Here is a 56,390-nt window from a genome sequence, read left to right on the forward strand (position 1 = left end):
TCCTCGCCCCCCTCATCGTCGGACTTGGCGGCGCGATCATCGAGCGCGTGGCCCTGTCGCGGCTTTACAACCTCGATCCGCTTTATGGCCTGCTCTTCACCTTCGGCCTTGCGCTGGTGATCGAAGGCACGTTCCGCTATTATTATGGCGCTGCCGGTCAGCCCTATGCGGTGCCGCCGTCACTGGCAGGCGGGCATAATCTCGGCTTCATGTTCCTGCCGAACTATCGCGCCTGGGTGGTTGTTGCCTCGCTTTTCGTCTGCCTCGGCACCTGGCTTCTGGTCGAAAAGACCAAGCTCGGCGCCTATCTGCGTGCCGCGACTGAAAACCCCACTTTGGTCAAGGCCTTCGGCATCAATGTGCCGCTGCTTCTCACCTTCACCTATGCGCTGGGTGCTGCCCTTGCCGGTGTCGCAGGCATCATGGCGGCCCCGATCTATCAGGTCAGTCCACTGATGGGCTCCAACATCATCATCGTGGTCTTTGCCGTGGTGGTTGTCGGCGGCATGGGGTCAATCCTCGGCGCCATCATCACCGGCTATGTGCTGGGGCTGGCGGAAGGTCTGACCAAGGTCTTCTATCCGGAAGCCTCCAGCATCGTCATCTTCGTCATCATGGCTATCGTCCTTCTGGTTCGACCCGCCGGACTGTTCGGGAAGGAGGCCTGATATGGCTGATACCGCTCTCAAGGCCACTTCCAAGGCAACCGCAGCACCGCGCGACAGCAAGGCACCTGCCGTCAACAGCCTCTCGATCATCGTGCTCGGCATCGCCCTCGTCGGACTGCTGGCAGCACCCTTCATGGTCTACCCCATCTTCCTGATGAAGATGCTGTGCTTTGCGCTGTTCGCCTCCGCCTTCAACCTTCTGTTGGGCTATACAGGCATTCTCTCCTTCGGCCATGCGGCCTTCTTCGGCGGTGCGGCCTATATCACAGCCCATACGGTGAAGGTCTGGGGCGTCACGCCGGAACTCGGCCTCGTGCTCGGCGTTCTCGCCGCAGCAGCGCTTGGCCTCGTCATCGGTTATCTCGCCATTCGCCGTCAGGGCATCTATTCGACGATGATTACGCTGGCGCTGGCGCAGATGTTCTTCTTCTTTTGCCTGCAGGCTTCCTTCACTCATGGCGAAGACGGATTGCAGGGTGTGCCGCGCGGGTTTCTCTTCGGCATCATCGATCTCAACCAGCCGATGAACATGTATTATTTCGTGCTGGCCGTGTTCGTGCTGGGCGTCTTTATCATCTGGCGCATCATCAATTCGCCCTTTGGCATGATCCTGAAGTCAGTGCGCGAGAATGAAAACCGCGCGATCTCGCTCGGTTACTCCGTCAACCGCTACAAGCTTGCAGCCTTCGTCATGTCGGCAGGGCTTGCAGGCCTCGCGGGCGGCTTGAAGGCGCTTGTCTTCCAGTTCGCAACACTGACCGATGTCGGCTGGCAGATGTCGGGCGAGGTCATCCTGATGACGCTTCTCGGCGGCATCGGAACCCTCATCGGCCCCATCGTCGGCGCAGCCTTTGTCGTCGCCCTGCAGAACTATCTCGCTACATCCGACTTCCCCGTCACAATCGTCACGGGCCTCATCTTCATGGCATGCGTCCTCCTCTTCCGGAAAGGAATCGTGGGCGAGTTCTATGCATCGCGGATTGGAAAGAAACTCTTCGGCTAACCAACATTTCGGGAGCCGCACGCTCGCTCGATAGCGGCTCCGCTTTTTACTGGATATGAGATCATGACCGACACCTACGATTACATCGTGGTTGGCGCGGGCACGGCAGGTTGCGCGCTTGCGAACCGGCTTTCCGCAGACCAGAACCGCTCCGTACTGCTGCTGGAGGCAGGCGGAAAAGACAATTACGCCTGGATTCACATCCCGGTTGGCTATCTCTACTGCATCGGCAATCCGCGCACCGACTGGTGCTTCACCACGGAAGCCGAACCGGGGCTGAACGGTCGTTCGCTCGGCTATCCGCGCGGCAAGGTGCTTGGCGGCTGCTCCTCCATCAATGGCATGATCTATATGCGCGGTCAGGCCCGTGACTACGACCTGTGGCGTCAGGCCGGGTGCGACGGCTGGGGCTGGGACGATGTCCTGCCGCTGTTCAAGAAATCGGAAGACTATTTTGCGGGTGCCAGCGATGTGCATGGCGCGGGCGGTGAATGGCGTGTCGAGAACGCCCGCCTGCACTGGGATATTCTGGATGCCTTTCGCGATGCAGCGGTCTCTGCGGGCATCCCCGCCACCGACGATTTCAATCGCGGTGACAATGAAGGCGTGTCCTATTTCAAGGTCAACCAGAAGCGTGGCATTCGCTGGAATACCGCCAAGGCGTTTTTGCGCCCGGCACTGGATCGCAAGAATCTGACGGTCGAAACCGGCGCGCATGTGCGCCGCATCGAGATCAAGGAACTGCGCGCCACCGGCGTCACTTTCGACCAGAACGGCACCACCCGCACGGTAAAGGCAAAGCGCGAGGTCATTCTGGCTGCCGGTGCAGTCGGCTCGCCGCAAATCCTGGAACTGTCGGGCATCGGGCGCGGCGACGTGCTGCAGCAGGCGGGCATCCCTGTGAAGCTGGAGCGCAAGCAGCTCGGCGAAAACCTGCAGGATCACTTGCAATTACGCTGCGCATACAAGGTTACAGGCATTCCGACCCTTAACGAAAAAGCCAACAAGCTTGTCGGTAAGGCAATGATCGGACTGGAATATCTGCTGCGGCAATCCGGTCCCATGTCAATGGCGCCAAGCCAGCTCGGCGTTTTCACCCGTTCGGACCCGTCCTTTGAGACCGCCAACCTGCAATATCACGTGCAGCCGCTGAGCCTGGAAAAGTTCGGCGAAAACGTCCACCCCTTCCCTGCCTTCACGGCAAGCGTATGCAATCTGCGCCCCGACAGCCGCGGCTCGATCCATATCAAGTCGCCGGATCATCGCGCCCAACCGGCAATCAGACCGAATTATCTCGCCACCGAAAGCGACCGCCGCGTCGCCGCCGACGCCATCCGTATCACGCGCCATATCGTGGCACAGGCACCGTTGCAGAAGTTCAGCCCCGAGGAGTTCAAGCCGGGTCCTGCTTACGAAACGCAAGAGCAGTTGGAAAAGGCAGCTGGCGATATCGGCACAACGATTTTCCATCCGGTCGGCACCTGCCGCATGGGGCAGGACGCAGAAGCAATCGTCGATCCCCGCCTGCGCTTCAACGGCATTGCGGGCTTGCGCGTCGCCGATGCCTCGGTCATGCCGACCATCACTTCCGGCAACACCAACTCACCGACTCTCATGATCGCCGAGAAGGCCGCACAGATGATTATTGCTGACAACCGATAAGCAAGCGAGATGGGCGGAAATGGCAATCCGCTCACCGTCTCGTGAACGCAATTTCGGCATCATGGCTTCGGCAAATTCTGAAATAATTTTCCTTGTTTATTGCCCGACAAAAGGGAATTATCGGCAACAAGGTGGGCAGGGGGAGAAAGATCATCTCAAAAGATCGCTTTCCGGGACCGGCTCTCCAAAGTCTTTAAACAAGGAAAACAAAATGTCGTCAGTCCTTTCCCGCTACACGCTGACCCGTCGCGCCGGTCTGAAAGCCCTTCTCTTCACCGCAGCCGCACTGACTGTCGGCTTCGCGTCGGCGCCGAGCCACGCAGAAGACAAGACCATCAAGGTCGGCATCATGGGCGGCGAAGACGAAGACGTCTGGAAAGTCGTTGCCGAAGAAGGCAAGAAGCACGGCCTCAACATCGAGCGCGTGACCTTCAACGATTACAACCAGCCGAACGAAGCTCTGGAACGCAAGGAAATCGACGCCAACGCCTTCCAGCACAAGCCTTATCTGGACGAGCAGATCAAGCAGCACGGCTACAAGATCAGCGTCGCCGGCTACACCGCCGTCTGGCCGATCGGCATCTATTCGCGCAAGCACAAGAGCCTTGACGAGCTGAAGGAAGGCGCCGTCGTCGGCGTGCCGAACGATCCGTCGAACGAAGGCCGCGCGCTTCGCGTTCTGGAAGAAAAGGGCCTCATCAAGCTGAAGCCGGATGCGGGCATTCTGGCCACCCCGATCGACATTGTCGAAAATCCGAAGAAGCTTGAGATCAAGGAACTCGACGCCGGTGTTGTCGGCCGTTCCATCGATGACCTCGATGCAGCCATCGTGAACAACGACTGGGCAGCAAAGGCAGGCCTCAACAAGGAAGAGGCAATCGGCTGGGAATCGAAGGAAAACAACCCCTACAACAACTTCATCGCGGTCCGCACCGAAGATGAAAACGCTGAATGGGTGAAGAATCTCGTGGCCTCGTTCCAGAACGACGCCGTGAAGGCCGAAATCGACCGTGCCTACAAGGGCACCGGCATCCCGGCCTGGAAATAATTGCTTTTGATGCTTGAAAGACCGCGCCGGAACCGTTTCCGGCGCGGCTTTTATTGACGTACCGACAAAAATTGCCCTAAAGCATCGCCACAGCGAAAGCTGATGGCTTGAGCCAGGCATCATCCTTCCTTGAAGCCTTATCGAATACAACAAGCCGCTGCCCGCAGCGGCCTATCCAGACATAGAAGAAACGACCGTGACCATTGAAAAGCCGCCCGCCACATCAGCGCCCATCGTCGAGATGAAAGACGTGCGCCGAATGTTCGGCGATACGGCAGCTATCAACGGCGTTTCGCTTTCCGTCGCGCGCGGTGAAATCCTTGGCATCATTGGTCGCAGCGGCGCGGGCAAATCCACGCTGATCCGTTGCGTCAACGGCCTTGAAAAGCCGGATGCCGGTTCGATCCTGATCGAAGGGCGCGAAATCACCGGCCTTGGCGAAGACGCACTGCGTCCCGTGCGCCGCCGCATCGGCATGGTGTTCCAGCATTTCAATCTGCTTTCGGCCAAGACCGTTGCCGAAAACATCACCCTGCCCCTGAAAATCGCGGGCAAGCCGAAGGCCGAACGCGCCAGGCGTGTTGCGGAACTTCTCGAACTGGTCGGCCTTTCCGACAAGGCAAAGCACTATCCCGCCCAACTTTCCGGCGGCCAGAAGCAACGCGTCGGCATTGCCCGCGCCCTTGCCGCCGAACCTGCCGTGCTGCTTTCGGACGAGGCGACATCCGCGCTCGACCCGGAAACCACCCAGTCTATTCTGGCCCTGCTGAAAGACATCAACACCAAGCTCGGCCTTACCATCCTGCTCATCACGCATGAGATGGAAGTGATCCGCCGCATTGCCGATCGTGTGATCGTGCTGGACCACGGCGCCATCGCCGAGGAAGGTCCGGTCTGGAAGGTCTTCGCCAATCCGCAATCGCCCGTCACACAGAGCATGTTGCAGGTGCTGACGCCGGAACTGCCTACCATCTGGCGCGACCGGCTGGAGAAATCCGGCAACCTCGCCGTGCTGAAGGTAAAGCTGTCGGGCGCAGCCGCAAAAGGCGCGTTCTTCAACGATGTTTCCGCTGCCACCGGCGTGGCGCCGCAGCTCATCCATGGCGGCATGGATACGATTCAGGGTGAGCCGGTCGGCACGCTCTTCATCGGCCTGCCCGCAGAGGACAAGGCGAAACTCGACGCCGCAATCACCTATCTCAACACCCATGCAGACGCCACGGAGGTACTCGGCTATGTCTCAGGCGATGCTTGATCTTCTCTGGCGCTCCTTCTGGGAGACCATCATCATGACCGGTTTTTCGAGCCTGATCTCGCTCGTCGTCGGTCTGCCGCTCGCACTCATCATGATCCTGACTGAACGGGGTGGCCTCGCACAGAACCTGACGCTGAACACGATCCTCGGCGCCATCATCAACGGTTTCCGCTCGGTTCCGTTCATCATTCTGCTGGTGGCGCTCATTCCCGTCACGCGCTTCATCGTCGGCACATCCATCGGCACATGGGCGTCCATCGTGCCTTTGTCCATTGCCGCCATCCCCTACTATGCGCGCATTGCGGAAGTGTCGCTGCGTGAAGTGGATCATGGCCTCATCGAAGCCGCGCGCTCCATGGGCGCAAACCGCTGGACCATCGTGCGCGAAGTGCTCGTTCCCGAAGCCCTGCCCGGCATCGTTGCAGGCTTTACGGTCACGATCATCACACTGGTCGGCGCATCGGCAATGGCAGGCGCTATCGGTGCGGGCGGTCTCGGCGACCTTGCCATTCGCTACGGCTATCAGCGCTTCGAGACGCAGATCATGATCGCGGTCGTAATCATCCTCATCATCATGGTTTGTGGCATCCAGTGGATCGGCGACCGGCTGGTGGGCCGTCTCGACAAGCGTAACCTGCGCGCCTGAGCCAACTCTTATCGCTTCCTCTCACGGAAACCCGCTTCCAGCGTGTTTCCGTCGGGATCGAAGACTAGAGCCGCGTAATAGCCCATCTCTTCGGGGCCCTGATAGCCTGGGCTCCCACTATCCCTGCCGCCCGCCTCCAGTGCAGCTTGATGGAACGACTCGACCGCCTCGCGGCTTCCGGCTGTAAACATGAGATGCAGACGGTCGCCAGGCTTGTCCTCGCCATCACCCGCCCCATCGTGGCCGCCATGGATCCACAGAAACGGAACCGGTGCCCGCTCTCCCCCACTGACAAAGAAGCCGGTGCCCGAACGGGCAATGACCTCCAGGCCGAGTTCTGGCATGCAGCTTTCGTAAAAAGAAAGGCTGCGATTGACGTTACGGGCTTTGAATCCGATGTGATCGAAGAGCGACATGAGATTCAATATATCGCGGCCAATTATAAAGAAAAGCGGCGCTCCCCAATTTGGAAAGCGCCGCTATCAATCTTCAATACTTGATAATATCGACGGTTATCCGCGTGTGCGGGCCAAACCATCCTTCGCAGGCTGGTATTTCGGATCGAGCTGTACGGCCCGTGAATAGGAATTCGCAGCCTTGGCCTTGTCGCCATTGTGCTCATAGACAAGCGCCTGATTGGCCCAGCTTTCCGCCACGTTCTGGTCGAGCGTGATGGCGGTGTTGAAATCGTCGAAGGCGTTGTCGTAGTCGCCAAGCGCCACATAGGAAATGCCGCGACCGTTATAAGGCTCCGGCGCCGTGGAATTGAGTGAAATTGCCTTGGAGAAATCCTCGATGGCCTGCTTGTGCTGACCCTTGGCCTGATAGATCAGGCCACGATTGTGATAGGCGCGACCATCGGTCGTCTGCAGGGCGATAGCCTGATTGAAGTCGCTGAGCGCCTGATCGAGACGTCCGGCCTGACGGTAGACATTGCCTCGGCCGATATAGGCGGCGTCATATTGCGAATTGAGCTGGATGGCCTTGCTGTAATCCTGCACGGCCTTGGTGCTGTCGCCCATATAACGATAGACCAGCGCGCGATTGGCATAGGCCTGATAGAAATTCGGATTGAGCGCTATTGCCTGATCGAAATCGCGCAGCGCTTCCTTGTAGCGCCCGGACTTGCCATAGGCGGAACCACGCACATTGTAGCCTTCCGGATCGCGCGGATTGCTCTGGATCACGCTTGTCAGCGAACTGATGTTCTCGCTCGATCCTTGCGCCGTGTCGACAGTGCTGAGTGCCGTAGTTGTGGAGCTTTGGCAACCGGCAACGGTCAAAGCCAGAAGTGCGGCGGCAATGAGAAGGCCGTTCCGACCTGTTCCACCCAATGCTTCAATTCCCGAAACTTTCATTCCAGACGATTGCATCATCTTCAAGCGCGTGGGCAACGACTGCATTCCTTTCAGCTCGCATAGGGTGCAAGACCCTTCTGCCTCTTCTCCATCCCGTAGCCAAATCCGCTTTGGGGATTCTCGCCTCTGCCGGATTATTCTGTCTGTTACGGTACTATACTGGCCTCAACCACCAGATAAAAACAGCAAAAAGGCGGCATTTTCTTCAGCTTGGTTTACTTTTGGATAGCCCGCTTGACAGTTGGATATCCTAATTATTGTTTTTACACATATTGGCACGCGAGGAGTCCAGAAACTTTTCGTAACGCCGCATTAAAAATGGAAGCCTGAACAAATGAAAATATATGTGTTGGTCTGATTTTCGACATTTGCACGCTTCGGATGCAGGCATCGAGCAAATGTCGAATTCAGTGCACTCGCTGACCTAAAACCGCTTCGCAAGGTGCGGGAAACAATCGCAAATATCTGAGGTCAAAACATGCAAAATCCGGCGCAAGCGAAAGCCAGCACCGGAAAGCAAAAAAGGCGCTGTTCAACAGCGCCTGTTTTTAAAGTCGATCAGCGAGCGCCCGGACGGCCGCCGATAAGGCCTTCACGCTGTGCGCGCTTACGGGCCAGCTTGCGTGCACGACGAACGGCTTCTGCCTTTTCGCGAGCGCGCTTTTCGGACGGCTTTTCATAGTGGCCGCGCATCTTCATTTCGCGGAAGATACCTTCGCGCTGCATCTTTTTCTTGAGAGCGCGGAGAGCCTGATCAACATTATTATCGCGGACGAGTACCTGCACGTGTATTCCCGTATCGGTTAGAATTTCGGTTAAGCCTGAGGCCGTTAGGGGGTCTTTTAACGATTTCAGCCGGTCTGACCGGCCGATCAACGCCCAAAGGCTCCCAAGCTTCGCAACGGATACGCTGCAAATTGGTCGTGGCTATTACCAGAAAGAGCCTAGCCTGTCCACCTCAAGATGCAACTTTGCCCACCGGCTTGCGCGAAATACCGGCTTGCACACGATTTACTATAGTCCCAATCGTGCGAATAGGCTAAGCGGCACGTGTTTCCCGCATAATTCAGCCTCAATGACTGCCCATAGCATTTCGCCAGAAAACCGATAGTGCTTCCTCTCAATTTATCCGATTCTCCTGATGCCCCTCCGCAAACGACTCGTTATCCAGTTCACAGGCTATGAAGGCCTGCACCCCAAGGCCGTCCGCGTGCGCCACGCGCAGGCGCTGAAAGATTTCGACCGCCTGTGGAAAGCAAAGACCAGGCTTCCGCCTATGACGGAGGAGCCTGATGATTGTGGCACGCTGACCGCCATCACCACGGGCAATGGCTGGCAGACGGAAACCGAGTTCTGCCAGTTTGGCACTGCGGATATTTTTGACGATTACGCCGCGCGCTCGACGCCAAAACGTATGCTGACCGGCATTCACGCATTCTTGAACATCCTCTTCACCGGAACGCTGTGGCGCTATCTGAAGACGAGCTGGCGCTTTGTCCTGTTTTTCCTGTGGCCGTTTCTGCTGTCACTGGCGATTCTGGGCATCACTGCCCTGCTCGCCTTTGCACCGATGGCCGCAGGACTTTCGGCCTTGCATCTTCTCTGGTCGGCGCCGCTTGCAGCCATCGTCGCAACCCTGCTCGTGCGCAAGCCAGGCGATCAGTTTTTCATGTCCTATCTGCTCGACGACTGGTCTGCGGCCTATGATCGTATTCACGGACGCAACGAAAAGCTCAACCAGCGGCGCAAGGCTTTTGCAGAAAGCCTGAAGCGGAAAATCGAAGCCAGCAATGCCGATGAGGTCATCATCGTTGCGCATAGTCTCGGCACGGTTCCGGCAGTGGAAGCGCTTGCCGACCTTCAGCGCGAGCGCCCCGATCTTCTGGCAAAACAGCCGGTCTCTCTGCTTGCCATCGGCTCATGTCTGATGATGATCGCGCTTCATCCCAAGGCAAAGTCGCTGCGCGAGGACGCGCGCGTGGTGATCGAGGAAAGCCCCGTCCTGTGGTCGGAATTTCAGGTGCTGACCGACATCATTCACTTCTACGGCTCGGACCCGGCCAAGGTTCTCAGGCTTAAGACCGCCAACCCGCCGCTCATCAACCGCATACGCTTCAAGAACGTGCACAGCGAAAGCCGTTACAAGCGCTCGAAAGGCAATTTCTTCCTGATGCATCTGCTTTATATGCGCGGGGCGGAGAAGAAGAATTTTTACGATTTCGGCATGTTCCTGCACGGCCCGTTCTTCTTCCGCGAACTGATGACCGAGCACAAAGAAAAAGCCGCCCCTCTCGATGAAGAAGGACGGCTTCCGGTTCAGTACCGCAAAGCGGCTTAACCTTCCGGTGGCGCCACAACGGCAATGGTGAGCCAGGTTGCGGTCAGTGCTGGCTTCAGCGAGTTTTCGATTTCGAGCGTCACATCATAATGATTGACCACCCGGCCTGACGGGCGGATATCTGCATCCGCCAGCTTGAAGCGGGCGCGCACGCGCGAACCGGTCTTGACCGGCGACAGGAAGCGCAGCTTGTCGAAGCCGTAATTGATGCCCATCGTGGCCCCCTCCAGCATCGGCAGCGCTTCATAGGCCAGCGTCGAGAGCAGCGACAGCGTCAGAAAGCCGTGCGCGATGGTGCCGCCGAAAGGCGTTTCCTTGGCAGCGCGTTCCGGATCGACATGAATGAACTGATGATCGTCGGTCGCATCCGCGAACTGGTTGATCATTTCCTGCGTGACTTCGCGCCACTCGGAACATCCGATTTCCGTGCCGATTGCCTCGCGCAACTGGTCGAGCGTGATTGCGTCTTTCATTCGCTGGCTATTCCTGCTGATGTGATTTGCCTTGTGTTTAACCCATAAAACTCAAGCGGCAACCAGAATTTCCCGTGCAATATCATCCCAGTGCGAGAAAACCTGATGCGCACCCTTGCCCGTCAATTTTTCTGCGTGCCCGACATAAGTATGTCCGCCGCCCGTATAGCCGAACGCCGTCATGCCAGCCGCGATGGCTCCTTCGACACCGAAGGGCGAATCCTCGATCACCACGCAGCGCGCCGGATCGACACCCATTTTGTCGGCTGCGAACAGGAACAGGTCTGGCGCTGGCTTGCCGCGCTTGACCATGCTGGACGAATAAACCGCATCGCCGAAATAATGGCTGATACCGGTTTTTTCCAGACTGAACGCAATGCGCTCCGGCTGCGACGACGAAGCCACGCAGCGCTTTTGCGGCAGTTCGCGCAGGAAGTCGGCAATGCCCACCGTCGGCTCCAACGCTTCGGCAAACAGGACCTGAGTTTCGGGCCAGAACTGGCTTATGGCCTCATCCGGCAGGCGATGCCCGGTCATATCCTCGATCATCTTCATGATATCGGCCTGCTTCATGCCGATGCCCTTGGCGACCGTGCCTTCCGGCAGTTCCATGCCGTGATTGGCATAGACCCGCTCGAAAGCCAGACAGGAAAGCGGCTCGCTATCGACGAGAACGCCGTCGCAATCGAAGATCACGAGATCGAAAGAGGATACGCTGCTCATTTTGGCTCCAATGGCCTGCTAAAGGGATGCCTATTTTGTCGCGCAGTTTGAAGGTGCGCGCGCGCCGGTGTTGATATAGAGACTGTTCATCTATTACGCACCTATATCAACACAAGCGTGACAAATTTATCTCGCCTGTGCGGATTTGACATTTTGCGGAGAGTTTCATGACGACAAATGTGGCACTGGTTGGACTGGCGCGCGATCTCGCAGCGCGGGCAGAAACCGGCAAGCCGATCCGCATCGGTCTGATTGGCGCTGGCGAAATGGGAACGGACATCGTCACGCAGGTGGCGCGGATGCAAGGTATCGAAGTCGGCGCACTTTCCGCCCGCAGGCTTCCCAATACATTCAAAGCCGTTCGCACCGCCTATGGCGACGAGGAGAACGCGCAGGAAGCCAACAGCGAAGCGGCAATGACCCGCGCAATCGAAGCGGGCAAGATCGCCGTCACCGGCGACAATGACCTGATCCTGTCCAATCCGCTGCTCGATGTCATCATCGATGCGACCGGTATTCCGGAAGTGGGTGCAGATACCGGCATCAAGGCCATCCGCAACGGCAAGCATCTCGTCATGATGAATGTCGAGGCGGATGTCACCATCGGCCCGTACCTCAAGGCCGAGGCCGACAAGCAGGGCGTGATCTATTCCCTTGGCGCGGGCGATGAGCCGTCGTCCTGTATGGAGCTGATCGAGTTCGTTTCAGCGCTTGGCTATGAAGTCGTGTCGGCTGGCAAGGGCAAGAACAATCCACTCAACTTCGACGCCACACCCGACGATTACAGGCAAGAAGCGGACCGCCGGAACATGAATGTCCGCCTGTTGGTGGAATTCATCGACGGCTCGAAAACCATGGTGGAGATGGCAGCCATTGCCAATGCCACCGGTCTCGTTCCCGATATTGCCGGCATGCACGGTCCCCGCGCAAGCATCGACCAGCTAAGCCAGACGCTTATCCCGCAGGCAGATGGCGGCGTTCTCAGCAAAAGCGGCGTAGTCGATTATTCCATCGGAAAAGGCGTTTCACCTGGCGTGTTCGTTGTGGCCAAGATGGACCACCCTCGCCTCAACGAACGACTGGAAGACCTGAAAATTGGCAAAGGCCCCTATTTCACCTTCCACCGCCCTTACCATCTTACTTCGCTGGAAGTGCCGCTGACAGTGGCCCGTGTCGTGCTGCACGGCAAGACCGATATGGTGCCGCTGCCAAAGCCTGTGGCGGAAGTCTGTGCGGTTGCCAAGAAGGATTTGCAGCCCGGCGATCATCTGGATGCTATCGGGCAATATTGCTACCGCTCATGGATCATGACGACGCCGGAAGCGCGTGCAGCCAAGGCCATTCCCTGCGGCCTGCTGCAGAACGGCACAGTCATCGCGCCGATCAGGAAGGGTGAACTCATCACCTATGCCAATGCGGCACCGCAGCCCGGCTCCAGAATCGCCGAACTGCGCGCTTTGCAGGATGCCATGTTAGGGCAGTAAGGCAGTAGGGCAATATGGCAGTATGTTTAGGGGAGTAATGGAGTAAGGCGAAGACGGGCAGCATGTCCGCAAGTCAAACATACTGCCCTAATGCCTTACTGCCCTATTGCCTTCCCCTAGTGGTCGAGGGCCTTCACAATACTCTCCACCATCTTCTTCGCGTCGGCGAAGAGCATCATGGTGTTGTCGCGGAAGAACAGTTCGTTTTCCACGCCTGCATAGCCGGAACCCATGCCGCGCTTGATGAACAGAACCGTGCCAGCCTTGTCGACATCGAGGATCGGCATGCCGAAGATCGGTGACTTCGGATCGGTCTTCGCAGCCGGATTGGTGACGTCATTCGCGCCGATCACGAAGGCAACATCGGCCTGCGCGAATTCCGAATTGATGTCTTCCAGCTCGAATACTTCATCGTAAGGCACGTTGGCCTCGGCCAGAAGCACGTTCATATGCCCCGGCATACGACCGGCAACCGGATGGATGGCATATTTGACTTCCACGCCTTCCGCCTTGAGCTTGTCGGCCATTTCACGCAGCGCGTGCTGGGCCTGCGCCACCGCCATGCCGTAGCCCGGCACGATGATGACCTTGGAAGCGTTCTTCATGATGAACGCCGCATCGTCGGCAGAACCCTGCTTGACCGGGCGCTGTTCGACCTCACCAGCCGGACCGCCGGACGTATCGCCGCCAAAGCCGCCGAGAATAACCGAGATGAACGAACGGTTCATGCCCTTGCACATGATGTAGGACAGGATCGCACCGGACGAACCGACCAGCGCACCGGTGATGATGAGCGCCAGATTGCCGAGCGTGAAACCGATGCCTGCCGCTGCCCAGCCCGAATAGGAGTTGAGCATGGAAACGACAACCGGCATGTCCGCGCCGCCGATTGGCACGATGATAAGCACGCCAAACACCAGCGACAGAAGCACGATCAGCCAGAACACGAAATGGCTTTCGGTGTTCGTGAGCACGACGATCAGCAACACGATGGCTGCAGCCAGAACCGCATTGATGACGTGGCGTCCCGGCAGCATGATCGGTTTGCCCGACATGCGCCCGTCAAGCTTGAGGAAGGCGATGATCGAGCCGGTGAAGGTGATGGCACCAATGGCAACGCCCAGCGACATTTCCACGAGCGCCTGACCGTGGATCTGACCCACTTCGCCAATCCCGAAGGAATGCGGCGAATAAAGCGCGGCGGCAGCCACCAGAACGGCGGCAAGACCGATCAGCGAGTGGAACGCGGCCACGAGCTGCGGCATGGCCGTCATGGCGATGCGGCGCGCGATGACTGCACCGATGCCGCCACCGATGGCGATGCCGACGACGATGAGTGCCAGACCGCCGAAGCTTGGACGCGCCAGCAGAAGCGTGGTGACGATGGAAATCGCCATACCAATCATGCCGTACATATTGCCCTGACGGCTGGTTGTCGGATGCGACAGGCCGCGCAGCGCCAGAATGAACAGCACGCCGGAGACGAGATAAAGGAAGGCTGCGAGATTAACGCTCATAATGGTTCAGCCTCACTTTTCTTTTTTCTTGTACATGGCGAGCATGCGCTGGGTGACCAGAAAGCCGCCAAAAATGTTGACGCTCGCCAGAATGAGCGCAATGAAACCGAAGCCGGTTGCCCAGCCCGAAAGAGAAAGGCCAACCGCCAGAAGCGCGCCCACCACGATCACCGATGAGATGGCGTTGGTCACGGCCATCAGCGGCGTATGCAGCGCAGGCGTAACCGACCACACGACGTAATAGCCGACGAAAATCGACAGGATGAAGATTGCAAAGCGGAACACGAACGGATCAATCGCACCGCCCGATGCGGCGTGCGCGGCAGCCGCTGCTGCATCGCCCAAGCCGCCCGCATTTTCAGCGGCCTGACGCACGGCGTCCACGGCCTGATTAAGGCCCTCAAGGGCTTTATCGAGATTTGTATCGGCCATTATGCCTCTCCTCCATCAACTGGAGACTTGGGGGAAGACGTCGTCTTCGGCGCTTTTGCAGGTGCTTTTTTCGCAGGCTTTGCAGCCGCCTTGGGTGCAACTGCCTTTGCTGCCGGTTTCTCCGCTTTCGGTTTCGGCTCAGCCTTTGGCTTTGCAGCCTTTTCAACACCCGCCGGAGCCGCTGCTGTCTCAACCTTGGCGAACGCCGGATGCAAGATCTTGCCCTGATGGGTCAGAAGCGTTGCCTTGACCAGTTCTTCTTCCGGGTCGATCTTCAGAAGCTTGGCTTCCTTGTCGACCAGCGTTTCGACGAAGGCGATCAAGTTGCGCGCATAAAGCTGCGAAGCGCTCGCCGCGATACGGCCCGACACATTGAGATGGCCGACAATCCTGACGCCGTTCACGTCAGCAATCTCGCCTGCGACAGCGCCTTCGACATTGCCGCCGCGCTCGACTGCCAGATCGACCAGCACGGAACCCGGACGCATGGAAGCGACCATTTCCTTGGAAACCAGACGCGGCGCCGGGCGGCCCGGAATGAGCGCCGTTGTGATGACGATATCCTGCTTGGCGATATGGTCGGCAACAAGTGCCGCCTGCTTGGCCTGATATTCCTTCGACATTTCCTTGGCATAACCACCGGAAGTTTCCGCTGCCTTGAACTCGTCGTCCTCGACGGCGATGAATTTTGCGCCGAGCGAGGCGACCTGCTCCTTGGCCGCAGGACGAACGTCGGTTGCCGTCACGACTGCACCAAGGCGGCGCGCCGTTGCAATGGCCTGAAGACCGGCAACGCCTGCCCCCATCACGAAAACCTTGGCGGCCGGAACCGTACCCGCCGCCGTCATCATCATCGGCATGGCGCGGTCATAGACTTCCGCCGCATCGATCACCGCCTGATAACCGGCAAGATTTGCCTGGGACGACAGCACGTCCATTACCTGCGCGCGGGTGATGCGCGGCATGAATTCCATCGTGAAAGCCGAAATTCCAGCCTTGGCAAGCGCCGCAACAGCGTCTTCATGGCCATAGGGATCAAGCATGGCGAAGAGCGCTGCGCCCGATTTATACCCTTTGAGTTCCGCATCCGTCGGACGCCGCACCTTAAGCACGACATCCGCCGTTTTGGCATCCGCCGCTGTGCCGATGCGGGCACCGGCTGCCGTAAACTCGGCATCGGGAATGCGCGATTTCTCGCCTGCGCCTTTTTCCACGACGACATCAAAACCGAGCGCGATGAATTTCTTCACCGTCTCAGCCGACGCCGCAACGCGAGTCTCGCTGGGGTCACTCTCTTTCGGGATAAATAACGTCTGGGCCAAGCTGGTTTCCCTTTCGTGGCGTTCTTCCGGGGGTTGATCCCGGTCGGGCAGAATTGCGAGCTTCACAGAGGCTCGTTAAAATAGACTAAGATACAGACATGCATAAACCCTCGGCACGGTAACCCATGCCAAGGCATTCGATCAAATCGTGCGGGTTAAATCCCGGTTCAGCAGTTTCTGAGCCGCATCGGACCGCTACCGGATGACTTCATCCGGCAGGGAATGAATGCGCTAGAGAATGAACCAGGCAGCGACGCAGACTAGAATGAAAAGAACGGTCGCGGAGAAGAAACCACCAGCAAAAAAGCCGAACGCCATGGCAATCATAAGGGCAACGAGCGCCACCGTGGCCCATTTAACCAGGCCCGCAAAACCGGCATAAGTTTTCTCATGCTCAGCATAGTCCATCGATGCGCCAAGTTCAGCCGGAGCCGTCGTATGATGTTCTGCCATTTTAGTTCCACCCATTCAGAATTTCCGCCCATACACCGTCATGTTAAGCGAAAATAACTGCAATCTTCAATGTGCGACCGAATAAACCCATGCATTGACAGCAAGGCTTTTCGTCGCAGCTACCCTCTCCCCGCAAAAGCGGTTCCGCAATCTTCGTAAAGCGAAACCACCCTTCTGGCTACATTTAATTGTTTAATATCCGGCGTCGTTTTTAGATTCTTATACGCCGAGGCCAGTATATTTCGCCGTCGGCAAGATTGTCAGCGGCACGGAACTGCCGCGCATGTCGCCAAACATCGCATGACGTTCATGCGGCTGCGACTTGAAAAACGGAAAACGCACGGCCACCGCATCACGGATATTGCGAATGGGAGCAGCACCGAGCCCGACCCGGATTCCATAGCCCTCATGTTCGCGCGCATCAGCCATGACAGACGTGCCGAAAATACGTTTGTAAAACGCCATGTGCTCCGGCTTGACCGAGGCAAGGCATTGATCCGCCGCGAAAAACTCGGACGCCATCGCAGCAATACGCAGTGTGATATAGGGAATGGCCGGATATTCGCTCAAAAGCTCGGGATCGGCCGCAAAACGCGTCGGATCGACAAAATGCATGCCGCTATTGAGCAGCGGATCGAGAATATCGGGAAACAGCGCATAACTCGTACCACGACGATGATCAGGTGTGATGTGATGAATGCGCAGCGTGCTGACCAGTTGCCCGTCCACATACACGCCATAGACAAAAGCATGGCTGTCGTGATCGATATCATCCACGATGGACGGCACTTCGGCTTCATGCATGACATTGCGCGTGCGGTAGGAACGATAACGCAGACGACCGATTTCCTCGAGGTCCTCCGCATGAACGATACGGCGGTACTCCACCCGATCGAGAAATTGCAACAGCTGTCGCGCGAAATTGGACAATGGCGGTTTATCGCCCGTAGCAGCTGTATTCGTCATATTATCCGATTTCCGCACCCCACAAATCAGTGCGCAGAATAAGCGGCTTTAACAGCGTGTAAAGATATAACTTCGCCTATTGCCTTGTTATTGCCACGCAATCGACGCTCGTTCGCCGTAATCGGACGGGCCTTTTTACGCGCTATCTGAAGCGTAAATGTGAAATGGCCCCATAAAGGGGCCATTTCACGACTTTGCCTCAATTTGAAAACAGGCCCTCAAAGCGCATTGGCGATAGCCTGAAATGCGTGCATGGACTCATCTTTCATGTCCTGCCCGTCAACATTATAGCTGGAATGGGCAGAGGTCTTGGCAATCACCACGCCTTTGGCCGGATTGACGTAAATGAACTGCCCATAGATGCCCACGGCGCTATAGTCACCCTGCCAGTCAACCGGCGTCCACCACTGATAACCATAACCGAACGGGATCTTGCCAAGCGAATCCTTGCGACCGGGCATCAGATAGGGCGCGTCGGGCGTCACCGAATCGTGCACCCACTGCGCCGGTACAAGCTGTTCGCCTTTGAAATTGCGTCCGTCATTCAGGTACAGCAGGCCGAAGCGCGCATAATCTCTAAGAGCCTGAATCATAATGAATGTAATGATATCAGGCTCTTGCGATACGCCGTGTGAGGAAGCGGATATTTGCGATGTATATCCACGCTTCGGAAGAAGCGATAGTTTTCTCGAAGTCTTTGGCCAGTCTGCGACACCTTCCCAGCCATGCAAATGTTCGCTCGACCACCCATCGGCGTGGCAGGGCTTCGAAACCGTTGGCCTGATCGGAGCGCTTGACGATTTCCAGTGTAAACTTTCCGACCTTTTCCAGCCTGCCTCTGAGCTTGGGGCCTGCATATCCGCCGTCAGCAAAGATATGTCGCAGCCACGGCCATCGTTTGAGTATGGTTTTCAAGACGTCCGGTGCGCCATCGCGATCCTGAATACCCGCAGAATGGATCACCAGACCAACCATCAAGCCAAGGGTATCAACGACAATGTGACGCTTACGTCCGCTAATCTTCTTTCCCGCGTCAAAGCCCCGTATTCCGCCACTTTCCGTGGTTCTAACTGACTGGCTGTCGATGACGCCAGCCGTTGGACTGGGCTGCCTGTCAGCCTGCTCACGCGCCAGCATCACAAGCGTGTTGTTGATGGTACGCAGCAAGCCTTCATCGCGCCAGCGGTAGAAGTATTTCTGTACCGTCGAGAATGGTGGGAAATCGGTTGGCAGAAGCCGCCACGCACCGCCAGATGATGCGATATAAAGAAGCGCGTTTACCACCTCACGCAGATCCGTTTTGCGAGGGCGACCAAGGTATCTGGGCGAAGGCATCAGCGGTTCGATCACTGACCATTCCGCATCCGTTAAATCAGTTGCATAGCGCGAATTGCGACGTACATAGTGGCGGCGAGCGGTTACTGTCCAGGCCATTGTGATCTCCATCGAATGTAAGCAATCCGATTGGATCATAACCTACTGTAATCGCTCAACCCTTTTTGGAACAGGCTCTTAGCACGGCATTAAGACCAGCAGCAGCCGCAACCTCTCCGGTCGGATCGACCAGCCAATAGGCATCCGCTTCGGCGCCCAGCTTCGACCACAGCCGATCCTCGAAATATTTCTGAAGCGAAACTCCGGTTGCACCCTCCAGCACCAGGCCGAGCACCTGGGTATCCGCCGACACATAATGACTGTCGGTGCCTTGCGGACGCTCATTCTTGAGATGTGCCGTGAATTTGGAGATAGAACCTGTCAAAAGCTCAGCCGCATAACGCACGATGTCGGAATTGAGATCGCCGTAATTCTCGTTGAATCCAATGCCGGATGCCATCTGCATCACATTCTTGACCGTGACGCCCTTATAGCCACCCTCGGCCAATATAGGCGCATAACGCTCCACCGGCTGGTTGATGTCGATCAATCCGTCATTGACGGCGTTGCCCACGAGAAAGGACACAAAGGATTTCGACAGGGAAAAAGCAATCGCCTGCGTATTCTCGGTATTGCCGTGATCATATTCCTCATGAACGATGACGCCGTCTTTCAGCACGATGAAGCCGGTTGTACCGCCACGCTGAAGCCAGTCGGAAATCTTGCGCGTTTCGCCCTTATAGACAAAGGTTTCCGGAAGGGGACGCTCAGCCTTGGCAAGCTGGCTCACCTCACCCTCATGCGGAATACGCACCGAAGGATACATTTTGTATAGATTGCGGAAGTTATCAAAGATGTGTGCGGGCTTGAATACCTGCGCATATTGATAGACCGCCCAGGTCTCATGAATCTTCTTCCAGAACACGGCAGTGCCGGCACCTGCAAGAATGACAAGCCCGATCAAAGCATACAGACCATAGCGAAGAAAACGTTTCATTGCCTTCCCTTTAAATTAGTAGATTAAATTTAAGAATTTCCTTATAGTAGTATAATGAAATACTTATACAGATCCCGTTGAGACAATAAGTGCACGATATCTATGCCTTAAAATACCCCAATTATTTGTCTTATATTCAAATTATGGTGAGCAACACAAGCAGCCTCAGCGACACAAAGCGCCGCAGATGAAACAGCAGCGGACCGCCACATCCCGCGGCCGTCCAAGAACCCATAAGTTTTGAGATTTTGTTCTGTAAAAACAGGGAATTAGAGAAAATTCAACGGCTTCGGCCCGTTGAACCCTGTCTCAACCCCGGAAATTCAAGCCACGGTTCGTCCGCCATCGCGCCGCGATGCGGCTTTCGCGGTCATGGCGCTGATCGCTTCGACAGGCACCGGCATACCAAGAAGATAGCCCTGAACGAGATCGGCGCCCGCCGCCACGCGGATCAGCGCAAGCTGTTCTTCGGTTTCAACACCTTCGACCGTCACACCCAACCCAAGCTCGTGCGAAAGCTGGGTGACGCCGCGAAGAAGCATCAGCGACCGCCGGTCGGTGGTAATGTCGCGCACGAAGGAACGATCCACCTTCACCTTGGTCAGCGGCAAGGTGTTGAGATAGCTGAGGCTGGAATAACCGGTTCCGAAATCGTCCAGCGCAATATTGATCCCGGCATTCTTAAGCCGCTGTAGCACCATCGAGGTTTTGTTGCGGTCCGAGATGATCGCGCTTTCCGTCACTTCCACTTCAAGGCGGTGGGCCGGAAGTCCTGATTTTTGCAAGGCACTCGCAATATCGCGGGCGATATCATTGCTCTTCAGATCGATGGCCGAAAGGTTGACGGAAACGCCGATCCGGTCCCCCCATGACAGACAGTCCGCACAGGCTTGCTCCAGCATGAAACGGGTAATGTCCGTAATGATGCCCATTTCTTCTGCAAGCGGAATGAACTCGGCAGGCGGCACGAAACCAAGCTCGGGATGTTCCCACCGCGCCAGCGCTTCACATGCAACAACGCGCAGGGACTGCGCGCTGACGATGGGCTGATAGACGACCTTGATCTCCCCGTGGTCGATGGCGAGCCGCAAATCGGCTTTGAGTTTCTGGCGTCCGCGATATTTTGTATCCATCGCATCGATGAAGATCGACCAGGGCTTGTCTTCCTTGCTTTTGGCCTCGTAGAGCGCCAGGTCCGCGCTGATATGCATGCTGCCGACATCGCATCTTCCGATGTCCTCAAGCGCGATGCCCGCGCTGATATCGATATGGACCTGATCACCGTCAAGATCGTAAACGCCGGTCACGACGGCCATGATGTGATCCATTACACCTGCAACTTCGGCCTCGTTGCGCAAGTTGAAGACGAATACCACAAACTCGTCACCGCCGAAACGCGACGCGATGAAACGTTGCGGATCGAGCGAATTAAGCCGCTCTGCAAACAGGCGCAGCAGCACGTCGCCCGTATGATGCCCCAGCGTATCGTTGACATGCTTGAAATGATTGATGTCGATGACGATGAGAGCGGCCTGGGTGCCCGTTTGCTGATGCGAACGCATGGAGCGTACCAGGGTCTCGAAATAGTTCCGGTTCGGCAGGCCGGTCAGACCGTCATAGCGCGCCATATGCTGGATACGCGCTTCCGCTTCCACACGCTGCGTCACATCCTCAAACATCAGAACGGCTCCCTCATTGAGGGTCTGGTTGCCGATACATTCAATGTAACGCTGGTTCGAAAGCTGAAAAATGTCGCGCGTGCGCTTGCCGAGCAGAAGGTCCTGCATGCGCACATGCACGTTTTTCAGGTCGTTCTGCGGAAACAACCCCTTCTTGGCGCAATAGCGCAGAAGGACGTCGAGCTTGCGGCCATGCAGCTTTGTGTGCTCGGCGATCTGCAGCATCGCCTTGGCCTTGTTGTTGATGACTGCAATGCGCTGCTGGCTGTCGAACATCAAAAGGCCCTGCGGCATATTGTTGAGCGCCGCATCGAAACGCCCTGCCACAATGGACAGGCGCCGTTTGCCCATGACCGCAGCGAAGAGAAACTCGCGCAGGCCATTGGCCATCTGGATGTTGGACAGGAAATACGGGATCAGCAGCAGGCCGATGATGACGTGAAACGGCGTTCCGGCCAGAATGAGCCCGGCCAGAACCGGAATGAGCGTGCAGGCTGACATCAGTATGACGGCTTTCGCCGAAGCATAATTGCGGCCCACGATAGAAACTACCGAAGCAAGCAGCACAGTCAGGCTGGCAAGTTCGGCGAAGGAATCCCGCAGCACATAGCTTGAGAAGAAGCACAACATGCCAAGCGTCAGGCAGACGGCCGATGCGCCGATCAGATAGCGCGTTTCCCACCGGTCGAGATCGGCATGGGAAAGCGGCTGCTGTTTCGCCTGGTCGAACTTGTGCATGTCGAAGATGCGACCGACGGCGATGACGGCAAAGACACCGCCAAAAACCAGATAGCGCCAGTCGTCGGTTTTCACATAGATGACAACACAGGCTACAACGTGCGCGAGCAAGCCGAACCAAAGCGTCGTACGATTACCATACAGCGCTCTGAGAAAAGATAGCCGCACATCTGCAGGTATCTCAGGTTTACGGCTTTGCCACATATCGATGCATTTATCCCTTATACGGGGAGGCAATATCGCACTAATGACTTAAAAATATCTTTCGGGATATTAAACCACAAGCTGTTATGACAACCACCATAAGATGTATTCAGATATTTTTTAAGGAAAACCGCAGACGCACAACCCTCAACAGACAACTACAACCACCAGCATACATGTTGTAATCGTCCTAATATTACAGAAATGGCTATAATAGGAGAACAGAGACAGGTTAATTTCCATGTTCTCGAGAATTAATCCAGATTAGTTGAAGTGGATATTCTCCAGTCGGACCGCGACGAGATAGAGGAAAAACCCGCCGCGCCAGTCATGACCACGGAAAGTAACTGTCAGGGAACTTTCCCACTCGGTCAGAGTTGATGCCCGCCATCAACCGTAATAATCGAACCGGTCATGTAGCGGCTGGCATCGGACGCCAGCATCAGTACAACCCCGTCCAGGTCCTCCGGTTCACCGAGGCGTCGCATAGGGTTCCGCCCTTTGAAGTAGCCCCCGGCCGGACCTTGCAGCTGATCCTCATTGATTCGCGTCGGAAACCATCCCGGCGAAATCGCGTTGACGCGAATATCATGCGCGGCCCATTCGAGCGCCAGTGCCCGCGTCATCTGCGTCACGCAAGCCTTGGACATGGAATAGGCGGCAGCACCTTTCTGCGGACGTTCACCCAGAATGCTGGTGGTGTTCACGATGGAACCGCCCTCGCCGCGCTCGATCATGCGGCGCGCAGCCTCTTGCGCCACGAAGAAAGCACCGGCGACATTGACCTCGAATATATGTTCAAGCATGTCGCGCGTCGTGTCGAGAGCGCGCGCCATATGGGCGACACCGGCATTGTTGAAAAGCGTCGTTATCGGTCCGAAGCGGCCTTCCGCCTCGTCGAAAGCACGAATGATTTCATCCGGATGGGTCACATCCGCCATGATTTCCAATACTTCACCGCCCGATGGGCAAATGCTTTCACCTGCATGGGTACGCGAGATCGAGATCACGCGCGCACCGTGCCCTGCCAGTACATGGACCATTCTTAGGCCCAACCCCGAAGACCCTCCCGTCACGGCAATGACCTTGCCCCTGACGGAGAAAAGCTGATCGTCAGTCATTCATCCCCTCAACTGCCAATCCCTCTTTATCACTTTCTAGAATATAGAGATCGGCATTTGAACCATCTTCGACCGTAAAAATCGGTTCAAATCAACACAATACACAGAAGGCACGACGAAAGACCTATGGCGTGACCGCAAGACGACACCTGTTCGTGATTGCGCGCACCATTGCGGAGAAGTAAGGAACAGAGCAGATAAGAGCATAATCCGACTGGTGGATACGAACATTATGCCCAAGACTTCTCGCCCTCTCGTCGCCGTGCCGACCGATGTGAAGCCATTTGAAAACTACACCTGGCACGCGGCACCCCAGCAATATCTGGCAGCGGCAATCGACGTTGCGGAAGTAACCCCGCTTCTGGTGCCGAGCTTCGGTGACAAGATGGACCTCGATGCCATTCTGGATGCAGTCGACGGGGTTCTCGTCACGGGTTCCAAGTCGAACGTTAACCCGGCGCTCTACGGCGTCGAGCCGAGCACGGCTTTCGAACCCTATGACAATGCCCGCGATGCAACTTCGCTGCCGCTGATCCGCGCCGCTATTGAAAAGGGCGTTCCGGTATTGGCCATCTGCCGTGGCATACAGGAACTGAACGTCGCATTGGGCGGTACGCTCGCCACCGAAATTCAGGAACTGGAGGGCCGGAAGGATCATCGCGCGCCTGAATCCGAAAGCCAGGCCGAGCGTTTCGCCATCCAGCATCCGATCAAGCTCAACCCGAATTCATGCCTTGCGGAAATCCTGAAAGAAGAAAGCGTGCGCGTGAATTCCGTTCACCGTCAGGCCATCGACAAGCTCGCCCCTCAGCTTGAGGTCGAAGCCGTGGCCGAAGACGGTACGGTGGAAGCTGTCTCCGTGAAGAACGCAAAGGGATTTGTCGTCGGCGTCCAGTGGCACCCGGAATATTGGGCGCATTCCGATGCTCCGTCGCGCAAGATATTCGAGGCGTTTGGGGATGCCGTGCGCAGGCATAGTTTAGGGGAATAGGGCAGTAGGGCAGTAGGGCAGTAGGGCAGTAGGGCAGTAGGGCAGAGAAGGATATGATCGTTGCGGTCATCTGCAATCACAACATATTCCCCTACTCCCTTACTCCCCTATTCCCTTAACATACTGCCTTATTGCCCTATTGCCTTACTGCCTTAACATGAACCGTCTCCGGCACTGGCGTCAGCGCCGAACCGGTATCGAACCATGAAATGAGATTATCGATCACCAGATCTGCCATCGCCTGACGGGTCTTTTGCGATGCGGAGGCGATATGCGGCAGCAAAACCGTGTTGGGTGCATCGAGCAGGCCTTGCGGCACTGACGGTTCGTTGGCAAACACGTCCAGACCTGCAGCGGCAATAGTGCCATTGTTCAGCGCTGCGATCAGCGCATCCTCATCGACCAGCGAACCGCGCCCGACATTGATCAGCACACCGTCCGGACCCAGCGCTTGCAGCACTTCGGCATTGACTGCATTGGCGGTTTCCGCACCGCCGGGCGCGACGAGAATAAGCGTGTCCACCGCCTTGGCCAGCTCGAGCAGGCTCGGGTAATAGCCGTAAGCGACGCCTTCGGCCTTGCGACGGTTGTGATAGGAAACCGGCAGTCCGAAAGCCTCTACACGATGGGCAACCGCCTTGCCGATACGACCAAGGCCGAAAATACCGACCTTGCGCCCGCGCAAGGACAGCTTCGACAGCGGGTAGCGGCCTTCCTTGACCCAATTGCCTGCACGCAGGAATTCCTGCGACTTCGACAATTCCCGCACGGTATCGATCAGAAGCCCAAGCGCCGTATCCGCGACCTCATCGGTCAGTACGTCAGGCGTATTGGTGACCATCACGTTACGAGTGGCGGCATGTTTCGCATCCACCGCATCATAACCGACGCCGAAATTGCCTATGATTTTCAGATTAGGCAACGCATCGATCAGCGCCGCATCGACAGTCGACATGCTGGCAATGCCCTGCACGTCGCCCGCCCAGGCCGCATCAACCAATGCCGCGTCGCCGCGCGGGATGCGGCGCACCGAAAACTCACCGGACAGACGCTCGACGGCATATTCGTTGAAGTTTCCGAGCACCAGAACGGTTGTGTCGCGCTTGGTCATGACAATATTCCTCTGGATTCCTTTGGGCAGCATATCGCAGTTCGTGAGGGACCGGTGACCGGCCAACCCAAGGGCTGTAACCGGACCGGAGCGGGGAAAATCAGCCGTGTTTCGGCTTGGATGTCGATTGCCGGATATGCAGTTCCGGCTTGATGAGTTCCTGCATCGAAGAAACCTCGACGCCATTCAACTGGTCGAGCAGCGCGCGAGCGGCACGGCGTCCTACTTCACGCTGGCCGTTCCAGACGGTCGTGAGCGCTGGCGTTGCGATCGCCGCTTCCTCGAGATCGTCATAGCCGGTCACGGAAATGTCCTCGCCCGGCACGAGCCCGGCGCGGGCAATGCCGTTCATCAGGCCGATGGCCGTCAGATCGTTCCAGCAGACCGCAGCCGTCGGCTTGTCCTTCAGCGCCAGAAATTGCGGCGCGACCTCAAAACCGCCCTGCTTCGTGCGCGGCCCGGCAATACGCCAGTCGGGACGAACCTCAAGACCGGCTTTGTCCATGGCCTGCACATAGCCGCGATAACGGTCACGGCCTGTCGAGGTCTGGTCCGTACCGCCGATCATGGCGATGCGCGTATGGCCGAGCGAAATCAGGTGGTTGGTTGCAAGGCCGATGCCATAGGCGTCGTCCCCCCGGAAAACCGGCGCATGAACACCCTCGACGCTACGCGCAATCAGGACGACCGGCAGGCCGTTATCTTCGGCAAGCTGGATATCTTCCGGCGGCGTGCCGATAGCGGGCGACATGATGACCCCGTCCGCGCCGAGCTGCAGAAGCGTATCCATGAAGGTGCGCTGCTTTTCGAGCTGGTCGTAATGGTTGGACAGGATGAAGGTCTGCCGCGACCGGTCCAGTTCCGTTTCGATGGATTTGAGAATTTCCGCGAAGAACGGGTTCATGATGTCATGCACCACGACGCCGACAATGCCGGAGCGTGAGGTGCGCAGGCTCGCAGCGCGACGGTTATAGATATAACCGATGGCGCGGGCATGCTCCTTGATCTTCTCGCGGGTCTGGTCTGCAACGAGGGGACTGTCGCGCAAAGCGAGCGAAACTGTGGCTGTCGAAACACCAAGCGCGTCAGCGATGGTCGATAGCTTTATTTTCTGGGCCAAGTCGCCTCCCCAAAATGGTCCGTGCCGCAGTCGGAGACGCGGCCACAACCTGACAAGGTGAGACGCGACCGTTCGTCCTGCGAACGGTTATGCCATTGCAAACCCTGAATTGGAAGCATTTTCGATAGCGCACATTTTGAAAAGTGTTTCACGCTTTCCCGCCAAGATGCGCATCAAAACAAATAGTTAGAGCTTGATAAACGGCAGGCTTATTCCACGTCGTCCTCTTCAGGCACTTCCGTTTCAGGCTCGTCGGGAAGGCGCGTGACACCGCGAAGCGCAAGATTGCTCTCCATCCGGCTCAACATCTTGAGGAAGGTCTTGCGATCTTTCTTGTCGAGACCCTTCAGCATGTCCTTTTCGGTCTTGCGAATGGATTTCTCGATTGCCTTGATGGTCTCCAGACCCGTCTGCGTGAGATAGACATGCGACTGGCGCTGATCGGTTTCCGATGCGCGTTTTGCCACGAAACCCTGGCTCTGCAGGCGCGCAATGGTTTTGGTGATGGTGGGCGGACGCACACCCAGCCGCTGCGCAAGAACGCCCGGTGTCAGCCCGTCTTCGGCAGCCAGTTGCAACATGACCGCATCCTGCCCCGCATAGAGCCCCTGTTCCAGAAGCCGCGTGGCCAGCACCGTCCGCGACAATCGTGCCACGGATTGCAGCCGGTAAAGTACAACTGCCTTATTGTCCTTGCTCATCGCCACCTCGCCCTTGCTTTTGACTTAGAGTGCATCCCCGAAAAGTGTGAAACAGTTTTCGGACGAGATGCGCTGTTCAAAATAAACTATTTCCTGTCGCCTGATCGATAGTCCCATTCATCCATATATCGTAAAATATTGTCCGACTTATGAAACAACAAGGCCCGGTTGCTGTCATGGCTAACGAGCGTTAGGGTCTCAGGCTCAAAGAAAAGAATAAAGCGAGGAAAACATGACCGATCTGCGCGATCAGAACAGCGACATGATTGTCGTCCTGCCCCTTGGCGCTCACGAACAGCATGGGCCTCACCTGCCATTTGAAACGGATACGATTATCGCCGAAGGCATTGTCGCGCGCGTCAGCGATGCGCTGCCTGCCGAGCTGAATGTCAATTTTCTGCCCGCCCAGCCGGTCGGCTATTCCATCGAGCACATGGATACGGAAGGAACGCAGAGCCTCGCCTTCGCCGAGGCCGTGAACCAGTGGATCGGCATTGGCGAGAACCTTCATGCGGGCGGCATTCGCAAACTGGTCATGCTGAACGCGCATGGCGGAAATTCGCCGCTGATGACGATTGTAGCAACGGAACTGCGCACACGGCTCGACATGCTGGCGGTTGCCACGAGCTGGACCCGTTTCGGCCTGCCGGAAGGCCTGATTACACCGGAGGAAAAGGCGCTCGATATTCATGGCGGCTTCATCGAGACATCGGTGATGCTGGCGCTGCGCCCCGATCTGGTGGACATGTCGAAGGCACGTAATTTCTCCAACGCCCAGTCACGCTACGCTGAGGAATTCAAGTTCCTGCGCGCCTATGGCCCTCATGCCTTCGGCTGGAAGATGCACGATCTCAACCCGGAAGGGGTTGCAGGCAACGCTGCTGCCGCGACGGCTGAAGCTGGTGAAAAACTGATCGCCAACGCGGTCACAGGCTTTATCGAACTGCTGCGCGACGTCGACAGGTTTAATCTCGCCCGGTTCAAATCACAACGCCTTGCCAATCAGGCGGGATGATGCACACGATCATCGCGCAAAGAAAACATGCCGAAGCATGGGCGCAGTTGCGCCATGCGCTCTGGCCCGACACCAGCCTTGAGAACCACCTGCAGGATATTCGCGACACGCTCGATCAAGACAACCCTGATGCCGTAACGTTCGTCGCGGAGAGCTCAATCGGCCAGATTGGGGGTTTCGCCGAAGCAGCGTTACGGCGTGACTATGTCAATGGTTGCTCGACATCGCCTGTCCTCTTCCTGGAAGGTATTTTTGTGTCTCCCGAATATCGCCAGCATGGCGTCGCGCGATTGCTTTGCGAAGCAATCGCAAACTGGGGCCGAGAAAAAGGCTGCACTGAATTTGCTTCCGATGTTTCACTTGAAAACCTTGACAGCCAGAATTTTCACGCGGCGCTTGGTTTTGATGAAACGGAAAGGGTAATCTTCTATCGGAAACCTCTTTAGCACTACAGATGCAAATTCGTCAGGCCGTGGCGAAAAGAGTGATTTTCGAGTACCGGAGCGCAATGTACTTTTGGGTACATGAGCACCGGAACGCAGATAAATTGCTCTTTGCAGCCCGGCATCACGAAGAATGCAACGGTAATGTTAGGAGATGCAGAATTTGACATCTGCACCATGACCGACTTCGAGGAAAGCCACTGCCATCATCGTGAACGGCAACAATGTAATATTATAGCATTGCATATGGCATTCACGCTGCCCTTCCCTTATATGAATTGTCCTATCCGGGGTTTCGGTGCTGTGCCGCTTTGCGCTGGCCGCGCACTGGTCACCTCGGGCCACGTTTTCAAAAGGCCACAACTTCAAGAGGCATAACCATGAGCCAGGCTGAAGCCCAAACCGAAGCTCCGTCTGCAACCGAGACGACCACTGAAGCTGGCCGCATTCCCGTGACCGTTCTGACCGGTTATCTGGGTTCGGGTAAGACCACTCTTCTCAACCGTATCCTGACCGAAAATCACGGCAAGCGTTATGCTGTCATCGTCAACGAGTTCGGCGAGATTGGTATCGACAACGACCTGATCGTCGAGTCGGACGAAGAAATCTACGAAATGAACAATGGCTGCATCTGCTGCACCGTACGTGGCGACCTGATCCGCGTGGTGGAAGGCCTGATGCGCCGTCCGGGTCGTTTCGACGCCATTGTCGTGGAAACCACCGGCCTTGCCGATCCGGTTCCGGTTGCGCAGACCTTCTTCATGGATGACGACGTGCGCGCCAAGACCGGCCTTGATGCCGTTGTCGCCCTCGTGGATGCCAAGCACCTGCCGCTGCGCCTGAAGGACAGCCGCGAGGCGGAAGACCAGATCGCCTTTGCCGATGTAGTGCTCATCAACAAGACCGACCTCGTGACGCCACAGGAACTGGCGGCCATCGAGGCGACCGTGCGCGCCATCAACCCGCATGCCATCATCCATCGCACCGAGCGCGCTTCCATCCCGCTCGACCGCGTACTGGATCGCGGCGCATTCGACCTGAAGCGTGTTCTGGACAACGACCCGCACTTCCTCGACCATGACCATCCCGATCACGTATGCGGACCGGATTGCGACCACGATCATGACCATCATGGTCACGACCATGGACATCATCATCATGCGCATGATCACGATCATCATGACCACCATCACGACCATGACCATGTGTGCGGTCCCGACTGCGATCATGACCATCACCATGATCACGCCTCGCCGATCCATGATGTGACGGTGAAGTCGGTGTCGCTCAGGGCTGGTGAAATCGACCCGGCGAAATTCTTCCCGTGGATTCAGAACATCACCCAGACGCAGGGACCGAACATTCTGCGCCTCAAGGGCATCATCGCTTTCAAGGACGATCCGGATCGCTATGTGGTGCAGGGCGTGCACATGATTATCGAGGGCGACCACCAGCGCGCCTGGAAGGAAGACGAAAAGCGTGAAAGCCGCCTCGTCTTCATCGGACGCGAGCTTGACCCCGCTGCCCTGAAGGCCGGTTTCGAAAACAGTCAGGCCCGATAAAGTGCTTCCGGTTCCAATCGAACCGGGAAACCGCTTTGCTGCCTATTTCTATGCATTTCCGGCAAAACCGCTTCTGCTGGAAATGCTCTCATCAATGAACAATACCGGAAGCCGATGCCTACAGTAGCTCCGCTCGACCTTGAAGGTCATTGTCTTTATGCGCGCTTTATCAGCGGCATTCCCTTCTTCGCAATGGCCGATGGCTCGATCCATCAGCTCAACAACGGAACCAAGACCTCGGCAGTCCATGACGGCCTGTTGAGCGCGACCGTTTCCGTTGACGGAAAGTCGCTCATCACTGGCGGCGAAGACGGTCGCGTGTGCCGTACCGACGCCGATGGGACGGTAACCGAACTTGCGAAGATACCGCGCAAATGGATGACCGCCGTGGCAGCAGGTCCCGGCGGAACTGTCGGCTTTGCGTCTGGGCGCACTGCCTGGGTGCGCACGTCCGACGGCAAGGTGCAGGAATTTGCGCAGGAACGCAGCGTCGAAGGCATAGCCTTTGCACCAAAGGGCCAGCGGCTGGCAATTGCCCGCTATAATGGCGCAACCCTGATCTGGACCGGAACGGCGGCAAAACCCGTTGAACTGGAATGGAAGGGCGCGCATATCGGCGTGATCTTCTCGCCCGATGGCCGCTTTCTCATCACCTCGATGCAGGAAAATGCCCTGCATGGCTGGCGGCTCGAAGATACGAAGCACATGCGCATGACCGGCTATCCGGCGAAGGTGAAGGATTGGTCGTGGAGCGCCAAGGCCAAGTGGCTTGCCACTTCAGGCGCCCCGGCAGCAATCGTCTGGCCTTTTGCGGGCAAGGACGGCCCGATGGGCAAAGCTCCTCTGGAACTCGGCCTTCGTGGCGACAGCATGGTGACATCGGTTGCCTGCCATCCGGTCGAAGACATTGCAGCCATCGGCTATAATGACGGCATGATCCTGGTCGCGCGTTTCGCCGACAGCAAGGAAGTTCTGCTGCGCCGCCCCGGCAAGGGCGCAATCACCAGCATGGGCTGGGATGAACAGGGCCACCGCCTCATTTTCGGCTCGGAGGCCGGGGATTGCGGTGTGGTTTCGATAGCGGATTAGAACGCATCCCGAAAAGTGTGAAACGGTTTTCGGAAAAGATGCGCGTAAAAACAAATGATTAGAGCGCCGATCTGATTCAATCAGATCGAAACGCGCTCTAAACCCTGAACAGAAACCGCAGTCGCGGGGAGAAACAGTCCAATGGATTGATTCCCTGTTTCATCCACACAAGTGGACTGCTTGCAGATTCTCAGACCTGATCGTTTCGTTTGGCGCGAGCCACGCCGAAAAGACCAGAGATCACCAGCGCCACGCCGACGCCCATCACCCCATAACCCAAAGCATTCGACGCAAGGTCGGTCTGATTGGCAGAGGAAATGGCTGCGGCAGCTTCCGATGCGCCAGAGCCACCGGCCTTCGCATCCATCATCGCGACCATTCCCGGCTCGTTGCATTTCGGCAGCAACGACGATTTTGCATCGGCATTGTCACCATAAATATTCTGGATGATTTGTTCGCAGCGCTGTTGATCGGCACTGGAAACAGACGAGCCGCTTGCCTGATAATAAAATCCGCCTGCCACGAGAGCTGCACCGATGACGGCCATCAGGACAGAAGAACCTTTAGAACTTCTTCGAATCATACGATTTCCTTATTTAAATCTAGAATAGCCAATAGATCACACCGGCACCGGACCAACAATCGCAATCAATCTGCAGCGGTTTTATCCTGTTCATACAGGAGGAAGAGAATTTCAGTATGCTTTCACGTCGTTCTATTGTCCTCGGCGGAGTATCGGCAGTCTTTTCGACGTCCCTGCTCGTTGAAAAGACTTTCGCAACCGCCCCTGCGGCTGAGGTCGAACCATGGGCGCAAAAGCTGATTGCAGCGGCGGAAAGCCAGGTGGGAACGACCGTTCGCTATGACCCCGCCTATACGCAGTTGAAATATCCGGGCGGGGACGTTCCTCTCGATCGAGGCGTCTGTACGGATGTCATCATCCGCGCCTATCGACAGGCCTTGAACGCAGACCTGCAGGCCTTGGTCCATAACGATATGCGGAAAGCTTTCACGCAATATCCGAGAAACTGGGGCCTGAAGCGCCCCGACCCGAATATTGACCACCGTCGCGTGCCGAACCTTGCCGTGTTTTTCAACAGGAGCAATGCGGCTTTACCGGTTACAAAAGCCGCACAGGATTATCGTCCGGGCGACCTCGTTGCCCAGATGCTTCCCGGAAACCTGCCGCATATAGCCATCGTTACACAGCGCTATAATGCCGAGGGCACACGTCCTTTGGTTGTTCACAATATTGGTGCAGGAACCCGGATTGAAGACCGGCTGTTTGAGTTCCCCATTACCGGTCACTTTCGCTATCGCCCGAATGCATGAAGCAAAGCCCGATCAGCGGGACTGACCGGGCTTCATTCAGGTTGACGCTAGAGTATTACTGGCCGCGTCGTGCAACCGCAGGCGCACCGTCCGGTCCGAGCGATGCCACCCATTGGCTGATGGCGGCTATATCCTTTTCACCCAGCATATGATCCGCATCGATTGTGCGGGCATCCACGCGGGCGCCACCGGAGCGCAGAAGTGCGGAAAGCGCTGGGGCAAACGGTGAGTAAAGCTTGTCTTCCTCACCCGTAATGGTCAGAACGCGCGCCTTGCTCAGATTGGCGACGGGGGCATTGTCCAGAACCGGCATCGAACGCATCAGAACCGCGCGCTTCACCAGATCAGGATGGAGCATCATGGTCGCCGCCAGAAGATTGGCGCCGTTCGAATAGCCCACGAAAGTTGCATGGGTAAGGTCGAGGTCCTTGTCATCGGCCAGACGGGTCAGGAAGGTCACGAAGGCATTGGCTTCGAGCTTCACGTCCTTCTGGTCGAACTTGACCGGCGAGATGCGCTTGTACCAGCGCGTGCCGCCGTCCTGCATCACGCGACCGCGAATGCCGAGCAGCGTGGCGCGCGGCCATATCTTGGAAGCCAACGGCACAAGGCTGGTTTCATTGCCGCCCGAACCGTGCAGCAGGATTACCAGTTCATTCGAAGCATTTTCCGGCTTGTAGAAGCGGTGGATAAACTGCTTGCTGCGCGAAAAATTCTGCTCCGGGGTTGTTTCCGTATCCATCTTCTTCTCGCGCATTGTAACGCCTTCACCGAGCTTGGGAGCGCCCTGCTCTTCTTTCATCGATGCGGCAATAGCGTTCAGAGCCTTGCCCTGACCGTTCGTCGAAACGGGCTGTCCTTCGGCCAAAGCCGAGCCAGCCGTCACCGTGAGTGCAGCTGCCGCCAAAGCGGCAATAAACATCTTCTTTACCATGATCTCAACATAGCCAATGAGACGTTAACGAAGGTTTGAAGGCAGCTCTTCCCGGGTGCGTCCCCACCCCTGCCGGCGATATCAATTTTATCCGACACATCTGTCCGAAATTGCTCCAGGCTCTTTCGGGATGCGCTAATGTAATGCCGTTAACAGCAGAGTTTTAGCGAGAATATGGCAGAATGCACGAAAAGTTACATCGTGTTACAATTCTGTTACGCTCTCACGCGGCTTCAACAATGCGTGAACAACGGCTCGGTCCCAAATTATCCATGCTTTTGACGCCTTTACGTGGGATCGTATCAGCAACTTGAGGGTCAATTGTTTTGGAAGTGGGAATGACCATGAGCAGCTTCAAACCGGGACGTTTTTCATCCGCCCGTCTCACTTACGATGCGGTGACGCCCAAAAGCCTCTACCTGAACCGTCGCTCTTTCATGGTCGGCGCCGGTGCTCTGGCTGCTGCCGGTGTCGCATCGTCGGCTTTTGCCGAACCGCTCAAGGCAAAGGCTTCCGCCTATAAGGTCGATGAAAAGCTGACGCCTCAGGATGCTGTCACGACCTATAATAATTTCTACGAGTTCGGCACGGACAAGAGCGACCCTTCCGCCAATTCCGGCAACTACAAGCCGCTGCCGTGGAAGCTCACCGTCGATGGTCTCGTGAAACAGCCGAAGGAATTCGACATTCAGGACCTGATTGCCAGGATGCCGCTTGAAGAGCGCATCTATCGGATGCGCTGCGTCGAGGCATGGTCGATGGTCATTCCGTGGATCGGATTTCCGCTCGCAAGCCTTCTGTCGCAGGTGGAGCCGCTTGGTTCCGCCAAATACATCGCCTTTACCGGCGTCGTGCGACCGGAAGAAATGCCGGGCCAGACCGGACTCTTTCAGGTTCTCGACTGGCCCTATATCGAGGGCCTGCGTCTCGATGAGGCCAATCATCCGCTGACCATCCTTTCGGTCGGCCTTTACGGCGAGACATTGCCCAATGCGAACGGCGCGCCGATCCGGCTCGTGGTGCCCTGGAAATACGGCTTCAAGGGGATCAAGGCGATCACGAAGATCAGCTTTGTCGAAAAGCAGCCGCCAACCTCGTGGCAACAGCAGGCGGCCAACGAATACGGCTTCTACGCCAATGTAAATCCGGAGGTCGATCACCCGCGCTGGAGCCAGGCAACCGAACGGCGTATCGGCGAAGGCGGCTTTTTGGGTTCGGGCCGCCGCCCCACATTGCCGTTCAACGGTTATGGCGAGGAAGTTGCATCACTTTATGCGGGCATGGACCTGAAGGCGAATTACTGACATGGCAGCAACGACCCAGACAGGTAAAAAGAAGACAGTTCGTCCCGGCGAATGGAAAATCTGGCTGCTCTATGCGGTCGGTTTCGTCCCGGCTGTCTGGACGTTCTATCTGGGTGCAAGCGGTAATCTTGGCGCCGATCCGGTCAAGACTTTTGAACACACGCTTGGCCTTTGGGCTCTGCGCTTTTTGATTCTGACCCTGATGGTAACGCCGATCCGCGACCTGACCGGCATGGCTTTTCTGCGCTATCGCCGGGCGCTCGGCCTGCTCGCTTTCTATTATGCGCTGATGCACTTCGCCACCTATATGGTGCTGGATCAGGGCCTGAACATTTCCGCCATCGTCACCGATATCGTGCGGCGGCCTTTCATCACCATCGGCATGATCAGTCTGGTCCTGCTGGTGCCGCTGGCGCTGACCTCCAACAACTGGTCGATCCGCAAGCTCGGCCGCCGCTGGAACAGCCTGCACAGACTGGTCTATGTCGCCATCGCAGGCGGCGCCATCCATTTCATCATGTCGGTGAAGAGCTGGCCTGCCGAACCGGTCATCTATGCCGGGATTGTCAGCGCGCTGCTTCTATGGCGTCTGGTGCGTCCGCACGCCCGCAACCGCAAGCCCGTTTCCCGCCCACGCGGTGAAGCAATGGCGCTAAAGAAATAAGCCCTGGCACACCAACAACTTTCTACAGTTTTTAGTGTAGAAATTTAAATTCCCTATTCTAAGGGATACCCCATGACATGACGATGCAAATCATGTCAGTATCGCCGCGATTTCCGCACACAGAATAATTTCTGGCCGCGGCAACCGACGAATACGGAATGCATATGTCATCTCTCCTGAAATCGGCTCCCGTCCGCATCGCAGGCAAATTCGTCTTCATTTTATTCACCCTTATCTTTGCGATATGGGCCAGCTTCGCCATGTGGTTCCAGTTACCCTTCGGCGATGCCATGCGCGGATCGATCATCGCCGTCTGGCTTCTGATCGCGCTGGGGGTAATTGCAGGCGAAAGGCATTACAGCTGCTGGCGCAGGCGACTGGTCTTCTGCCTTCTGGCACTGGTGATGCTGGGCGCATGGTCCACGGTCCGCCCCTCCCTCAACCGTATCTGGGCACCCGACGTTGCCCGCACGGTAACGGGACAGATCAATGGCGACATCGTCACCCTTTCCAATGTCCGTGATTTCATCTGGCGGACAACGGAAGATTTTACGCCCAACTGGAAAGAGGAAACCTACGATCTCAGCAAGATCACGTCGGTAGACGTCTTTCTTTCCTACTGGTCGAGCCCGGCAATTGCCCATACTCTCCTGTCATTCGGTTTCGAGGATGGTCGTCATGTGGTCTTTTCCGGCGAAATTCGCCGCGAACACCATGAGGTCTATTCGCCAATCGCGGGTTTCTTCCGCAAATACGAGCTGGCGATGATTGCCGCCGAAGAACAGGACATCATTTATCTGCGCACCAATGTCCGTAAGGAAAACGTCTATCGCTATCGCGTGAAGCTGCCGCCGGTGGGGGCGCGCGAACTCTTCCTGTCCTATGTCGAGCTTGGCAATGAACTGGCTGAACAACCGAAATTCTATAATACGCTGACGGCGAACTGCACCACGATCATCTTCCACATGGCACGGGTGCTGGACCCGACCTTCCCGTTCGATTACCGCATTCTTCTGTCGGGCTACCTGCCCGGCTATCTGCACGATCATGGCTGGATCGAAAATGGCGGCACGCTGGAAGAAGTACGCAAACGCGCGTCTATTGACGCAAGGGCGCTTTCAGGCGGACGCGACGGCTTTTCGCAACGTATCCGCGAACAACAAATCCGCCGAAGCGACTGCTCCGGCGGATTTTCAGGTCAATCAAAAACAGCTCAAACAGCAGCGGTGATGATGACTTCAACCTTGTAGTCAGGCGTTGCCAGCGCTGCTTCGCCGGTGGCGCGGGCAGGCGTGTGAGCCGGATCGACCCATGCATCCCAGACAGCGTTCATTTCGCCAAAGTCCTTCATATCGGCAAGCCAGATGATGGCCTGAAGGATCTTGGTCTTGTCGGAACCCACTTCCTTGAGAAGGCGGTCCACCTCGGCCAGAACGGCCTTGGTCTGTTCGGTGACGCTAGCGCCCGGATTTCCCACCTGACCGGCAAGATAGACGGTGTTGCCGTGAATTACGGCCTGGCTCATGCGCGGGCCGACTCCGATGCGACGGATGCTCATGGTGAACTCCTCTCAATAATGCTCTTCTGCGGAAATGGTCCCGCATGTGAAAATGTTGCGCATCCTTATTAAAGCCCTAGTTTGCTTTGGCAATGCCGATGCCAGCCCGATTTGCTCAATTTCAGCAAAAAGAGCATTTCCAGCAAAAGTGCGAAGCGGTTTTGCGTGAGGATAATGCGAGGAAACAAATACTTGGAGCGGTCTCAACGACTCAACTTCAACTGGAACCGCTCCAAAGAGGAGAACAGCAATGTCGGAACCGCTCGCCGAGATATATCGCGACTATATTGCATGTCTGAACCGGCAGGACTGGGACGATCTCGGGCTTTATGTGCACGAGGCGGCAACGCATAACGACCGACCTTTGGGACTTCGCGGCTACCGCACAATGCTGGAACAGGATTTCGAAGCCATCCCGGACCTGCATTTCAACCTTGAGCTGCTTGTCAGCGAACCACCCTATATTGCCAGTCGGCTCCAGTTCGATTGCACGCCGAAGGCACTATTGTTCGGTCTTCCGGTCAATGGCAAACGGGTCCGGTTTGCAGAGAATGTTTTCTATGAATTCGAGAATACGCTGATAAGGAAAGTCTGGTCAGTCATCGACAAGGCAGCGATTGAAGCGCAACTGTGATATAGCGCCCGTCACCATTGACTCTTTGTCCCCCTCCCCCTATAAGCCGCGTCACGTTCGCCCGCGCGGTTTACGGATGGTTTTGTGCTGTCCGTCGCAAGGACAAGAACCAGCTCCTGTTCAATAGAACATGATCCCGAAAAGTGAATAACGGTTTCGGACAAGATCATGTTCAACGGAAAAACAGAATTAAGAAGGGCCGCACACCGCGGTATTAAATAAATGAAGCGCACTTACCAGCCATCCAAGATCGTCCGCAAGCGTCGCCACGGTTTCCGTGCACGCATGGCAACCACCGGCGGCCGCAAGGTTCTCGCCGCTCGCCGCTCGCGCGGCCGTAAGCGGCTTTCCGCTTAATTTGTTCCCGCGCAATTTGGGTCTAGGGCCAAGCGCGGTGAATAAAGACATGAACAAGCCGAAACAAATACTCCGCCTTCGCAAGAGAGCGGAGTTTTTGGCTTTGAGGAATGGTGAAAAGCGACGCGGTCCACTGTTTCTTCTCGAAGTCCGCGAGCGGACCGAAGAAGAATCGAAAACCGCCAAAATCGGCGAAAAACCCCGTGCAGGTTTCACCGTAACGAAGAAAAACGGCAACGCCGTGATAAGAAACCGCATCCGCCGCAGGCTGCGAGAAGCGGTTCGTTGTCACGCAGGGCGTGACATGGCGCCTTCGACCGACTATGTGATCGTAGCGCGCGAGCAAGCCCTCACTGCGCCCTTTTCGCGACTGACCGAAGAACTCTCCCGCCGCATCAAGGCGAAGGGTGAACGGCGGGGCGATGGGAAACGCCGAACGGAAAGACCGGAATCAGGACCCGTCAATGGAAAATAATCGTAATTTCTTCATCACCATTGCCCTGTCCATCCTCGTGCTAACGCTGTGGCAAGTATTTTATCTGGGTCCGAAAACGGAAGCCCAGCGGGAGCAGGCACGCATTGAGGAGCAGCAGCAGCAGAAACAACAGGCGACGCAACAGCAGGCTCAAAGTGGCGATACGCCGCAGATGCCCGCCACCTCCGGGAACATTCCCGGCCACGGCGATGTTGCAGCCGCAGGCGGCGCGCTGACCCGCGAAGCAGCCATTGCCCAGACGCAGCGCGTCGAAATCGACACGCCTTCGCTGCGCGGTTCGATCAACCTGACCGGCGCGCGCCTCGATGATCTCTTCCTCAAGAACTATCACGAGACCGTCGACGACAATTCTCCGAATATCGAACTGCTCGCGCCTTCCGCGCTGAAGCAGGGCTATTTCGTAGAACTCGGCTTTACAGGCAACGACACGACCGGCCCGGTTCCGGGACCGAACACGGTCTGGACCGTGGAGGGCAACAACAGGTTGACCCAGGCCACGCCGGTTACGCTGACCTATACCAACGAGAAGAACATCACGTTCAAGCGCGTCATCTCGGTTGACGACGCCTATATGTTCGCCGTTGAAGACACCATCACCAACAATGCCGGCGCGCCGATCTCGCTGGCCTCCTATGGCCGCGTGACCCGCTTCAACCAGCCGGAACATGCAAGCGCGACCTATGTGCTTCATGAAGGCCTGATCGGCGTCATGGGTCAGGACGGCCTGCAGGAAATCAAGTATTCCAAGGTCGAAGACGATAAGGACATCTCGTTCAAGGACGTGATGGGCGGCTGGCTCGGCATCACCGACAAATATTGGGCCGCAACGCTCGTACCGCCGCAGGACGAAAAGTTCACCGGTCGCTTCTCGCACTTCACCAATGATCGCCCGCGCTATCAGACCGACTTCCTCGGCGCGCCGATGACAATCGCGCCCGGTCAGGCGCAGACGCTGAAGAACCACGTCTTCGCCGGCGCGAAGGTGGTCACACAGATCCAGGCTTACGAACAGCAGCTTGGCATCAAGCAGTTCGAACTCCTGATCGACTGGGGCTGGTTCTACTTCATCACCAAGCCGATGTTCTATCTCATCGACTGGATCTACAAGTTCTCGGGCAATTTCGGCGTCGCCATTCTGGTCGTCACCGTTCTCCTCAAGGGCCTGTTCTTCCCGCTTGCCAACAAGTCGTACAAGTCGATGGCACGCATGAAGCTGGTGCAGCCGAAGCTGACTGAAATCCGCGAGAAATATGCGGATGACAAGATGAAGCAGCAGCAGGAAATGATGCAGCTCTACAAGCAGGAAAAGATCAATCCTCTTGCGGGTTGCTGGCCGGTGCTGGTGCAGATTCCGGTGTTCTTCGCGCTATACAAGGTGCTCTACGTCACCATCGAAATGCGCCATGCGCCGTTCTTCGGCTGGATTCAGGACCTTGCAGCGCCCGATCCGACCTCGCTCTTCAACCTGTTCGGCCTCCTGCCTTTCGGCGTGCCGCACTTCTTGATGATCGGCGTCTGGCCACTCCTGATGGGCATCACCATGTTCCTGCAGATGCGCATGAACCCGACGCCTCCGGATCCGACGCAGGCTGCCATCTTCACCTGGATGCCAGTGATCTTCACCTTCATGCTGGCTTCGTTCCCGGCTGGTCTCGTGATCTACTGGGCATGGAACAACCTGCTCTCCATCACCCAGCAGGGCATCATCATGAAGCGCCAGGGCGTGAAGATCGAGCTCTTCGACAATCTCAAGAGCCTCTTCAAGCGAAAGCCGAAAGAAGCAAAGAAATAGACTTGAAAGAACCCCGCTTCGGCGGGGTTTTTTGTGCCCTCATGTTGACAATGCGGCCCATAACATTGATGCGTGTACGCAAGAGAACACACCGACCGGGACAGAACCATTGAGCGAGCAGGATAAGAAGCAGGCGGCAATCAGGGCCGCTCAGGCAGCGGCGGATGCAGTCCGGGAAGCCCAGGCGGCACTCGCCGAGGAAGGGCGCCTGCTCTTCAAGAAATCATGGATATTCATCCGCGGCGTGCCGTCGATGAATTTCCTGCCGCCCGAAGGACCCGTGGAGATCGCCTTTGCAGGCCGCTCCAATGTCGGCAAGTCTTCGCTCATCAATGCGCTCGTCAACAAGAAGGGTCTTGCACGTACGTCCAACACACCGGGCCGCACGCAGGAACTGAACTATTTCGTGCCGGACGGCTATTCCGGCGAAAACGGCGACCTGCCGCCGCTGGCCCTCGTGGACATGCCCGGCTATGGTTTCGCCGAAGCGCCGAAAGCGCAGGTCGATGCCTGGACGCGCCTTGTGTTCGATTACTTACGCGGGCGCACCACGCTGAAACGCGTCTATGTGCTGATCGATTCCCGCCACGGCATCAAGAAGAACGACGCGGAAGTGCTCGACCTTCTCGACAAGGCGGCTGTGTCCTATCAGATCGTGCTGACCAAGATCGACAAGATCAAGCCCGCAGGCGTACCGCGCCTTATAGAAGAAACGCACAAGCTTACTTACAAGCGCGCCGCATGCTTCCCCGGTATCATCGCGACATCGTCGGAAAAAGGCGAAGGTTTCGACGAGCTGCGTGCAGCAATTGCATTGCTTATCAAGGAACACTGATAATCAGCTCGGGCAGCTTTCCGGTTGCCCGTCCAAACCTTCGTTCAATCGTTCGAAACGGGCACTCACATGCCCGTCACCGCGCCGGATATGCAGCACATAGATGCTGTCGAAATCATCGCCGCGCCATTTCGGCACCGCAGCTTTATCTCCGCCATTGTCCATGAGCAGATTTCTGGCCAGCTTGAAAAGCTGCTTGTGCTCCCAGCCGACCAGTATCGTCGCATTGCCGTATTGCGGCTGCTCAAGTGCCGCCTGCAGCTTGCCGATCTCGTCATAACCGAAGCGCGTATCGACCGGCATTCCAAAACGGATGGCAGTCGGCTCCACCGTCGCCAACGGGCGGTTATAGGCATAGGAAATGCCGCTATCCGTCTTCTCCTTCGCGGGATCAGGCGCGAAAATGGCATCGGGCTTGCCGAAATCCCGTGCGAGGACGGCGGGCAATTTCAAAGAGCGATTAAGCCCACGACAACTAAGCTGTCCCATGCCACCTTCGGGCTTTTCTCCATGGCGGATGAGGATGATCGTTTCGGTCGTTGGTGCCGGTGCAGCATAGGACGCAGTTGCGCCAAGTACGGTAGCAAGAACGGTGAGGAACATTTTGCGCATGATGCGATCTCTGAAAATCATTCCGGTTCAAAAACCCGCATAGGCCGCAGACCAGCTTTTTGTTGGGCATGTTTCGGGCTGCAAATTCAAATAATCGCGAACGGACAAGCGAAAAATAAGCATCTGCGGATTCCAATTGCGATAAATCCGGTCTAGAAGAACCTGCCTCTTTTTGCCCTGTCGCCTGCCATGGAGCCCGCGATGACGACACTTGAAAATCCCGAAATGCAAGCGCAACTCCTGTCCGCCGCCCTGCCCTATATGCAGCGCTACGAGAACAAGCATGTCGTCGTGAAATATGGCGGTCACGCCATGGGCAATCCGGAACTGGGCAAGGCCTTCGCGCGTGACATCGCGCTTTTGAAGCAATCGGGCATCAATCCGATTGTCGTTCATGGCGGCGGCCCGCAGATTCAGGCCATGCTGACGAAGCTCGGCATCGAATCCCGCTTCGAAGGCGGCTTGCGCGTCACCGACGAAAAGACCGTCGAAGTGGTGGAAATGGTTCTGGCCGGTTCCATCAACAAGGAAATCGTCGCCCTCATCAATGCCGAAGGGGAGTGGGCAATCGGGCTTTGCGGCAAGGATGGCAACATGGTCTTTGCGCAGAAGGCGCACAAGACCGTCATCGATCCCGATTCCAATATCGAGAAAGTGCTGGACCTCGGCTTCGTCGGTGAGCCGGCGGAAGTGGATCGCACCCTGCTCGATTTGCTGGCACGTTCCGAGATGATTCCGGTCATTGCGCCAGTGGCACCGGGCCGCGACGGCCACACATATAATATCAACGCAGACACATTTGCAGGCGCGATTGCCGGTGCGCTCGCCGCAACGCGCCTCCTGTTCCTGACCGACGTACCGGGCGTGCTGGACAAGGACAAGAATCTCATCAAGGAACTGTCCGTTGCCGATGCGCAGGCGCTCATCAAGGACGGCACGATTTCCGGTGGCATGATCCCCAAGGTGGAAACCTGCATCGAAGCAATCCGCCGCGGCGTCGAAGGCGTCGTCATCCTCAACGGCAAGACCCCGCATTCCGTACTGCTGGAGCTTTTCACCGAGCATGGTGCCGGCACGCTTATCGTGCCGTAATAAGAAGAAGCACGTTTATCGTGCCGTAAAGCGCATCCCGAAAAGTGTGAAACGGTTTTCGGGCAAGATGCGCTTGTCATGCTATAAGGGATAGACCATGACCGATATTCCGGACAGAGCTGCTTTCGCCCATGTCACCGACTGGGTGTTCGACCTCGACAACACGCTTTACCCGCACGCCGCCAATCTGTTCTCGCAGATCGACGTGAAGATGACGATCTATGTCGAGACTTTGCTGAAGCTGCCGCGCGACGAAGCGCGCAAGATTCAGAAGCAGTTCTATCTGGAATATGGCACCACGCTGAAAGGCCTGATGGAGTGCCATCAGATCGATCCGGACGACTTTCTGAGACAAGTCCATGATATCGACTATACGTGGCTGACGCCCGATCCGGCGCTCGGACAGGCAATCAAGGCGCTGCCGGGCCGTCGCTTCATCTTCACCAATGGTGATCGCAGTCATGCCGAACGTGCCGCCAGCCAGCTTGGAATCCTCGATGATTTCGACGATATTTTCGACATTGTAGCGGCAGGCCTGACACCGAAGCCGGAACGGGCCACCTATGACCGCTTCCTCGGCGCTTTTGGCATCGATGCGGGTAAGGCAGTCATGTTCGAGGATCTGGCGCGCAATCTGGTCGTTCCCAAAACACTCGGCATGAAAACCGTGTTGGTCGTGCCGAACAATTTTGAGCCTACATTTTCCGAAATATGGGAAAGCGATCCCGAATTCACCGATCAGGTGGACTATGTGACCGATAACCTGACCCAGTTTCTGGAAACCATAATTGCAGACCGATAGGCAATTCACCGGCCTTGAAAAACGCATCGACAAGGCCGCCCACCGCCTTCTCGACAATCTGCCCCGTCACCGGATCAGCGATGCGCTGATCGAGTTTCTGGTCTTCGGGCTGAAACAGGCATGGGCCTGCCTTTTCGGAGGCGCCATGCTGGCGCTCATCATGTTGACCCGCTGGTTCTGGCCGGATGGCGGTGCAGGATTCATCACGCGCTACGATTTTCTGTTCCTGTCCGCGCTTGCCATCCAGCTTGCCATGCTGCTTTTCAAGCTGGAGGCATGGGAGGAAGCCAAGGTCATCCTCATCTTCCATATTGTCGGCACAGCGATGGAAGTGTTCAAGACCCATGCCGGTTCATGGGTCTACCCGGAGGAGAATTTCTTTCGCATCGGTGGCGTTCCTCTGTTTTCCGGCTTCATGTATGCAGCCGTCGGCTCCTACATGGCGCGCATCAATCGCATCTTCGACATAAGGCTGAACCATTATCCGCCGCTCTGGATGACCGTCATTCTGGCCGCCGCAATCTATATCAACTTTTTCGCGCACCACTTCATCTGGGATATGCGCTGGCTGCTGTTCGCCGCGACCTTCGCCCTTTTCTGGCGCACCAGCATGCATTACCGCGTCTTCCGCTTCCGGCACAAAATGCCGCTGCTGGTCGCCTTCCTGCTGACCTCGCTCTTCATCTGGATTGCCGAGAACATCGGCACATGGTCCAGGGCCTGGCTTTATCCGAACCAGCGCAACGGCTGGGAGCTGGTATCAATGAGCAAGCTCGGCTCGTGGTATCTCCTGATGATTATCTCGGTCGTGCTGGTGACGCTCGTTCACCGCCCTCGGCCTTATCAAGCAGAAGAAAAGCCGCAAAAAGAAACGCCCGACCATTTGGCCGGGCGCATCGAACAGAAAATCCGGGGCGATCAGAGCTTATAAAAATCCTTGATCTGTTCCCAGGCTTCGTCGGCAGTTTCGACAAAGTTGAGGAGCTCGATGTCGGCGGGCGAAATCGTGCCCTGCTCGGCCAGAAACTCGATATTGATCGCCTTGGTCCAGAATTCCTTGCCGAACAGGATCAGCGGCACGCGCTCCATACGGTTGGTCTGGATCAGCGTCATCGCCTCGAAAAGCTCGTCCATCGTTCCAAAGCCGCCAGGGAACACGCAGATCGCCTTGGCGCGCATCAGGAAGTGCATCTTGCGGATCGCAAAATAATGGAAGTTGAAGCAAAGGTCCGGCGTGACATAGGCGTTGGGCGCCTGTTCATGCGGCAGCACAATGTTGAGCCCGATCGTCGGCGCACCGACATCGGCGGCTCCGCGATTGCCCGCTTCCATGACGCCGGGACCACCGCCCGTCACCACGATGAATTCGCGATAGTAGGTCGTCGCCGAATATTCCGAGCATAGCCGCGCGAATTTGCGCGCTTCCTCGTAATAATGCGCATTGGCTTCAAGGTTCTTCTTCTGAACCTCGTTCTTGGCTGCCCATGCCTCGCCGCCGGGCTCAGGAATGCGCGCACCGCCAAACATGACGACAGTGGACTTGATGCCCCGATCGGCCAGAATCATTTCAGGTTTCAGGAGCTCAAGCTGCAGCCGGATCGGCCGCAGGTCGCGCCGCGTCAGGAAATCATCGTCCGTGAAAGCAAGGCGATAGGCAGAGGCTTCGGTCTGTGGCGTCTGCGGTACGGTGCGCGCCTGCTTGACCGCTTCCTCTGAATTCGGAAATGGCGTCCAGCCGGACTTCTCCATCGGGTTCATGCTCTCACCTGCTCTTTCATTATCGCCATTCAACGCATAACAGCATCCATTCTGGCGCTAAATGCTTAATCTGTCTCAAACGTGGCACTGCAATCGGATCACGAACGACATTGACCCTCATGACGCCTTCGCTTAATCAATTTCCCAGCAACGGGCCGGACTTGTCCGCGCCTGCCATCTGTCGCCCCTTCATGGAGATCGCACCCTATGACCAAGCCAGACCTCGCCTCCCTTGAGAAGACAATCGACAAGGCTTTTGACGAGCGCGACGGTATCAACACGGCAACGCGCGGCGAAGTGCGCGAAGCCGTCGAACAATCGCTCATTCTTCTCGACCGCGGTGAAGCCCGTGTCGCAGAAAAACAGGCGGACGGCAACTGGCATGTCAACCAATGGCTGAAGAAAGCGGTCCTGCTCTCCTTCCGCCTCAATCCGATGGAAGTCATCAAGGGCGGTCCCGGCCAGTCATCCTGGTGGGACAAGGTGCCGTCGAAATTCGACGGCTGGACGGCCAATGAATTCGAAAAGGCTGGTTTCCGCGCCGTGCCAAACTGCGTCGTGCGCCACTCGGCCTATATCGCGCCCAACGCGATCCTGATGCCGTCCTTCGTCAATCTCGGCGCCTATGTCGATGAAGGCACCATGGTAGACACCTGGGCGACCGTCGGCTCCTGCGCGCAGATCGGCAAGAACGTTCATCTTTCGGGCGGCGTCGGCATTGGCGGCGTTCTGGAGCCGATGCAGGCCGGTCCAACTATCATCGAGGACAATTGTTTCATCGGCGCCCGCTCGGAAGTCGTTGAAGGCTGCATCGTGCGCGAAGGCTCGGTCCTCGGCATGGGCGTTTTCATCGGCAAGTCGACCAAGATCGTGGATCGCGCAACCGGCGAAGTCTTCTATGGCGAAGTGCCGCCCTATTCGGTTGTCGTTGCCGGCACCATGCCGGGCAAGAACGTTCCCGGCGAAAACTGGGGCCCAAGCCTCTATTGCGCCGTCATCGTCAAGCGCGTCGATGAAAAGACCCGCTCCAAGACGTCGATCAACGAACTGCTGCGCGACTGAATACAAAGCAAGCGCGCATAAAACAAAAGGCGACGCTGTTGGCGTCGCCTTTTTTATAACTGGTCGCCCCTTCGGATGGCACAATGCCTCTGATCCGGGCAGTCCGGGGAGACATTGATGCCATCCTCCGGGGAGATTCCTTAGCAGTCCTTCGGTTGCCCCGCGCGTCTCATGCGTGAGGGGAGTAACGCACGTGGCGATGCGGGGCGACCGACGGCTCAGCCATTAGAACCAATTAGTTCTGGTAGCTGGACGGGGAAGCGTCGCCGAAGCGATGAGCCGAACCGTCCTGATAGACGGGGGCCGACTGATGAATGGCAGCCGGAGCCGTATAATCGATGTTGCTGCGGGTCGAAGCGACCGGGGTTTCGCCAGGAAGAACGAAAGCCTTGTCCTGAGCAGCCATTGCAGGCGGCTGACCAACAAACGGGTTTTCAGCATAGGCAGCACCGGCGCTAAGAGCGACAGCAAGAGCGGCGAGAGCGAACTTCTTCATTTCTTTATTCCTTTTCTCCATAGCGTCCCCGGCATCAGCTTTTCGTGGCTGGGACTCAAGATCGTGTCCTGAGCGCAAAGGGGACATTCGGTTAACTGAGCCTTCGTGGCCCGCCCTAAGGTGTCAGGCACATCTGGGAGGAAATGCCCCGACACCATCGGGAATACATGCAATGCGGGTATTTCATTCATGCCCGGTCCAGACGAACCGGAGAGGCCAAAAGTCCGAACGGACTTTTAGTTCTGGTAAGAGGAAGGCGATGCATCACCGAAGCGGTGAGCCGAACCATCCTGATAAACCGTTGCCTTGTTGATCGAAGCAGGAGCCGTGTAGTCGAGCTTCTGGCTCTGGGTCGCAACCGGGGTACGGTCATTTGCATAAAGATCGGCAGGTTCGCCGACATGCGGGTTTTCTGCAAAAGCGGCACCGGCGGTAAGAGCAAGAGCAGCGGCAGCAAGAACAATCTTCTTCATTTTCCTATCTCCTTGGAAAGTGGAGCGGCGTTTGTTCGTCGTTCCGATGCAGCTGAAATGGGTGACAATGGGTAAAAGTTCCAGTCACGAAATTGTTTTGTTGATCACACATTCGTGCAGGATTTTTTTGGAAGAACGATAATGATAATTTATAAAAATTAACAATAACGATGAGTTAATTGATATACCAGCAATCACACGACTGTTACAGCACTACATTTGTTCAAAAAGCGCGAACAGTCTGTCCAAATATATTGTCCAATCACAGTGAACAATGAGGCCATTTTCCGCAAAATCGACGTTGAAGAAACGAAGCGGGCTTCGTCGAAATGACACCCTGATTTGTCTCTGACATCGTTTAGCCAGTCAATTCAGCCCTTACTAAACAAAAAAGCCGCATCGAAATGCGGCTTGGTAAGGCTTGATGGATCGAATGAACCGGCATTCAACTGAACGCCACCACCCGATCAGTTGTTTGCAACAGCGACCGAACGCCCGGCGATGGAAACCCATTGCCCGGAATTTCCAGGCGACTGCATCTTGATATAGCGATAGGAGGTCTTCTCGACCGGCAACACTTCATCGCGCAGATTGTCGAGAATAAAGTCACCGTGATCGGTACGCACGGTCAATATGATATGCGGCTCGCTGCCCTGTACCAGAGTGATGAGAAGTTGCGACGGGCTGATGCCCCGCGCCATCAGTTGGGCGCGTTTCATCAGCACATAGTCTTCGCAATCGCCCTTGCCGTTGACTGGAATAGTCCAGTAATCGCGCTTGCCATAATTATCCTGATCGGAAACCGGCTTGACGCGATGATTGACGGAACTGCTGACCGATTGCAGCAACTTCATGCGCTGCGGGGTCATGTTCATCGGCGGCAACACGCGATGCGCGCCGCAATCGCGCTTGTTGCGATCACAGTAATCCTTGTGTCCGTAAGGAATGCTTGTAAGCCCGCCAGCTTCACTCCATTGCGCGGCCTTGGCCGGTATCGTTGTCGCCCCGAAGAGCACCATCATGCCTGCTATCGCAGAAGTGATAAAACGCATGCGCAATTTCCCATTTAAAAAGAGTCCCCGTCGACCGGCCCTTTGCGGGTCTCGTTATCAACTTATTTTTAACTAACGATGACAAGGGGGGCTCGGTCAAGGAAATTTCGTTCCCAAATTGAAACCGACTGAGAAAAACAAGTGAAAGGCGAAACGGTACCCCCTCGCGCGCAACCGCCGGATTGCCGTTTCTATCCGCTTGTTTCACGCGCATCTTGTTCCGAAAACCGCTTCGCACTTTTTGAGATGCGCGATAATCTCGCCGTCAGACGATTCCCTTTTCAAAAAGTCCTGATCTCATGAGCTTAGCCGTCAATCCCGCCGATAACCTTGCTGCCCTCATTCGCTGCGCATCCGTAACACCTGCTGAAGGTGGCGCGCTGACGGCGCTGGAAGCGATGTTGAAGCCGATGGGTTTTTCGGTGGAGCGGCCCATCTTCCGCGATGAAGGCACGCCGGATATTGAAAATCTCTATGCGCGCAAGTCGGGCAATGGCCCGCATCTGATGTTCGCGGGACATACCGATGTCGTACCACCCGGCAATGAAGATGACTGGAAACATCCGCCCTTCTCCGCCGCCATCGAGGACGGCGTGATGTACGGTCGCGGTGCGGTGGACATGAAGGGCGGCGTTGCCTGTTTCGTGGCCGCAGTTGCCCGTCATATCGAAAAGCACGGTAGCATCAAGGGCAGCGTTTCCCTCCTCATCACCGGCGACGAGGAAGGCCCGGCCATCAATGGCACGGTCAAGCTTCTCGACTGGGCGAAACAGCGTGGCGAAAGCTGGGATGCGTCCATCGTCGGAGAGCCGAGCAACCCGAACGCACTCGGTGATGCGATCAAAATCGGACGCCGCGGCTCGCTGTCCGGCACGATCACCGTTCATGGCGTGCAGGGACACGCCGCCTATCCGCATCTTGCCGAAAACCCGGTGCGTGGCATCACCACCCTCGTCGACAGCCTGCTCTACCCGGCTTTCGACGAGGGCACGGACAATTTCCAGGCCAGCAATCTGGAAGTGACGAGCATCGACGTCGGCAACAAAGCCACCAATGTCATTGCAAACAAGGCGACGGCCTCGTTCAACATCCGCTTCAACGACACCTGGACGGCAGAGACCTTGCAGGCTGAAATCATCGCGCGTCTCGAAAAGGCCGCCCGAGACAATCGCCTGCGTCCCGGTCGCGAAACGCCGATCAACTATGAACTCACCTGGCGCGAGCATCCGAGCCATGTGTTCCTGACCCGCGACGAGAAACTGATCGGCACGCTGACGGATTCGGTCGAGGCGGTAACCGGCAGGCGTCCGGAACTATCGACATCGGGCGGCACATCCGATGCCCGTTTCATCAAGGATTACTGTCCAGTGGTCGAATTCGGCCTTGTCGGGCAGACCATGCATATGGTTGACGAACGCGTGGCTCTTGCCGACCTCGAAGGCCTGACACAGATTTATGAACGCTTCATCGCCGATTTCTTTGGGTAGAGCATAATCCGGAAAGTTGCATAACTTTTCGCCCGGATTACGCGAAAAATTGGGAATCTCATGCCAAGCCTGGACGATATTTTCAGATATTTCTGGGGCGTCTGGAAAATGATGCTCGGGCGCAAGGAAGGACTGGGCTATCTCGACATTTCCGCCGAGGGGTTCTGGACGTCCTTCTTTGCGATAGCGATTGCGCTGCCCCCCATGTTCGCGAACTGGGTGTCCTATGCGGCGGACCTCACGGCTGGCCGTGACGAAGCAGGCTTGCGCTTCGCCATCGTCACGCGTGCCGCAGTCGTGGAAATAGCAGCCTGGATCATTCCGCTTGTCATCATTGGCCTTCTCGCCAAGCGGATCGGCATCGCCAAGCGTTATGCGGCTTTCGTGATTGCGACCAACTGGGGCAGCGCCCTGATTTCATGGATCTTCGCACCGATCACGTTGCTGCAATTGTTCTTTCCCGGACAACTCGATGTCGCAACATTGTTCGCCATCATCATGTTCGGCATATCCATCGTGCTGGGCTACCGGCTGACATTCGTTGCGCTGCAACGTCCGCATGCCTATACGGCACCATTCTTTGCCTGCACCGTTTTCGGTTCGCTCTTCCTGACTGTCCTGCTGCAGAATTTGCTCGGGATCGGCTTCGATCCGCACGCCTATTAAAACGAAAAGTGTTATATCGGCATGGGATGACCGAGGGTGCCAGCGATCTCGGTCATGACCGCACGGAGAGCCGGAACCGTCTTCATGTCGGAATGAACGACCATCCACACCTCACGCAGAAGGGGAGCATGGTCTGGTAGTGCTGGCATCAGATGCTCCTGCGTCTCAGCCATGAAATCAGGCAACATGGCAATGCCTGCATTCTCGCTTACAAGAGCGAGCTGCATCTCCAATGTATTGGCCCGCAAGGCAATCGGTCGGGCACCAGCCAAGGCAAGTAAGTAAGCCTGCTGCGGAGCGTCCTCCAGACTTTCATCATAGGCGATGAACTGCCATTTATCAGGCGCAGTTTGCGCCAGATACTGTCGGCTCGCATAGGGGCGAAAAGCTTCCTCGCCAAGCCTGCGAATGGTGAGGTCACCGGTTGTCGGACGTGTCAGGCGAATAGCTATATCCGCTTCCCGACGATTCAGCGAACTGAAGCGGGCCTCCCCCATCACACACATATGGATACCCGGATATTGCGCCGATACCGCAGCAAGCGGCCTGGCTAGTCTCGCAACCGCGTAGGAGGGCGGCGCTGTGAGTGTAACAGTGGCGCTTATGCCAGTATCCCGGACTGCGCCGAAACGGCTGATAGCTTGCGCTTCGTCTTGCATCTTTCGGGCAATTGCAGCGATCCGCTCGCCGTCTTCCGTCAGCAGAAAACGCCGCCCCCGGCGATCAACCAGTTTCAAACTGGTTTCGGTTTCCAAGGCAGCCACACGTCGCGCAATCGTCGCATGTTCTACATTCAGCAATCGCGCCGCACCTGACAGAGTACCGGTATCGGCCAAAGCCACAAAGTAACGTACGCTTTCCCAATTCACCATTGTGAAATTTTTCCCATATGCTGCGATCAAAACAGCAATTTTTTCCCGTTTCTCTATCCCCGATACTGCCCCGGATTGCAACGGAGGCTGACTGATGGACTACGAGATCATTCTGAACGCGACCGGTGAAGCAGGGCTGCTTCAGACAGTCCAACACACACCCCGAAGCCCCGGTGCAGGCGAGATACGCATTCGCCACGAGGCAATCGGCGTCAACTTTGTCGACATATACCATCGGACCGGCCTCTATCCGCTGCCGTCCTTTCCGGCTGTGCTCGGTGTCGAAGGTGCAGGCGTTGTGGAAGCAGTCGGATCAAATGTAACCGACCTCAAACCGGGTGACAGAGTGGCTTATGCAGGCTTGCCAGTGGGGGCATATGCCTCAACCCGGCTTCTACCGCCCCAAAGAGCACTGCTACTGCCCGGCACAATTTCGTCGCAGTCGGCGGCAGCGACCATGCTGCGCGGTCTTACGACCCACATGCTCCTGACCAATACATTTCCCGTTGGCCCGGATACAATCATGCTGGTGCATGCAGCCGCAGGCGGACTGGGCACTTTGCTGACCCGCTGGGGCAAGGCTCTTGGAGCAACAGTGATCGGAACCGTCAGCTCGGAAGACAAGGCCGAAATGGCGCGCAAAAATGGTGCCGATCATGTGCTCGTTGGACGCGATTGCGATTTCGTCACAGCCACCCGGCGTCTCACGGACGAACAGGGCGTTCACGTCGCCTATGACGGGATCGGCGGTGAAACCCTGGCCAAAACGGCACAATGCGTGCGCCCGTTTGGAACTCTGGCGAGCATTGGTCAGGCCGGTGGAAAAATCTCCCAGACCGTCATTGATGCACTCGGCAATCAAGCAGATCTTTCTTTCGTCCGGCCAAGCGTGATCGCTTACATCAACGATCTGGATAACTACCGAAACTCCGCTTCCAAGCTTTTCGACATCATGGAAAAGGGACTGACTGGAACGATTGGGGCAACCTATCCGCTGAGCGAGGCAGTACAGGCCCATCGTGCGCTGGAAACGGGAAAATCATCCGGAAGTTTGCTCTTGATTCCCTAGAGCGCGCTTCGGGTATCAGTACGGAAAGGCGTAGTCCACACCAATCAGATAAAGCCCATAGGGCGGGGCAACCTGCCCGCAGGCCTTGCGATCTCTGGCTTCCAAAGCCGCTTGCAGATCATCCGCCGTCCAGCGGCCAACACCCACTTCCATCAGGCTGCCTGCGAAGGACCTGACCTGATTGTGCAGGAAGGACCGCGCCGAAACGCGCATTTCCACGTAATCGCCGTTGCGGATGACATCGAGCCGGTCGAGCGTCTTGATTGGGCTCTTGGCCTGGCATTGCGTGGCGCGGAACGTGGTGAAGTCGTGCTCTCCCAGAAGCCGCTTTGCTGCTTCGTGCATCGCTTCAGCATCAAGTCGCTTCTGCACCCACCATGCGCGCTGATAATCAATCGCCAGAGGCGCACGACGATTATGGATGCGGTAGAGATAATGCCGTGCACGTGCGGAAAAACGCGCGTCGAACGTGTCCGTCGTCTTCTCGACATTCAGGATACTGATGCGCTCATCCGCCATGACCAGATGCGCATTGACCGCATCGCGCACCTTGCCTGCATCCCAATCCTTGGTGAGATCGACATGGACAACTTGTGCTGTTGCATGAACGCCCGCATCGGTGCGGCCCGCAGCGCTTAACGTCAGGTCTTCGCCGCAGAATTTCTTGAATGCCAGTTCAATGGCATTCTGCACCGCATGGCCGTTTTCCTGCCGCTGCCAGCCGACATAGGGCGTGCCGTCATATTCGACAGTGAGCTTGTAGCGCGGCACCGCCTACAGAACCTTCGTGACCTGTGCACCACGCAGAAACTCCTGCGCAGGCAATGGCTTGGCGCCGGAGCGCTGCAGCGTGACGAGCCTCAGGGCACCTTCGCCGCAGGCAACCGTCAGGCGATCATCCAGCACCGTACCCGGCTCACCCTTGCCCTCACCCAGCGTTGAGCGCTGAAGCTTCACGCGCTCGACAGCGCCGTTGATTTCCATTTCGCACCAGGCACCTGGAAAGGGCGACAGTCCGCGAATGGTGTTGTGTACCTCTTGCGCCGACTTCGACCAGTCGATACGCGCCTCAGCCTTGTCGATCTTGGCGGCATAGGTGACGCCTTCTTCCGCCTGCGGCTGCAAGGCGAGGCTTTCACGCTCCAGCGCACCCAGCGCACGGATCATCAGGTCGGCGCCGATCATACTCAGACGATCATGCAGTTCGCCCGCAGTCATGTCAGGCGTGATCGCAACCTTTTCCGCCATGGCAACAGGACCGGTATCAAGCCCGGCATCCATTTTCATGATCATCATGCCGGTTTCCGCATCGCCCGCCATGATGGCGCGCTGGATGGGCGCGGCCCCGCGCCAGCGCGGCAAAAGCGAGGCATGACCATTATAGCAGCCGAGCCGTGGCGCATCGAGAATGGCCTTGGGCAGCAAAAGCCCATAGGCCACGACGATGGCGACATCGGCTTCAAGACTTGCAAAGACTTCCTGCTCTTCCGCACCCTTGAGGCTTTTCGGCGTGAACACCGGAATGCCAAACTGCTCGGCTTTTTCATGCACTGGCGACTTGGTCAGCTCCAGCCCGCGACGGCCAGCCGGGCGCGGCGGCTGCGTATAGACGGCAACAACCTCATAACCGTGACCGATAATGGCGGTGAGGATCGGCACGGAAAATTCCGGCGTCCCCATGAAAACGACACGCATTAAAGCACTTTCCCCGGCGCGCGCTGGCTGGCGAGCTTCTTGAACTTCTTGATGACCATATCGCGCTTCAACTTGGAAATATGATCGATGAAGAGCACACCGTTCAGATGGTCGATCTCATGCTGCAGGCAGGTGGCCATCAGCCCGTCGGCTTCCATCGAATGCGGCTTGCCGTCAGCATCGAAGTAATTGACCTTGATAGCGGCTGGCCGTTCGACCTCGGCATAATAATCCGGGATCGAAAGGCAGCCTTCCTCATAGGTGCTGGCTTCATCCGTCACACCGATGATCTCGGGATTGATGAAGACATGCGGCGCTTTCGGTTCACCTTCCTTGGCAAGATCGATGACGAGCATACGGATCGGCTCGCCCACCTGAATGGCGGCAAGACCAATGCCCGGCGCATCATACATGGTGTCGAACATGTCGCCGGCGAATTTGCGCAGCTGGTCGTCAAAGCGCTCCACAGGCTTGGAAACCTGGCGCAGGACGGGATCGGGAAGGATGACAAGCGGTTTTACTGACATGCGCTTTCACGTAATGGCTCACGCGGGAATCGTCAATTACACTTTGCAAAATGTTCCCGTTTTGATCTCATCAAGGCGACACGAATCAACTAAGCTGCCTTCATGGAAAACCAGAATCTCTTGAATGAGCCGCTTCTGCAGCTCGGCGCCACGTCGTTCACGCTCGGGAATATCCTGCTGGCGGGCATCGTCGTGCTGGTCCTGTGTCTTGCCCTTTTTCTGATGGCGGCAACACGCTCTGCCCGGCTTCGCGCAGTCGCGGAAGCGCAGGCCGAAGACCGTGCCCGCGATGCCGAATATCGCATGGCGGAAATCCTCAAAGCGCAAGCCGAGATGCAGGGCCGGATGCAGACCATGGCGGAAGTGTTCGGTTCGCGGCAGGCGGAGCTCAACCAGTCGATCCGCGAGCGACTCGACGGCATGACGCATCGCATCGGCCAGACCATGACCGAACAGACCCGTTCGACGCATGAAAACCTCGCCAAATTGCAGGAGCGTCTCGCCGTCATCGACACGGCGCAGAACAATATCCAGTCGCTCGCCGGACAGGTGGTGCAGTTGCAGGCGATCCTCGCCAACAAGCAGACGCGTGGCGCTTTCGGCCAGTCGCGCATGGAAGCGATCATCGCCGACGGTCTGCCGCAGGGCGCCTACGAGTTTCAGGCAACGCTTTCCAACAGCACCCGTCCGGATTGCCTTGTACGGATGCCGAACAATGCGCCCTCTTTGGTAATCGACGCGAAATTCCCGCTCGAAGCCTGGAATTCCATTCGCGAAACGGAACAGCCGGAGGCGCGCAAGGCAGCAGTCGCCCAGTTCCGCCGCGACATGGAAGTGCACATCAAGGATGTCTCCGACAAATATCTGATCCCCGGCGAAACGCAGGATACAGCTTTTCTGTTCGTGCCGTCGGAGTCGATCTTCGCCGATATTCACGAGCATTTCGAGGCCCTGATCCAGCGTGCGCACCGGGCACGGGTGGTCATCGTCTCACCCTCGCTGCTGATGCTGTCCATTCAGGTTATTCAGGCGATCCTGAAAGATGCCCGCATGCGCGAGCAGGCGCATGTGATTCAGGGTGAAGTGATCCGGCTGATGGAAGATGTCGGCCGCCTCGATGAGCGCGTGCGCAAGCTGCAGACCCACTTCGTGCAGGCCAACAAGGATATTGACGATATTCTCGTATCTTCCAGCAAGGTCACCAAGCGCGGCGCGAAGATCGAGGCGCTGGAATTCGGCCCCGCGCCTGCCGAGGAAGCATCCCGCCCGCAATCACGACAGGCGGAAAGCGCCCCCACCCAAATGCGCCTGCGCGTGGTGGATGAGGA

Annotated in this window: 57 protein-coding genes and 3 pseudogenes (1 of these 60 running past the window's edge); 30 read left to right on the top strand and 30 right to left on the bottom strand. The window is 56.8% G+C overall.

The window, feature by feature from the left end; genetic code table 11:
- The 6 genes from MKS82_RS09390 to MKS82_RS09415 form a co-directional block, all read left to right on the top strand.
- On the top strand, positions 1–668 hold a 668-nt coding region (locus MKS82_RS09390; RefSeq protein WP_240578664.1), incomplete at its 5' end, for a branched-chain amino acid ABC transporter permease.
- 1 nt (position 669) lies between these two features.
- A complete protein-coding gene (locus MKS82_RS09395; RefSeq protein ID WP_109987347.1) occupies positions 670–1,671 on the top strand; it encodes a branched-chain amino acid ABC transporter permease in 1,002 nt (333 codons plus the stop codon).
- Positions 1,672–1,734: 63 nt separating this feature from the next.
- Entirely contained in the window at positions 1,735–3,333 is a 1,599-nt protein-coding gene (locus tag MKS82_RS09400; protein ID WP_109987348.1) for a GMC family oxidoreductase, read from the top strand.
- Positions 3,334–3,544: 211 nt separating this feature from the next.
- Positions 3,545–4,381, top strand: a complete 837-nt coding sequence (locus tag MKS82_RS09405) for a MetQ/NlpA family ABC transporter substrate-binding protein (RefSeq protein WP_109987349.1) — start codon at positions 3,545–3,547, stop codon at positions 4,379–4,381.
- 196 nt (positions 4,382–4,577) lie between these two features.
- Positions 4,578–5,636, top strand: coding sequence for a methionine ABC transporter ATP-binding protein (locus MKS82_RS09410; RefSeq protein WP_109987350.1), 1,059 nt, complete (start codon positions 4,578–4,580; stop codon positions 5,634–5,636).
- Positions 5,617–6,282: a methionine ABC transporter permease gene (locus MKS82_RS09415; RefSeq protein WP_109987351.1), complete on the top strand. Its 666-nt coding sequence runs from the start codon at positions 5,617–5,619 to the stop codon at positions 6,280–6,282. Before MKS82_RS09410 ends, MKS82_RS09415 begins: the two co-directional genes overlap by 20 nt.
- Positions 6,283–6,290: 8 nt before the next feature.
- On the opposite strand, the gene MKS82_RS09420 is transcribed toward MKS82_RS09415, so the two are convergent.
- The 3 genes from MKS82_RS09420 to rpsU all read right to left on the bottom strand — a co-directional run bounded on the left by MKS82_RS09420 (position 6,291) and on the right by rpsU (position 8,426).
- The gene (locus MKS82_RS09420) at positions 6,291–6,698 is read right to left on the bottom strand and encodes a VOC family protein (protein ID WP_109987352.1); all 408 of its coding nucleotides are present in this window, start codon (positions 6,696–6,698) and stop codon (positions 6,291–6,293) included.
- Positions 6,699–6,794: 96 nt separating this feature from the next.
- On the bottom strand, positions 6,795–7,685 hold the full coding sequence (locus MKS82_RS09425) for a tetratricopeptide repeat protein (protein ID WP_240578665.1): 891 nt from the start codon (positions 7,683–7,685) through the stop codon (positions 6,795–6,797).
- Between the two features lie 513 nt (positions 7,686–8,198).
- On the bottom strand, positions 8,199–8,426 hold the full coding sequence (rpsU, locus tag MKS82_RS09430; RefSeq protein WP_010659458.1) for a 30S ribosomal protein S21: 228 nt from the start codon (positions 8,424–8,426) through the stop codon (positions 8,199–8,201).
- Between the two features lie 355 nt (positions 8,427–8,781).
- Here rpsU and MKS82_RS09435 point away from each other — a divergent pair, with 355 nt between their 5' ends.
- On the top strand, positions 8,782–9,978 hold the full coding sequence (locus MKS82_RS09435; RefSeq protein WP_109987354.1) for an alpha/beta hydrolase: 1,197 nt from the start codon (positions 8,782–8,784) through the stop codon (positions 9,976–9,978).
- On the opposite strand, the gene MKS82_RS09440 is transcribed toward MKS82_RS09435, so the two are convergent.
- Both MKS82_RS09440 and MKS82_RS09445 read right to left on the bottom strand, forming a co-directional pair.
- The gene (locus MKS82_RS09440; RefSeq protein WP_061345786.1) at positions 9,975–10,451 is read right to left on the bottom strand and encodes a MaoC family dehydratase; all 477 of its coding nucleotides are present in this window, start codon (positions 10,449–10,451) and stop codon (positions 9,975–9,977) included. The genes MKS82_RS09435 and MKS82_RS09440 overlap by 4 nt on opposite strands.
- 51 nt (positions 10,452–10,502) lie before the next feature.
- Positions 10,503–11,174, bottom strand: coding sequence for an HAD family hydrolase (locus MKS82_RS09445; protein WP_240578666.1), 672 nt, complete (start codon positions 11,172–11,174; stop codon positions 10,503–10,505).
- A gap of 167 nt (positions 11,175–11,341) precedes the next feature.
- Here MKS82_RS09445 and MKS82_RS09450 point away from each other — a divergent pair, with 167 nt between their 5' ends.
- Positions 11,342–12,658 carry a 1-deoxy-D-ribulose 5-phosphate reductoisomerase gene (locus MKS82_RS09450; protein ID WP_109987356.1) on the top strand — a complete coding sequence of 439 codons (1,317 nt, stop codon included), beginning with the start codon at positions 11,342–11,344 and terminating at the stop codon, positions 12,656–12,658.
- Between the two features lie 116 nt (positions 12,659–12,774).
- Here the strand turns inward: MKS82_RS09450 and MKS82_RS09455 are convergent, their stop codons facing one another.
- From MKS82_RS09455 to MKS82_RS09500, 10 genes and pseudogenes are all read right to left on the bottom strand, one after another.
- Positions 12,775–14,175 carry an NAD(P)(+) transhydrogenase (Re/Si-specific) subunit beta gene (locus tag MKS82_RS09455; RefSeq protein WP_109987357.1) on the bottom strand — a complete coding sequence of 467 codons (1,401 nt, stop codon included), beginning with the start codon at positions 14,173–14,175 and terminating at the stop codon, positions 12,775–12,777.
- Positions 14,176–14,187: 12 nt separating this feature from the next.
- Complete coding sequence (locus MKS82_RS09460) at positions 14,188–14,607, bottom strand: proton-translocating transhydrogenase family protein (protein ID WP_104754309.1); 420 nt, start codon at positions 14,605–14,607, stop codon at positions 14,188–14,190.
- A complete protein-coding gene (locus MKS82_RS09465) occupies positions 14,607–15,929 on the bottom strand; it encodes a Re/Si-specific NAD(P)(+) transhydrogenase subunit alpha (protein ID WP_109987358.1) in 1,323 nt (440 codons plus the stop codon). Before MKS82_RS09465 ends, MKS82_RS09460 begins: the two co-directional genes overlap by 1 nt.
- A 231-nt stretch (positions 15,930–16,160) precedes the next feature.
- Positions 16,161–16,382: an aa3-type cytochrome c oxidase subunit IV gene (locus MKS82_RS09470; protein ID WP_105543265.1), complete on the bottom strand. Its 222-nt coding sequence runs from the start codon at positions 16,380–16,382 to the stop codon at positions 16,161–16,163.
- Between the two features lie 219 nt (positions 16,383–16,601).
- Positions 16,602–17,348 (bottom strand): N-acyl amino acid synthase FeeM domain-containing protein, encoded by a 747-nt coding sequence (locus MKS82_RS09475; RefSeq protein ID WP_109987359.1) that lies wholly within the window; start codon positions 17,346–17,348, stop codon positions 16,602–16,604.
- 218 nt (positions 17,349–17,566) lie between these two features.
- Positions 17,567–17,929 (bottom strand): annotated as a pseudogene (locus MKS82_RS09480) (serine hydrolase domain-containing protein); the annotation flags it as partial.
- 28 nt (positions 17,930–17,957) lie between these two features.
- Complete coding sequence (locus tag MKS82_RS09485) at positions 17,958–18,782, bottom strand: IS5 family transposase (protein WP_240578521.1); 825 nt, start codon at positions 18,780–18,782, stop codon at positions 17,958–17,960.
- Positions 18,783–18,840: 58 nt separating this feature from the next.
- Positions 18,841–19,719, bottom strand: a pseudogene (locus tag MKS82_RS09490) (serine hydrolase domain-containing protein); the annotation flags it as partial.
- Between the two features lie 323 nt (positions 19,720–20,042).
- The gene (locus tag MKS82_RS09495) at positions 20,043–22,340 is read right to left on the bottom strand and encodes an EAL domain-containing protein (RefSeq protein WP_240578667.1); all 2,298 of its coding nucleotides are present in this window, start codon (positions 22,338–22,340) and stop codon (positions 20,043–20,045) included.
- A 371-nt stretch (positions 22,341–22,711) separates the two neighbouring features.
- Positions 22,712–23,461 (bottom strand): SDR family NAD(P)-dependent oxidoreductase, encoded by a 750-nt coding sequence (locus tag MKS82_RS09500; protein ID WP_109988708.1) that lies wholly within the window; start codon positions 23,459–23,461, stop codon positions 22,712–22,714.
- Between the two features lie 232 nt (positions 23,462–23,693).
- Between MKS82_RS09500 and MKS82_RS09505 the strand changes: the two genes are divergently transcribed.
- Positions 23,694–24,452, top strand: coding sequence for a gamma-glutamyl-gamma-aminobutyrate hydrolase family protein (locus MKS82_RS09505; RefSeq protein ID WP_240578668.1), 759 nt, complete (start codon positions 23,694–23,696; stop codon positions 24,450–24,452).
- Positions 24,453–24,588: 136 nt separating this feature from the next.
- Here the strand turns inward: MKS82_RS09505 and MKS82_RS09510 are convergent, their stop codons facing one another.
- The 3 genes from MKS82_RS09510 to MKS82_RS09520 form a co-directional block, all read right to left on the bottom strand.
- Positions 24,589–25,563, bottom strand: a complete 975-nt coding sequence (locus MKS82_RS09510) for a 2-hydroxyacid dehydrogenase (protein WP_109988706.1) — start codon at positions 25,561–25,563, stop codon at positions 24,589–24,591.
- A gap of 100 nt (positions 25,564–25,663) precedes the next feature.
- On the bottom strand, positions 25,664–26,683 hold the full coding sequence (locus tag MKS82_RS09515; RefSeq protein ID WP_061345620.1) for a LacI family DNA-binding transcriptional regulator: 1,020 nt from the start codon (positions 26,681–26,683) through the stop codon (positions 25,664–25,666).
- Positions 26,684–26,892: 209 nt separating this feature from the next.
- The gene (locus MKS82_RS09520; protein WP_109988705.1) at positions 26,893–27,384 is read right to left on the bottom strand and encodes a MarR family winged helix-turn-helix transcriptional regulator; all 492 of its coding nucleotides are present in this window, start codon (positions 27,382–27,384) and stop codon (positions 26,893–26,895) included.
- Between the two features lie 232 nt (positions 27,385–27,616).
- Between MKS82_RS09520 and MKS82_RS09525 the strand changes: the two genes are divergently transcribed.
- The 4 genes from MKS82_RS09525 to MKS82_RS09540 all read left to right on the top strand — a co-directional run bounded on the left by MKS82_RS09525 (position 27,617) and on the right by MKS82_RS09540 (position 31,493).
- The gene (locus MKS82_RS09525) at positions 27,617–28,399 is read left to right on the top strand and encodes a creatininase family protein (protein ID WP_109988704.1); all 783 of its coding nucleotides are present in this window, start codon (positions 27,617–27,619) and stop codon (positions 28,397–28,399) included.
- The gene (aac(6'), locus tag MKS82_RS09530; protein WP_109988703.1) at positions 28,399–28,845 is read left to right on the top strand and encodes an aminoglycoside 6'-N-acetyltransferase; all 447 of its coding nucleotides are present in this window, start codon (positions 28,399–28,401) and stop codon (positions 28,843–28,845) included. The genes MKS82_RS09525 and aac(6') overlap by 1 nt, the downstream gene beginning before the upstream one ends.
- 377 nt (positions 28,846–29,222) lie before the next feature.
- Entirely contained in the window at positions 29,223–30,404 is a 1,182-nt protein-coding gene (locus MKS82_RS09535) for a CobW family GTP-binding protein (RefSeq protein ID WP_109988701.1), read from the top strand.
- 114 nt (positions 30,405–30,518) lie between these two features.
- Positions 30,519–31,493 carry a WD40 repeat domain-containing protein gene (locus MKS82_RS09540; RefSeq protein WP_109988700.1) on the top strand — a complete coding sequence of 325 codons (975 nt, stop codon included), beginning with the start codon at positions 30,519–30,521 and terminating at the stop codon, positions 31,491–31,493.
- Positions 31,494–31,683: 190 nt separating this feature from the next.
- Here the strand turns inward: MKS82_RS09540 and MKS82_RS09545 are convergent, their stop codons facing one another.
- Entirely contained in the window at positions 31,684–32,076 is a 393-nt protein-coding gene (locus MKS82_RS09545) for a hypothetical protein (protein ID WP_109988699.1), read from the bottom strand.
- 116 nt (positions 32,077–32,192) lie between these two features.
- Between MKS82_RS09545 and MKS82_RS09550 the strand changes: the two genes are divergently transcribed.
- Positions 32,193–32,825, top strand: a complete 633-nt coding sequence (locus tag MKS82_RS09550) for a DUF1287 domain-containing protein (protein ID WP_114216190.1) — start codon at positions 32,193–32,195, stop codon at positions 32,823–32,825.
- A gap of 55 nt (positions 32,826–32,880) precedes the next feature.
- Here the strand turns inward: MKS82_RS09550 and MKS82_RS09555 are convergent, their stop codons facing one another.
- A complete protein-coding gene (locus tag MKS82_RS09555; RefSeq protein WP_109988698.1) occupies positions 32,881–33,759 on the bottom strand; it encodes an alpha/beta hydrolase in 879 nt (292 codons plus the stop codon).
- Positions 33,760–34,103: 344 nt separating this feature from the next.
- Here MKS82_RS09555 and msrP point away from each other — a divergent pair, with 344 nt between their 5' ends.
- From msrP to MKS82_RS09570, 3 genes and pseudogenes are all read left to right on the top strand, one after another.
- Complete coding sequence (gene msrP, locus MKS82_RS09560) at positions 34,104–35,063, top strand: protein-methionine-sulfoxide reductase catalytic subunit MsrP (RefSeq protein ID WP_109988718.1); 960 nt, start codon at positions 34,104–34,106, stop codon at positions 35,061–35,063.
- A gap of 1 nt (position 35,064) precedes the next feature.
- Positions 35,065–35,727: a protein-methionine-sulfoxide reductase heme-binding subunit MsrQ gene (msrQ, locus tag MKS82_RS09565; RefSeq protein ID WP_109988697.1), complete on the top strand. Its 663-nt coding sequence runs from the start codon at positions 35,065–35,067 to the stop codon at positions 35,725–35,727.
- 164 nt (positions 35,728–35,891) lie between these two features.
- Positions 35,892–36,884: pseudogene (locus MKS82_RS09570) on the top strand (Lnb N-terminal periplasmic domain-containing protein); the annotation flags it as partial.
- A 56-nt stretch (positions 36,885–36,940) separates the two neighbouring features.
- Here MKS82_RS09570 and MKS82_RS09575 read toward each other — a convergent pair.
- Positions 36,941–37,285, bottom strand: a complete 345-nt coding sequence (locus MKS82_RS09575) for a RidA family protein (RefSeq protein ID WP_071632572.1) — start codon at positions 37,283–37,285, stop codon at positions 36,941–36,943.
- 250 nt (positions 37,286–37,535) lie between these two features.
- On the opposite strand from MKS82_RS09575, the gene MKS82_RS09580 reads away from it, so the two are divergent.
- The 5 genes from MKS82_RS09580 (at position 37,536) to yihA (ending at position 41,399) form a co-directional block, all read left to right on the top strand.
- Positions 37,536–37,919 (top strand): ester cyclase, encoded by a 384-nt coding sequence (locus MKS82_RS09580; protein WP_109988696.1) that lies wholly within the window; start codon positions 37,536–37,538, stop codon positions 37,917–37,919.
- 222 nt (positions 37,920–38,141) lie between these two features.
- The gene (rpmH, locus tag MKS82_RS09585) at positions 38,142–38,276 is read left to right on the top strand and encodes a 50S ribosomal protein L34 (protein WP_006467565.1); all 135 of its coding nucleotides are present in this window, start codon (positions 38,142–38,144) and stop codon (positions 38,274–38,276) included.
- Positions 38,277–38,325: 49 nt separating this feature from the next.
- Entirely contained in the window at positions 38,326–38,751 is a 426-nt protein-coding gene (gene rnpA, locus MKS82_RS09590) for a ribonuclease P protein component (protein ID WP_061345608.1), read from the top strand.
- On the top strand, positions 38,741–40,564 hold the full coding sequence (gene yidC / locus MKS82_RS09595) for a membrane protein insertase YidC (RefSeq protein WP_109988695.1): 1,824 nt from the start codon (positions 38,741–38,743) through the stop codon (positions 40,562–40,564). The genes rnpA and yidC overlap by 11 nt, the downstream gene beginning before the upstream one ends.
- Positions 40,565–40,628: 64 nt before the next feature.
- The gene (yihA, locus tag MKS82_RS09600) at positions 40,629–41,399 is read left to right on the top strand and encodes a ribosome biogenesis GTP-binding protein YihA/YsxC (RefSeq protein WP_445558081.1); all 771 of its coding nucleotides are present in this window, start codon (positions 40,629–40,631) and stop codon (positions 41,397–41,399) included.
- Positions 41,400–41,402: 3 nt separating this feature from the next.
- Here the strand turns inward: yihA and MKS82_RS09605 are convergent, their stop codons facing one another.
- Positions 41,403–42,011 carry a hypothetical protein gene (locus MKS82_RS09605; protein WP_240578669.1) on the bottom strand — a complete coding sequence of 203 codons (609 nt, stop codon included), beginning with the start codon at positions 42,009–42,011 and terminating at the stop codon, positions 41,403–41,405.
- 201 nt (positions 42,012–42,212) lie between these two features.
- Here MKS82_RS09605 and argB point away from each other — a divergent pair, with 201 nt between their 5' ends.
- From argB to MKS82_RS09620, 3 genes are all read left to right on the top strand, one after another.
- Positions 42,213–43,103 carry an acetylglutamate kinase gene (gene argB, locus MKS82_RS09610; protein ID WP_010659426.1) on the top strand — a complete coding sequence of 297 codons (891 nt, stop codon included), beginning with the start codon at positions 42,213–42,215 and terminating at the stop codon, positions 43,101–43,103.
- A 97-nt stretch (positions 43,104–43,200) separates the two neighbouring features.
- On the top strand, positions 43,201–43,905 hold the full coding sequence (locus MKS82_RS09615) for a pyrimidine 5'-nucleotidase (RefSeq protein WP_109988692.1): 705 nt from the start codon (positions 43,201–43,203) through the stop codon (positions 43,903–43,905).
- Positions 43,892–44,836 carry a DUF817 domain-containing protein gene (locus MKS82_RS09620; RefSeq protein WP_109988691.1) on the top strand — a complete coding sequence of 315 codons (945 nt, stop codon included), beginning with the start codon at positions 43,892–43,894 and terminating at the stop codon, positions 44,834–44,836. The genes MKS82_RS09615 and MKS82_RS09620 overlap by 14 nt, the downstream gene beginning before the upstream one ends.
- On the opposite strand, the gene MKS82_RS09625 is transcribed toward MKS82_RS09620, so the two are convergent.
- A complete protein-coding gene (locus MKS82_RS09625; protein WP_109988690.1) occupies positions 44,824–45,663 on the bottom strand; it encodes an LOG family protein in 840 nt (279 codons plus the stop codon). The two genes, MKS82_RS09620 and MKS82_RS09625, sit on opposite strands and share 13 nt — an antisense overlap.
- Positions 45,664–45,870: 207 nt before the next feature.
- Between MKS82_RS09625 and dapD the strand changes: the two genes are divergently transcribed.
- On the top strand, positions 45,871–46,725 hold the full coding sequence (dapD, locus tag MKS82_RS09630) for a 2,3,4,5-tetrahydropyridine-2,6-dicarboxylate N-succinyltransferase (protein ID WP_109988689.1): 855 nt from the start codon (positions 45,871–45,873) through the stop codon (positions 46,723–46,725).
- A 235-nt stretch (positions 46,726–46,960) separates the two neighbouring features.
- Here the strand turns inward: dapD and MKS82_RS09635 are convergent, their stop codons facing one another.
- The 3 genes from MKS82_RS09635 to MKS82_RS09645 form a co-directional block, all read right to left on the bottom strand.
- A complete protein-coding gene (locus tag MKS82_RS09635; protein ID WP_109988688.1) occupies positions 46,961–47,221 on the bottom strand; it encodes a hypothetical protein in 261 nt (86 codons plus the stop codon).
- 236 nt (positions 47,222–47,457) lie between these two features.
- Positions 47,458–47,694, bottom strand: a complete 237-nt coding sequence (locus MKS82_RS09640) for a hypothetical protein (protein ID WP_010659420.1) — start codon at positions 47,692–47,694, stop codon at positions 47,458–47,460.
- A 467-nt stretch (positions 47,695–48,161) separates the two neighbouring features.
- On the bottom strand, positions 48,162–48,713 hold the full coding sequence (locus MKS82_RS09645; RefSeq protein WP_109988717.1) for a transglutaminase-like cysteine peptidase: 552 nt from the start codon (positions 48,711–48,713) through the stop codon (positions 48,162–48,164).
- 332 nt (positions 48,714–49,045) lie between these two features.
- Between MKS82_RS09645 and dapE the strand changes: the two genes are divergently transcribed.
- Positions 49,046–50,233 carry a succinyl-diaminopimelate desuccinylase gene (gene dapE / locus MKS82_RS09650; protein WP_109988687.1) on the top strand — a complete coding sequence of 396 codons (1,188 nt, stop codon included), beginning with the start codon at positions 49,046–49,048 and terminating at the stop codon, positions 50,231–50,233.
- Between the two features lie 60 nt (positions 50,234–50,293).
- Positions 50,294–50,899, top strand: a complete 606-nt coding sequence (locus tag MKS82_RS09655) for a hypothetical protein (protein ID WP_109988686.1) — start codon at positions 50,294–50,296, stop codon at positions 50,897–50,899.
- An 11-nt stretch (positions 50,900–50,910) separates the two neighbouring features.
- On the opposite strand, the gene MKS82_RS09660 is transcribed toward MKS82_RS09655, so the two are convergent.
- Positions 50,911–51,771: a LysR family transcriptional regulator gene (locus MKS82_RS09660; protein ID WP_109988685.1), complete on the bottom strand. Its 861-nt coding sequence runs from the start codon at positions 51,769–51,771 to the stop codon at positions 50,911–50,913.
- A 94-nt stretch (positions 51,772–51,865) separates the two neighbouring features.
- Between MKS82_RS09660 and MKS82_RS09665 the strand changes: the two genes are divergently transcribed.
- Complete coding sequence (locus MKS82_RS09665; RefSeq protein ID WP_109988684.1) at positions 51,866–52,840, top strand: quinone oxidoreductase family protein; 975 nt, start codon at positions 51,866–51,868, stop codon at positions 52,838–52,840.
- Between the two features lie 15 nt (positions 52,841–52,855).
- On the opposite strand, the gene truA is transcribed toward MKS82_RS09665, so the two are convergent.
- From truA to def, 3 genes are read right to left on the bottom strand one after another with little or no spacing between them, the layout of a single operon-like run.
- The gene (gene truA, locus MKS82_RS09670; protein WP_109988683.1) at positions 52,856–53,611 is read right to left on the bottom strand and encodes a tRNA pseudouridine(38-40) synthase TruA; all 756 of its coding nucleotides are present in this window, start codon (positions 53,609–53,611) and stop codon (positions 52,856–52,858) included.
- Between the two features lie 3 nt (positions 53,612–53,614).
- On the bottom strand, positions 53,615–54,535 hold the full coding sequence (gene fmt, locus MKS82_RS09675; protein ID WP_240578670.1) for a methionyl-tRNA formyltransferase: 921 nt from the start codon (positions 54,533–54,535) through the stop codon (positions 53,615–53,617).
- Complete coding sequence (gene def, locus MKS82_RS09680; protein WP_061345593.1) at positions 54,535–55,062, bottom strand: peptide deformylase; 528 nt, start codon at positions 55,060–55,062, stop codon at positions 54,535–54,537. The genes fmt and def overlap by 1 nt, the downstream gene beginning before the upstream one ends.
- A 102-nt stretch (positions 55,063–55,164) precedes the next feature.
- Between def and MKS82_RS09685 the strand changes: the two genes are divergently transcribed.
- Positions 55,165–56,390, top strand: partial view of a DNA recombination protein RmuC gene (locus MKS82_RS09685; RefSeq protein WP_109988681.1) — the 5' portion only. It continues 4 nt past the right edge of the window; the window shows 1,226 of its 1,230 coding nt (coding positions 1–1,226); its start codon is at positions 55,165–55,167; its stop codon lies beyond the right edge, outside the window.

It is taken from the genome of Ochrobactrum sp. A-1, assembly GCF_022488005.1.
In the GTDB taxonomy this organism is placed as follows: Bacteria; Pseudomonadota; Alphaproteobacteria; order Rhizobiales; family Rhizobiaceae; genus Brucella.

Coding starts and splice junctions, on each gene's coding strand:
- MKS82_RS09395 (WP_109987347.1), top strand. CDS start 670: ATGGCTGATACCGCTCTCAAGGCCACTTCCAAGGCAACCGCAGCACCG.
- MKS82_RS09400 (WP_109987348.1), top strand. CDS start 1,735: ATGACCGACACCTACGATTACATCGTGGTTGGCGCGGGCACGGCAGGT.
- MKS82_RS09405 (WP_109987349.1), top strand. CDS start 3,545: ATGTCGTCAGTCCTTTCCCGCTACACGCTGACCCGTCGCGCCGGTCTG.
- MKS82_RS09415 (WP_109987351.1), top strand. CDS start 5,617: ATGTCTCAGGCGATGCTTGATCTTCTCTGGCGCTCCTTCTGGGAGACC.
- MKS82_RS09420 (WP_109987352.1), bottom strand. CDS start 6,698: ATGTCGCTCTTCGATCACATCGGATTCAAAGCCCGTAACGTCAATCGC.
- MKS82_RS09425 (WP_240578665.1), bottom strand. CDS start 7,685: ATGCAGTCGTTGCCCACGCGCTTGAAGATGATGCAATCGTCTGGAATG.
- MKS82_RS09435 (WP_109987354.1), top strand. CDS start 8,782: ATGCCCCTCCGCAAACGACTCGTTATCCAGTTCACAGGCTATGAAGGC.
- MKS82_RS09440 (WP_061345786.1), bottom strand. CDS start 10,451: ATGAAAGACGCAATCACGCTCGACCAGTTGCGCGAGGCAATCGGCACG.
- MKS82_RS09445 (WP_240578666.1), bottom strand. CDS start 11,174: ATGAGCAGCGTATCCTCTTTCGATCTCGTGATCTTCGATTGCGACGGC.
- MKS82_RS09450 (WP_109987356.1), top strand. CDS start 11,342: ATGACGACAAATGTGGCACTGGTTGGACTGGCGCGCGATCTCGCAGCG.
- MKS82_RS09455 (WP_109987357.1), bottom strand. CDS start 14,175: ATGAGCGTTAATCTCGCAGCCTTCCTTTATCTCGTCTCCGGCGTGCTG.
- MKS82_RS09460 (WP_104754309.1), bottom strand. CDS start 14,607: ATGGCCGATACAAATCTCGATAAAGCCCTTGAGGGCCTTAATCAGGCC.
- MKS82_RS09470 (WP_105543265.1), bottom strand. CDS start 16,382: ATGGCAGAACATCATACGACGGCTCCGGCTGAACTTGGCGCATCGATG.
- MKS82_RS09475 (WP_109987359.1), bottom strand. CDS start 17,348: ATGACGAATACAGCTGCTACGGGCGATAAACCGCCATTGTCCAATTTC.
- MKS82_RS09485 (WP_240578521.1), bottom strand. CDS start 18,782: ATGGCCTGGACAGTAACCGCTCGCCGCCACTATGTACGTCGCAATTCG.
- MKS82_RS09495 (WP_240578667.1), bottom strand. CDS start 22,340: ATGTGGCAAAGCCGTAAACCTGAGATACCTGCAGATGTGCGGCTATCT.
- MKS82_RS09500 (WP_109988708.1), bottom strand. CDS start 23,461: ATGACTGACGATCAGCTTTTCTCCGTCAGGGGCAAGGTCATTGCCGTG.
- MKS82_RS09505 (WP_240578668.1), top strand. CDS start 23,694: ATGCCCAAGACTTCTCGCCCTCTCGTCGCCGTGCCGACCGATGTGAAG.
- MKS82_RS09510 (WP_109988706.1), bottom strand. CDS start 25,563: ATGACCAAGCGCGACACAACCGTTCTGGTGCTCGGAAACTTCAACGAA.
- MKS82_RS09520 (WP_109988705.1), bottom strand. CDS start 27,384: ATGAGCAAGGACAATAAGGCAGTTGTACTTTACCGGCTGCAATCCGTG.
- MKS82_RS09525 (WP_109988704.1), top strand. CDS start 27,617: ATGACCGATCTGCGCGATCAGAACAGCGACATGATTGTCGTCCTGCCC.
- MKS82_RS09535 (WP_109988701.1), top strand. CDS start 29,223: ATGAGCCAGGCTGAAGCCCAAACCGAAGCTCCGTCTGCAACCGAGACG.
- MKS82_RS09540 (WP_109988700.1), top strand. CDS start 30,519: ATGCCTACAGTAGCTCCGCTCGACCTTGAAGGTCATTGTCTTTATGCG.
- MKS82_RS09545 (WP_109988699.1), bottom strand. CDS start 32,076: ATGATTCGAAGAAGTTCTAAAGGTTCTTCTGTCCTGATGGCCGTCATC.
- MKS82_RS09550 (WP_114216190.1), top strand. CDS start 32,193: ATGCTTTCACGTCGTTCTATTGTCCTCGGCGGAGTATCGGCAGTCTTT.
- MKS82_RS09555 (WP_109988698.1), bottom strand. CDS start 33,759: ATGGTAAAGAAGATGTTTATTGCCGCTTTGGCGGCAGCTGCACTCACG.
- msrP (WP_109988718.1), top strand. CDS start 34,104: ATGAGCAGCTTCAAACCGGGACGTTTTTCATCCGCCCGTCTCACTTAC.
- msrQ (WP_109988697.1), top strand. CDS start 35,065: ATGGCAGCAACGACCCAGACAGGTAAAAAGAAGACAGTTCGTCCCGGC.
- MKS82_RS09575 (WP_071632572.1), bottom strand. CDS start 37,285: ATGAGCATCCGTCGCATCGGAGTCGGCCCGCGCATGAGCCAGGCCGTA.
- MKS82_RS09580 (WP_109988696.1), top strand. CDS start 37,536: ATGTCGGAACCGCTCGCCGAGATATATCGCGACTATATTGCATGTCTG.
- rpmH (WP_006467565.1), top strand. CDS start 38,142: ATGAAGCGCACTTACCAGCCATCCAAGATCGTCCGCAAGCGTCGCCAC.
- rnpA (WP_061345608.1), top strand. CDS start 38,326: ATGAACAAGCCGAAACAAATACTCCGCCTTCGCAAGAGAGCGGAGTTT.
- yidC (WP_109988695.1), top strand. CDS start 38,741: ATGGAAAATAATCGTAATTTCTTCATCACCATTGCCCTGTCCATCCTC.
- MKS82_RS09605 (WP_240578669.1), bottom strand. CDS start 42,011: ATGCGCAAAATGTTCCTCACCGTTCTTGCTACCGTACTTGGCGCAACT.
- argB (WP_010659426.1), top strand. CDS start 42,213: ATGACGACACTTGAAAATCCCGAAATGCAAGCGCAACTCCTGTCCGCC.
- MKS82_RS09615 (WP_109988692.1), top strand. CDS start 43,201: ATGACCGATATTCCGGACAGAGCTGCTTTCGCCCATGTCACCGACTGG.
- MKS82_RS09625 (WP_109988690.1), bottom strand. CDS start 45,663: ATGAACCCGATGGAGAAGTCCGGCTGGACGCCATTTCCGAATTCAGAG.
- dapD (WP_109988689.1), top strand. CDS start 45,871: ATGACCAAGCCAGACCTCGCCTCCCTTGAGAAGACAATCGACAAGGCT.
- MKS82_RS09635 (WP_109988688.1), bottom strand. CDS start 47,221: ATGAAGAAGTTCGCTCTCGCCGCTCTTGCTGTCGCTCTTAGCGCCGGT.
- MKS82_RS09640 (WP_010659420.1), bottom strand. CDS start 47,694: ATGAAGAAGATTGTTCTTGCTGCCGCTGCTCTTGCTCTTACCGCCGGT.
- MKS82_RS09645 (WP_109988717.1), bottom strand. CDS start 48,713: ATGGTGCTCTTCGGGGCGACAACGATACCGGCCAAGGCCGCGCAATGG.
- dapE (WP_109988687.1), top strand. CDS start 49,046: ATGAGCTTAGCCGTCAATCCCGCCGATAACCTTGCTGCCCTCATTCGC.
- MKS82_RS09655 (WP_109988686.1), top strand. CDS start 50,294: ATGCCAAGCCTGGACGATATTTTCAGATATTTCTGGGGCGTCTGGAAA.
- MKS82_RS09660 (WP_109988685.1), bottom strand. CDS start 51,771: ATGGTGAATTGGGAAAGCGTACGTTACTTTGTGGCTTTGGCCGATACC.
- MKS82_RS09665 (WP_109988684.1), top strand. CDS start 51,866: ATGGACTACGAGATCATTCTGAACGCGACCGGTGAAGCAGGGCTGCTT.
- fmt (WP_240578670.1), bottom strand. CDS start 54,535: ATGCGTGTCGTTTTCATGGGGACGCCGGAATTTTCCGTGCCGATCCTC.
- def (WP_061345593.1), bottom strand. CDS start 55,062: ATGTCAGTAAAACCGCTTGTCATCCTTCCCGATCCCGTCCTGCGCCAG.